Raw genomic sequence first — 55,727 nt, forward strand, 5'->3', positions numbered from 1 at the left:
CGCAGGTGGAGCAATACGTGACCAGCGGTCCTTCTCGGCCCATCATGGCACCGAGACAAGGCGTCCACCTGCCTGGGCAGTCCTGTTGCAGCAGGGCTGCCCGTCTCCCTTGCCTGCACCCGGGGACCCTGCCGCGATCTTCATGCCGCGCCAGTTTTCGTCCGACCCCGATTCTCACACCGCCAGGGTGGTAAACCCGCGCTTCCTCGCGCTCCCCGCGATCGGGATCCCGCGCATTCTGAGGATCGTTTCCAGGCAGGCCATGGGGGACGCGCTCACCGCAGCCACGCCGGTGGCCGTGCCTCGCTGGCAGCGGCGCAAGCGCGCCGCCCAGGCCCTTGAGGCTGCCCACACCGAGCGCGTGGAGTACCGAGGCCTGGACACGCGCGGGCGCCTCGTCCGCCGCGTTACCGAGCGCGTGGTGGTGCCTGAGGATCAGGGGCCCCTGGCCCAGGCCGTGGAGGTTTCCGAGCACCTCGCCGCCCAGGGCACCGCGCTCGAGGCCCTGCTTGCCACCGAGGAGCAGCAGGGGGCAATGCGCGCCCTGGCGGCACTCCCTGTGCGCGAGCGCGTGGCGGTGGCCGGGCCTCTCGGGCTGCTGCGCGAGGGCGTGCTGGGGGACAGGCTCCTCGCCCAGCACCTGCGCTGCTCCGCGGCGGAGGTGCTGCAACTGCGCGAGCGCGGGCTACAGCGCCTTCGCAGGGCACTGGGGGGCGAGTGCCCCTCATAACCACAGCGCGTGGGAGCCCCTGCGCGGCCTGTGGCGGCACCATTCGCCGGGGCGAGCAGGCCTGGTACACCTCCGAGGGTGGCGTGCGCCACCCCGAGGCCGCCTGCCGCGAGGCCCGAGCCGCTCGCCACCGCACCAACCGTCGAGCTGGCACGTGCGCCTGCGGCACTCATGTGCCAGCCGGCGCCGGACACCTGCTGCACCGGGGGAGCACCACGGGCACCAGGTGGGAGGTGCGCTGCATGGGGTGCGTCCCGTGAGCGGCCCTGCTTCACCACAGCCGACTTGCCCCGCCAAGCGGCGCGGGCACCGTCGATCTGCTCCTCGTTTCCCTTCCGAGGTCCCCTCCCACCGGCGCCCCGCTCTGGGCCGCATGGAGTTGTCCCATGAGGTTGCTGGCCCTGCTCTCCGCGGTGCTTCTCTCCTGCGGCTGCGAATCCTCCAAGCCTTCCACTCGTCCGGACTCCGGCACCCAACCACCCGTCCTCGTGGATGGCGGCGCCGCCGAGTCCATCACCTGCACGGCTGACAGCTCGTCGTACCGCCTTACCCATGCGGCGCACTTCTTCCTTGATGGCAGCGCCTCCACCACCTGCACTGTCGAACTTGGCCCCACCGTCCACAGCGGCTCTGCCTCCTACGCATGGGCGCGGACCGGGCAGCCCGGGGCGGTGTGCGAGGTTGCGGTAGAGGGCGGGTACTGGCGCTTCAGCGTGGCGCAGGACCACTCGGTGAGCATTGCCAGCTTCACCCCCGAGAAGGGCGCGCCGCGCCTCCCCGAGGCCCTGCTTGCCTGCACCCTGGCGGATCAGTCCACGAAGTAGCGCATGCCGTCGAGGCTGAAGCTGTCCCCGGCGGCAATGCTACTCACCGTCACGGTGCCCGTGGTGTTGAACTGCACGCGTACCAGCGCGCCGCCAGACGTCACGGCGGAGAACACCCGGGCATCATCGGCGGGCCGTGCCCCCGAGCTGCCTGGCAGGGTGAAGATGTTCGCCCCGGCCGCCGGCGCTGGCGTGGAGGCCACCGCCGCGCCCTTCCACACCACCTCGCCCAAGTCGCTCACCTGGAAGCGAACAGCCCCATACACCGCCAGGTTCGCGTCCGCCCACCCGTTCTGGTAGCTCACGTACTGCGTGCCGCCCCGTGCCACGCCCCGCAGCGCATCGACACTGTCTACGGTGAGGGTGCCAGCGTAGGGCGGGGTGGTGGCGGTGCTGGTGTGCCCCACGCTGATTTCGGCAAAGCGCGCCCCGGCCGGAATCACCACCCTTTGGGCGGCCCTCGTCCATGTGTTGGCCGCGCTGGCGACGAGCTGCACGCTGGCCGCACTGATCGCGTTGAGGCTCGCATCCAAATAGGTGAAGGCCAGCACACCGGCAACGGCACCGGCGGCGATGCTCTGCTTGTAGAAGCAGCTGAACACCCATGCCTCTCCCTCGCGCACGGTGAAGGCCTGCGCAGTAAGAAAGGCGGTGATGGAGGCTGAGGGGAAGAACAGGGCCGCCTTCCCCGAGAGCACATCCGTGGTGAGCTGCGCGTGAGTGCCCCAGGCCGCTCCGCTGCTGAGCCTCCACGCATCCGGCGGCGCGGCGGTGTCGCTCTGGCTCTCGAAGTCCCCGTTGAGAGGCAGCGCGCCCCAGGTAATGCGTGGCTGGAGCGCTCGGGGCTCCACGTACCGCGCCGTGAGTGTCACCTCGGAGCTTGGCAGCCCGCGGTTTCCCTTCGCATCCCTCGCCACCACCTTCGCGTAGTACGTAGTGCCGGGGCTCAAGTCCGTCACCACCACCTCGGTGAGCGCACCCACCACGCGGCGCGTGCTGTCGCTCGGGGTGAAGCCGCTGGAGGTGCTCACGTGCAGCTCGTAGGCGGCGGCCTTGGGGCCGGTGGTGGGCGGGCTGAAGCTGAGCCGGAAGCCGCCCGCGGTGGTGGCCGAGGAGAGGCCCGTGGGCGCGCTGGGCCCGGTGAAGGGCGAGGAGGGGGCGGTGGCGGGCCGCTGCTCCATGGCGAGCCACCGGCGCACGGAGGTGCTCGGCTTGCCCAGCAGCGTCAGCTTCGTGCTGGCCCCGCCCGCGTTGAAGGTGTGGGTGAGGGCGCGCACGGCCGCCGTCTGCGTGCTGGTGAAGTGGTACCCGTTGCCCTCCACGGCCACCAGGTCCCCCAGCTCCAGATCCGGGTGGAAGTCCACCTCCAGCTCGAGCCCCAGGGGAGTGTCCTTCAAATCCGCCTTCGCGGCATTGGCGAAGGTGGTGGCCTCGCTCGAGGTGTTGAGGTTGCTCGTGGCCGCCTCCGCCATGCGCATGAAGCGCCGGCCCACCGCTGCTATGGAGGTGGCATCCTCCACCAACACCGTCTTCCGCTTGGGGTTGCCCGCCACGTCCAGGTCCGCCGTGTCCGAGAACACCACCTCAATCGCGTTGCGCACGTCCTCGAGGCTCGTGCGCACCTGGCCCAACGCCTGGTACTCGTCCGCGGTGAATGTCCACACCGGCGCCGTGGCTGCCCTGTCCGGGCTCCAGAAGGTGAGCTGGAAGGCGCTGGTGCTGCTGTTCCACTTCCAGCGCACCTCCCAGCCGAGCTGCTGGGCCAGGGCGGAGAGCGCATCCATGAGGCTCTCGCCCTTCTGGATGAACTTGCCCAGGATCCACCCCGGGCTCACAGGCGTGTGAAGAATGGGGTGCGTGGCCGTGGCGAACCACCGCATGCCCCCGTCGTCCACCGAGGGGGAGCCTGCCAGTGTCGTCGGCCAAGAGGGTTCGGTGCTGCCGCTGCTTGCCGTGCTGCCGGAGAGCGCGTCTCCGAGGTACACGAGCCCCGTGCTCTGGCCGCCGTTCGGGCACACCGTGTCGCCATCATGGTAGGTGTGGTTCGGCAGCCAGCGCGCAACGCCAGGGGCATTGAGGGAAGGGTTGTCGAGGAGGATCGCACCCATCACGTACTCAGCGGGCGTGCCCGTGGCCGAGCCGTACTGCCGCTCCGTCTCGATGTAGCAATCCTGGAGCAGCCCTCCGCCGTAGTCGCGCCCCTCGAAGGTGAGGCCTTCCCCGCCCACGTCCACCGAATCAATCCGCCCCCGGAAGCTCTCCAGCCAGTCTCCCTCCTCGGGCTGCATGCCTAGCGGGCGCACCGCGGTTTCCACCACGAAGGTGCGCCCCTCGGCGAGCAGCGGCGCGTAGGCGCCGGACACGAGGTTGAGGGGGCTGCTGGCCACCAGGGGCGCCAGGGAGAAGCCGTTCACCTCGCGAGCGCAGCGCACCGTCGCCGTGGCCACGGGGGCCTCCACGCTTTCGCTCACCTCCACCTCCTGGAGGAAGTCGAGCGCCGGAGGCCCGAGGGCTGAGAGGTTCACCCACTGGGCGCCGTTCCACACGCGCACCCGGGCGGAAGAGGCGTGGCCTGGCTGGGCTGCGAGCGCGGCGGACTGCTGGGCGGTGAGGGCTCTCATGCCCCATGAGAAGGGGCGCTCAGCTCTCCTGGAGGGTGAAGTCCAGCACCTCCCCGAGGCCGAACGTGCCGCCACTCCAGAGCGGCACCCGTTTCGCCGCGCCAACCTGCCCGAGCACCTGTGCCGGGCCCCGTGGGAAGGCCGTGCCGGAGGCCGTCACGTAGGGCAGCGGCGCCCACGCGTGGGCCACCCGCCAGTTGTAGAGCGGCAGAATCCAGGCGTCCGGCACTGCGTAGGGCAGCGCCACCAGGTCATCAATCGCGTAGCCTGCTCCAGCAACCACCAGGCGCCCGCTTCCATCCACGGTGATGAGCCCTGCTGGATCGCTGGTTACGTTGTAGAAACCATCGAGCCACACCGCATCCACCACCCCCGCGCGTCGGCGTATGAGAATGTTCGTGTAGTCCCCGGTGTCGCCAAGCCAGTACATGATGGTGGAGTCGGCGCCGAGGCCGAGCTCCCACACGGTTGGCGTGCTGTCCTCAAAGAAGGCGCCCGACCCATGTACCCCCTCAGCATCAGACACGGAGCCACGCGAGGTGGGCAGCAGCCCTCGGGAGCTGAGCAGCAGCGTGCTCTCTGCGCCGCTGGCATCGTCGAAGCTCCAGGAGTGGCCCTCTCCCTCCACCAGAGCGCGGAGCAGCTCGGCGGAGGCTACAGAGAGTCCGGCAACGTCTCCCACGAAGTGGTGGTCCCGCTTCGTCGCCCGCACGGAGCTGCGCGGCTGTCCGGAGAAGCCGCGCGCCACGCTGCCCAGGCGCACTGGCTCCCAGTCCGCCGCGGACACGTCCAACTCCACCCCCTGCACATAGAGCACGCCGGCCACGGGCTACGCTCCCTCGGGCACGGCCCAGCGGCCTGCTCGCCCGCGTGAGCCCGTCAGCTTGTAGGCCACCTTGTCCACCAGCCTCTCGTACTGGGCCATGCTCTCGGCCGGGTTGGTGGTGTTGATGGTGGTGGTGAGGTGGAGCGTGGGCGCCGCCGCAGCGGCATAGGCGCCCGCGATGTTGCCGTAGTACCCGCCATTGCCCGCGATCCGCGGGCCTCCCGGCATGGGCGTGAAGCTGCTGCCTGGCACATATGGCGCTGCCGGTGGCTGCGTCGCAACGGGCACGGACACCCCACCGCTTCCCGTGAAGCCCGTCTGCGCGTCCTGGGCCTGAAACCGGCGCAGCGCCGTCTTGAAGGCGTTGGGCACGTTGGAGAGCTCCTCGTTGGCCCTGGCCAGCGCCTCGCGGTTGCGGACCGACTCCGCCGTCTGCGCGGCGGCGGCCTGAGCCTGATCCCACGTGAGGCCCGAGAGGCTCTGGAGCGCCGCCGTCATCCCATCCGTGGAGATGATGGCGCTATTCAACCCATCCGCCCATCCGCTCAGGAACCCCAACGGCTTCTTGCCGAGAATGGAGAGGTTGCCGATGGTGCGCAGCACGCTCTGAATGGCGCCCACCACCCCGTTCCACACCCCGGCCACCGCCTTCACCACGGTGAGGATGACGCGGGACACCAGCTTCAGAACGTCGAACAGGGCGTGCATGACGGGCCCGGCGAAAAGCTGCAGCGGGTTGATGATGAGCGTCATCACCGAGACGACCAGGGCGAGCACTGGGGCCAGGGCCTGGAACAGCTCACCCAGCACCACCAGCGGCGGCACCAGCGGCTGAATCATGGCGGAGATCGCCGAGAAGGCCGGCGCGAGCGCATCCAGCCCCGCCTTCACCAGCATGGACACCGCGCCGAGGAGAGGGATGAAGGGCTCGGCCAGCTTGCCCACGGTGTCCGCCACCATGCCTACGATCCCGTTGAGCACCTCTACGAGGTGCTGGAACTGGGTGCTCTGCATGAGCAGGTCCCCCACCACCGTGACGATGGCGGCCGCGGGGCCACCCTCAGCCGCCGCCTTGAGCCCATCCTGGATGAGGCTGCCGGCCTGCCCGAGGGAGCCGAGCAGCTTGTCGGTGAAGTCCCGCACGGCATTGGGGATGGCGCTGCGGGCCTTGTCCACCGCAACGTTCACATCCTGCGCGAGCGAATCATAGAGCCCGGCAAGAATGGTGGAGATCCGCTTGTCGCCAGCGGCGCGCTCCTCGTTTGCGGCGTCTGTCCTTGCCGCTCCGGGGACAGCGGCGAGCGGCTCGGCAAGCACCTGGCGTAGGGCCGCGCGCAGATCATCCGCCATCACCGCGCGTTGCCCACCATGCGCCATGCCGAACGCCTGTGCCTCGCGCTCCTTGGCGATGACGTCCTTGATCCTCGCTGTGTTGAGTTCCTCGCCGACTGTGAAGTCCACCTTCACCTTTACGTGGACGGTCTCGCCGCCCACCATGTCCGAGAGCTTCCCCTTCACCTGCTCCCAGGCACCTTTCGCCGCATCCCAGACGTCCCCGGCCAGCATCTTCGTGCCGTCGACTGCGTACTTCACGCTCTTGGAGATGCCCTGCCCAAGCCCCTTGGCGTAGGCCACGCCCATGTCGAGTGCGGCATTCACCGTGGCGCGAGAGGCGTACTTGTCCACCGCCGTCAGCGCCTCCTCCACCTTCTCCAGCATGGGCGCGGTGTTGATCCCCACCATGGAGAACAGGCCCGAGAGACTCTTCGCCTGCTCGCGCACCCACTGGAGCAGCGCCTTCTTGATGGCCTCGAACACGGCCCACAGGCCATCCCCGAACTCCCCCGCGAGTTGGAGCGCGCCCTTGAACATTTCGGACACCCCATCCACGAACGAGCTGCCCGCAGACACAACGCCCGCCGCCAACTCCTGGGTCGCCTTCACCACCACGCCCCAGGCCGCCAGCACGCTGGTACGAATGTGGCCGGCGTTGGTCTCCCACGCCTTGTAGAGAGCCCCCAGGGCCAGCACCACAGCCCCGGCCACCGCGATCCAGGGCAGGGCCGCCATCGCCACTGCACCCAGTGACGCCAGAAGTCCGGCGCTCGCCACCGTGGCAGCGGCCTCAGCGGCGGCTACAGCGCCGGCGCCCAGGCTCACTGACGAGAGGGCGCCTACCACCGCTGAGCCAGCACTCACCAGCATCCCGAGGACGGCGCTCAGCCCCGATACCAGCCCCGCAAGCCTCCCTACCACCGTGGCCACGAGGCCCACTACCGCCGCCACCTCGAGCGCCGTGGCCGCCGCTCGTTTATGTCCGGCCGACATGTGCTCGAAGACGTAGGTGACTTTGGCCACCACGCGCTGGAGCGCATCCAGCACCGGCAGCAGCATCCGGGCCACGTCTCCGGAGAGCCGTGCGAAGGTGGCCGAGAGCTTGTCCACATGCGCGCCCACCGCCTGGTTGCTCTTGGCGGCGGCGTACACCACACCGGCCATGCCCACGGCAATGGCTCTGCCAATCGCGCCGATGGGCTCGGCGGCGGCCTTCACCCGAGCGGCGGTCTTCTCCACCGTCTTCAGCACATCGGCCATCTGCTTCGTGAAGTCGCCGATAGCTGCGCTCACCGCCACGTATACGCTGCCGGCCTTGAGGGCTCCGCTCATGACTTCTTCTCCCTGGGCGCTGCGTGGAACACCGTGCGCCTGTGCACCACCGCGCCCGGCCCGGGTGCCTCACTCGGTGGGTTGGCTGTCTGCTTCGTCTGCTCGGCTTCCAGCTCGCAGTAGGCAGCCACCAGCGCAATCTCCTCCATGGGCCAGCGCGCCACGTGCGCGGGGCGCTTCCCCATGCGAATGGCGACGCCCACCGTCAACATCAGGAGGGCGTCGCCCCTCAGTTTCCCTTGGCCGCCTCCACCGCCGACTTCACCCCGAGGGCGGCGGCACAGGCCTCCGTGGCCTCGGTGAACCACGGCGCCTCGGAGAGCTCCTCGGGGGTGAAGAGCGCCGCCTTCTCGCCAGGCAGGAAGAGCATGGGCGCGAACATCCGCGCCGCCACCTCGAGTCCGGCCTCCTGCGTGGTCGGTTCTCCCTTCGCATCCACGAGCCCATCCTGGCGACACTGATCCAGGATGCGCTTGGTCGCCTTGGGCGGTGGACGCCGAATGAGGAGCGTGACTCCTCCGTCCTCACCCTCCACCTGCAGCTCGCCCATCTTCTTCCACTGCGCCTTCAGCAGGGACTGCTTCACGGCCTCGCGGTTCTCGCTCACGGGTTCCTCGGGTGCACGTTGGGGTAAGTGGCTCAGGTGCCCAGGACGATGGTGGGGGCGCCGTTCACCTTGAAGCTCGCGGTGCCGCTCACGTAGTTGCCCGCCTCGTAGGTGGTGGGCACGCTCTCGAACACCACCTCGTAGCGCCGGCTCTTCTCCTCACCGGAGGCCGCGGCCGCGTTGGTGATGATGGTGATGAACGCGGTGCCGCCCGCCGCGATCAGGGTCTGCGTGCTGGAGCCAAGCACCACCTTGAAATCGAGCGAGCCAGAGCCGCTGCGCCAGGTGGAGCCCACCTGCGTGTAGCCGGCGCTGTTGAGGTTCTTCCGCTCCTGGACATCGGCGGCCTCGGTGATGTCGACCTTGCTCGTCTCCTCCAACTGGTTGGAGGAGCTGAGGGTGGTGGCGCTGGCGGCGGTGATGTGGATTGGAACCAGATGGGCAATGACGGGGGCAGTCATGAGAGGCCTCGTGCAGTAGGTTGGCTACGTCGCAGGGAAGAAGCGGCGGAGAGCTTGGGCGAGCGTGGCCGCCACGGCCTTGCGTGCCCGGCCCTTGGCGCCCTTGAAGGCCGCTCGCATCCACCGGGGCCGCGGGTGCACCGTCTCCTCGCCCCAGTGGAAGCCCTCATGAATGGCGCCAGCTGCTGGGTGGCTGTACCCCGCCAGGAAGGTGGTCGAGAGCACCTCCATGTTGTAGAGGGGGCCCGCGAGGAACGCGGTGCTCGAGAGAGGTGGCTCGCCGTTGCCCGCGAGGTTGGGGCCTTGCGGCACCATGAAGGCCGCGAAGTCCAGCGTGCGGCGCGCCTCATCCCGGCACGGCATGTCCAGCGCCTGGAGCACCTTCTGTGACTGCGAGAGGAGGCGCCTCAGGTCGCGCAGGTCCACCTTCACGTCAACTCTGCCAGTGCCCATGCCACGCAGAAGGGGCGGCTCAGGTGTCTGGCGTCACCCCGCCGGCCGCCGCCGTAGCCCGGTACTCCATACGCACCGTGAAGCTGAACTGGTGGCGCCCTGAGGGGTCTGGCCCCAGGTAACTGGGTCCGCTGCCCGAGGGCACCACGCGCACGTAGCCCTCCACCGCCGGGTACCAACACGCCGCCCAGGCAGCCTGCGCCAGTGCCTGCGCGGCGGCGAAGGCGTGGCGCTCCCCGCGCACGCGCACCGTCACTTCCGGGGAGAGGCTCGTGCGGCCAGCGCCACCCAGGCGTGGCTCCGCATCCTCGGCCGCGCCGAAGTCCACCACGCTCACCAGCGCCTCGGGCCCACCGGCAGGTAGCGGCGCGGAGTAAAGGGTGGGCGGCGAGCTGCTCGTGCTGCCCACGCCAGCGGACTCAAGGGCCGCCAGGAGGTCTGCCGCTGCGTCTCTCAAGGCCATTGGCCGCTCTCCATCACAGTACCAACAGCACTTGCCGACGAATCTCGTCGTCGCCGGCCTGGTTCGGGTGCAGGTGGTCTCCCCAGTCCCATATGGGGTTCAGCGCGGCCGGGTCCTCTGGATCTGCCAGTGAGGTGTTCAGGTCCACAAAGCGCGCGGAGGGGTGCGCCAGCGCGTAGGAGCGGACGCATGCGTTGGTCGCGTCTAGCCTGCCTTGGAGCTCTGGCCCGTAGCCACCCGAGTTTCTCCGCGGTGGCACGGTCAGCACCACCAGTTCCTGGTGCGCCGCCAGCACTCCATCCGCGATGGCGGTGAGGTTCGCGCAGGTGATGGCTGGATCCACTCCGGCCGAGGCATCGTTCGTGCCGCCCAGCAACGTCACCACGGTGCAATCCTCACCGCTTACCTGGTTCAGGTAGCGCCCGAGCATGCCAGTGGTGGTGTCCCCGTTCTGGCCGGCGTTGACCCACTCATAGTGCGTGGCTGTGGTGAGTTGCTCAGGCCACGGAGAGTCCACCTGTGCGTGGCCGTACGTGAGGCTGTCCCCGAGGGCGCAGCCCTTCCGGAGATCTCGTCCGGCCGCCACCTTCCCGGGCGTTCTCCCTGGATAGGTGAGCATGGCCTGCGCGAACGCGGCGGAGGCGAACAGCAGCGAAACAAGCAGCACTCGTTGCATGTGGCGCTCAGTTCGTCGGGCAGGAGGTCGTGGTGCCCAAGGATCCGCCCACGTGCTCCCAGGCATAGGTCCCGCTGCTGCTGTCGTAGGCGCAGTAGCACACGCGCGAAGGGCCAGAGGCTGGCTGCACCACGAGTGTGGCGGCGCTGTCCGATCCACCTGGGCCGCACGTGGGTACGGACGTTACCGTGGGCAGTGTCACCCCGTAGTTGCTCACGAGGCGAACGAAAGAGCCGGGGGCTGAAATCTGCGCTGTGACGAGCGCATTTACGGCCACGTTCTCAGGGAGGATCGCCGCAGAGCCGTCCGAGTACACGGAGGTGGCGCAGCTCGGGTCAAAGCAGACCTTCGAGCCCAGCACGCTGGGCTTCACGCAGGCGTTGCCGGAGGTGGCCGTGCATGTGAGGCTCTTGAGGCGCACATCCTGGCCAAGCAGTGCGGCCAGCACATTCACAGCCCCTCCCGAGGCGATGGCCTGGGCATAGGCACGCGGGGAGTTGATGGTGGTGACGAGCAGCAGTGCGCCGAGCGCGCCGCAGAGCGTGGCCTTCATGTGGTTCCTCACAGCGTGCTGTCTCCATCAATGCGAACGGTGACGGTGGTGCCGCCCGACACCGTGAGCGAGTCCGCCGCGAAGAGCACTCGGCGGCCTTGTAGGTACCCCGTCCGCAGGTCCGGGAAGGCCTGGCAGCGGACTCCACTCGCCGTCACGCTCAGGTCCAGGTCCGGGTTGCGCATCCAAGACGCCGCATCCGGGTGGTACACCCAGGCGCGGAGGAGGCCGGCCCCGGAGAGCGTCTGCGCGCTGGCGGCGCACACGCTGACGAAGAAGCCTCGAACAGCGTACCCCGCAGTGTCCGTGAGACTCATTCCCTCGTTACTCGAGGTGGGTGCTGCGCGCGTGAGGGACTGCGTCTCGTAGAGGTAGCGCGGGGGAGTGGCGAGCGCTGCGCTCGCCACGAACAGCAATATGGCTGCTGGGTATCTCAGGACGGCCTCCTGGTGGTGTCCGTTGTGAGAAGCGGCGGCTCACAGGTGCACCTCGTAGTGATCGACCACAGCCGAGAGAAGAGTGGTGCGGGTGTGCACGGCCAGCGGCTTATGGCTGCCCGAGGTGTCATCAGCCTCAACGGGCACCTCCTCGCCTGGGAGCCACACCAGATCCCTTTCGGTCACCAGCGCCTCGGTGAAGAGCACGGCCTCTTCCACCACCTGGTTGCCGGTGGCGTCTCGTATAAGCCTGCGCGAGGGCTGCACTCGGCAGAATGCCGCCACAGCGATCCCCCACGTCTCAATGCCCCGCGCGTCCACGGACACGAAGGGCCGGTAGTGAAAGGTGGAGCGGAAGGTGGAGCGCCAGAGCGAGGGCATGGGCTACCTCCTCGGCTTGCGGTACGGGGCCGCCAGGGCCTGGGCGAGGGCGGGCAGCGCCGCTTGCAACTGGACCGTGTCCCATGTCATCGAGGCGTCCCCTGTGGACATGCCCGTCACCCGCCCGTCCTTTCCCATGCCCGCGCGCCAGGCCGTCACCACCTCGAGCGCCGCCTGCTCGAGCTCCGGAGGCATGTCGCTGGTGGAGTACGTGCCCAGCGCTACCTGCCCCGGCGTCACCCATCCCGCGGTGAAGGTGACGATGATTTCCCCCGTGTCGTAGGGCCGGTACGGCGTGGAGGAGATGCCACTCGTCCACTCCCCAGTGAATGGCCAGCAGTGCGTGCCTCGCGCCACGATGCGGCCTTTGCGTGCCCCGTCCCTGCCGTCCAGCGCGTAGGCGCTCGCCTCCACCATGCGCCCGCCAATGACGATGGAGCTGAGGCTCTGAATGGCGCCTGACTGAAGCCATAGGTACCGCCCGCCCTGGCCCACCACTGTCTCCTCTGCGCCCCCCCGCCGCTCCAGAGGGTAGCCCACGTACTGCGCGAGCGCGGAGCTCGCCGCGGTAATGAGGCCCGGCAGCGAGGCATCCGAGCTGGTCAGGCTCAGTCGCGCGGCTGCGGTAGCGACGGTCGTCATGTCCAACGCGGTGGGCATGGTGGGCTCCAATGACAGGGCCGGGGGCAGCCAGTGAGGCCACCTCCCGGCCTGGAGTGATGGTGTTGCTCAGGGTTAGACGGGGAGGCGCTCGAAGCCGCCAAGCGTCACCTGCGCGGCGCACAGCGCCTTGGGGGACGTCCCGCCGGTGAGCGCCACCACGGCCTTCACCCGGCCGTAGTAGTAGCCGGAGGCGAGCCCCATCAGGTTGATATCCACCTCGCCGCCCTTCTCGTCCGCCGTGAGGGTGACGGTGCTGCTGGCGACGTCCACAGGCGTGGTGAAGGCGGAGTCCGCCGACACCTGGAAGGAGTAGGCCACGCTGTAGCTGTCTGGCGCGCCGGTGGCCGTGCCGGTGAGGCCGGTGAGGACGCAACTCTTGGCGCCGTCGATGGAGAAGGCATCGCCGTAGAAGGTCCCTGCTGCCTTGGCCTCAGGAGTGAAGCCCTGGGTGGCCGAACTGGCGCCCACCGTCTTGAGGTAGGCGCCGACATTGGAGAGTGAGGGATGCATGGAGAGGACTCCTGGACTGCGAGGGAAGAGCCCAGGAGTGCACTCCCGGGCAGGGAACACCGGCAGCGCGCCAGGGCGCCGCAGGCTCAGGTGTAGGTCACCTCGCCGATGATGGCGACGGCCTTCGTGTGGCGCAGCTTGATGTCCACGTTCGTGATGCCGCGGATCAGCACGTTGTCCTTGGAGAACTCCTGGCTCGAGTCCATGTCCACCATGATGCCGCCCATCATCCCCAGGTACACCTGCGCCCAGAGGCCGAAGAAGATCGGATCCTTCGAGATGGTGTCCGCGCCACTGATCGAGTCGGTGACGAAGTAGGGGTAGCCGTTGAGCGTGCCCTGGTCGAGCTGCTGTCGGAACACCCACCCGGCCGTGTCGCGCAGGGACTTGAGCGCCATCAGCGTCTTGGAGGTGAAGATCCAGCCGGGGCGATTGCCCTGGAAGGGGATCTTCGACTCCCGCACCAGGCGCTCGGCCTTGTCCAGGTCCGCGATGACAGAGGTGAGGTTCGCCTGCTTGAAGGCCGCCGTCTGCGCGTTCTTGTAGCCGGCGGCCACCTGCTTGAGCACTCCGGTCGGATTGGCGCCAGTCCCATCGCCCACGAGGCCCTGCTTGTCAGCCTCGGCGCCCACCGCGCCCATCATGTCGCCCGTGAGGATCTCCGAACCGTTCCAGCTCGGATCTCGCATCATGTCGCCGGTGGCGCGCACGACTCCCATCAGCTTCTTGGGATCGAGGATGACGGAGCCCGTGTCAGGGGTCGGGATCGTCGGCTCGGTGCCGGGGAGGACGAACTGCGCGACCGCCGCGCTGTTGAGCTGGCCGATGTTGAACTTCCCGCTCACGTCCTGCGTCCGGACGCCGGCCGCCATCAGCACGGTGACGTCCCGGAGGACTTCGATGATCTCCTCGGAGAAATACTCGGGGATGAGGCTTCCACCCTGCGAGAAGACGGTGGGCGTGAAGACGGACTTGGCCATCTCCTGCCAGCTCTTCAGCGCCACCTCGTGCGCCTTCTTCAGGCCTGGGAGCGCCGCGCTCCCGGCCTGGTGCTTCTCGAGGATGGCGCTCTTGATGCCCAGGCCGAAGGCCCGCGCGAATGCCTTCTTGCGGTCCTCGGGCGTGATGGACTTGGAGGCGACGAACGACGGCGGGGCCGTGGGGACCTGGGGACGAGCGGCGAGCTCTTCCCCCACGCGCTTGGCGACCCAGGCATTGAGTTCCTTCACCTGCTCGGGAGTGAAGCCCTTGATGTTCATGGTGGTGCTGTTCCTTGAAGGGGGTACGGGAGGGAGAAGGGGCGGAGGCTGCCTACTTCCGGCCCTGGAGGACCGCGGTGAAGCTCTTCGCGGCGAGTTCCGCCTCGGAGGGAGGAGGTGGAGCGGGAGGCGCCGGCTCCTCCATCTCGGTCGTCTCCTCGTCGGTGAGGGCCTGGAGCGCGGCCACGATGGGAGCGAGCTTCTCATCCAGCAGCGCACTGACGGCATCCAGGTCCGCCTGCTCGAGCGCCTTGGATGGCGGAGGAGGCGGAGGGGTGGTGTCCTCGGGAGCGGGGGTAGGGGGCGTGTTGTTCTTCAAGCGGAGAGACTCCTGGTTGGCGGGGACGTTGGTGATGCTGACTTCCACGACTCGGACGGCCGTGTAGTCCAGGCCGCCCTCGGCGTTCGGCTCATAGCCGTCGATGACGAACTTGAAGGAGCAGCTCTTGAGGGTGCCCGCTGTGACCTTCGCTGCCACCTCTTTCGAGAGGTCGCCGATCAAGTCGAAGCTCGGCTCCATGAGCCACTCCTCGCCATCGCGGTAGACGCGCGCAGTGCCGATGGCAGGCTGACAGTCGTCGTGGTTCCAGAGCAGGACGTTGTTGGCGTTGTACTCCTCGACGGAGATTGAGGCTGGGCGGACGCGGTCCCTGTGCCTATCGAGCACGCCGTTGCTCAGGCGGAACACCGGTGGTCCGGAGGTGTCGCCGGCCGCCTTCTCTCGGAGGAAGCCAAGGGCCTTGACGGTGGTGACAGGTGCGGTGGGCATACGCATGGAAGAAGCGGCGGCGCACTACTCGGCTGCGGGGCCTCGCGGGGGCGGCGCGTTCTGGGGCTCGGAAACGGGCTGCCACGTCACCGGAACTGCGCCAGGGAGCGGTTTGAACACCTGCCCCTCGAACTGTGCGAGGGCCGGCAGGCCGCCAAGCTCCCGGGCCTCGTTCACCAGCACCCCTTCGTTGTAGGCGGAGGTCATCGCCTTGTGCTTGCGCTCCCAGCTCTGAGGCCGCGGATCGTCGTACTCGAGGATCGCGTCTTCATCCACGAGCGGCACGAGGTGGTGCTGGAGCTCTGCGCGGAGGAACTCCAGCCGCGGCACGACGCAGTACTCGGCCAGGGTGTACTTGGCCTCTTCGGACGTGGAGCGGTTCGAGGATGTGAGGTCGCCCATCAACTCCGGGCTCACGTTGTAGATCTGCCGGCAGAACTCGCGCAGGCTCTGATCCACCTCGACCATCTGGAGAGCCCGCAGGTCGATCTGGAGCTGCGCCATGCTCACGCCGTGAGGTACGAAGAACACGCGCCCGGCCTGCTCAGGCTTGCCGAAGCTCTCCTCGTAGCGTTTCTGCAGGTCCTCGACGGCCTCCTCTGCATCCTGACCCGCTACACCCTCAACACCGACCGTGGCCACTGGCGCACCCGAGCGCTCGAAGCTCGCCTTGATGGCCTTCTGGATGGCCTCGGAGCTATCCAGCTCATCCCCGGCCGCTCGCCCACGGCCCACCCCGCGCCCCTCGGGATTCTCCGGATCGAGGTGACGGAGCCACACAATGTCGGAGGCCGGCACCTGACCGCTGAAGAGGTTGTAGCTAACGGAGTAGTAGGGCTGGCCCTCAAGCGGCGTCGTCATCACCGCCTGAGGTGGGAGGACCTGGAAGCCGTTGACCCGGCCCGTCACGTCACGCGAGAGCCAGAGGAAGCTCTCGCCGGCGAGATCGAGGTGAATACAGAGGAGCTTGCGGTAGGCCCGGCCGCTGAACTTCGGGTGCGGGGCCTCCAGGATGCGCGCGACCTCATGGCCCCGGACTTCGACAAACCCGCCCTCCTGCACGGCAGACTTGAGGAGCTTGGCGCGCTCCTCGAAGGCTGCGGACTTGAGCGCCATCGCCAGCGCTCGGCCCTCGGTGCCCCGGTCTACGGGCTTGTAGACGTGCCAGCGCGGCGTGGCCACCGCGTCCGCCACCGTGGACACCACCGCCTGGAGGTACGCATGCTCTCTGAAGGCGGCAAGCACCTGGCGCTCGCCGCGGCGGGGTCCGAAGCTCGTGAGAGGAATCGCGGTGATGAGCGGGCGGCCCGCGCTACGGAGGCCGAGTGTTCGGAGGATGCGTGTCGCCAGCGATGCCATGCCCCGGAAAAGGGGCGGCTACTCGTCCTCATCCTGCTCTTCGACGGACTCCCCCTCGCCCTTGCTGCCCACCCCCCGCATGGCGCGCTTCGGGCACACGTACAGGAATATCGGCCATGCGAAGGCATCCGCCCTATCGTCTCTGCCGTGGCCACCCTCCTGGCCGGTGAAGGCGGCGAGTTGCTTCTCCAACTCGTGATGACGGCCAACCATGTGCACCTGGCCGGACTCACACAGGATGCTCACCGGCGATGCGCGGTCGGCCTTGGACTGCATGGCGCGCGTGCCCTTTACGCGAACCTTGGCGTCCTGAGCGCGCAGCACCGTTTTAACCATGCTCCCGGCGGTGTTCGTCTCCGCGTGCACCCAGCACTTTCGAGGTGGCGCTTCCTTCTGCCATTCCTTCCAGGCGTCGACGGCCTTCTTCGCCCAGGCGCTGGCCTCCGGGGCCTGGAGTGACAAGTCCGCCAGCACGTAGGTGTGGCAGAAGAAGTCCTCTTCCCAGCGGAACCCCAGGACTACGATGCCGTGCAGATCCGCGCCCTTCTTCTCCCCCGTGGCCGGGTCCACGCTCACGACGATGAAGTCAAACCGCGTGGTGATCTTCTGCCCGCGCAACCGGAGCGGAGCCCAGTCACCGTACTTCTCGGGACGCGGCGGCATCCTCGCGAAGCTCTTGATGCGCGTCCGGTCCCAGTTGACGCGTCGGTAGAGGTTGGCGTCGAGTGCGAAGAAGAGCTCGCCGCCGTACTCGCGCCGCCCCTCGGTGGTGTGGAGCCCGGCAAGCGCCTGGCGCAGGTACTGCGGCTCCAGGTTGCTCGCGTTGTCCAAGGTGGTGGAGCGAGCAAGCACCAGGCCGTGCCTGTCCTTGAGGATCTCCCTGAAGAGCTGGGTCGGAGCCGGGGTGGTGGTGATGCAGAGCCGTGCCGGCAGGCCGAGCTTGCGCATCCGCGGTGTCTCGATGCGCAGCACGCGCCGGCACTCCTTGTAGACCTCGAGCGGGTTCTTCTCCCACGCTACGATTTCGTCCGCCCAGCCGTAGGAGCAATTCTTGGAGCGGAACCCTGCGGCCTTATCGGCCGAGACGCAGAACCCTACCGCGCCATTGGGCCAGTGGAGCTCCTTCTTCGACACCTTGAACTCTGGATAGAACCAGGGAGGACTGAGGGAGAGGATGCCTGAGTCACCCTCGAGCATCGCCTGTCTGATCGTGGTCCACGTCGGGCCGGTTATCAGGATGCGCGCGTTGGGATCCTGCCGGGCCTCCTCGATGACTCCAACGCTGCCCGCGTATGTCTTACCCGCCCCGCGGCCTCCCAGAAGGAACCACGTCCGCCAGAAGGGGAAGAGCGCCTCACCGCCGGCAGCAATCAGCGCGGATGGGTTCTGCTGCGCTGGCCGCAGGTGGTAGCGCGGCTCGTACCGCCAGGTCAGCACCTCAGCCGGCGTCAACGACAGGCGCTTGATGAGGCCCGCCGTGTCTCCCCATTGTTCCTGCGCCCGTAGCGCCACCCGGTCGCTCAGGCTGTAGCGCCCGTGAGTGTCGCGGTGGATGATCGACAGGCCCTTGAGGAGATCCTCCTCGCCCACTCCAGCAGGCAGCGCCGCGGCGGCCATCACCCCTCCTCCGCCGCAGGAGGGGATGCCGGCTCATTCGCCTCAGGAGTGGCGACTGCTGCCTCGGCGAGGATCTTCTCCACGCGAACCTGGGTCGCGAGGAAGTGGGCCATCTTCTCCTCAAGCGCGGTGGCGGCCTCGGCAGGCGACTGGAGCTCGAAGGCCGGGCCGAGGCCCTGCCCCTGGCCGCTGGGCCCCTCCTTCGGGACGCGGAAAGTGGATCCCATCACCGAGAGCTTCCACGTCACCCACCGCGGGTTGGTGTGACGGTCGAGGACCGTGCGATCCCCGAGCTTGAGCATGAAGCTGGCGTGGTGCGCCCAGGCTTCCTGGCACGCCGACAGGAGCCGGGTGTAGATGCTCCGTTTCCTGGCCTTCACCTGCTGCTCTCCCCGCGCGAGCCAGGCCGAGAGAGCGTCCTCGGTGCAACCAGCGCGGGCCGCCGCGACGCGGAGGAACCCCGTCTCGGCCAGCGCCCGGGCGATGACCGCAATCATCTCCTCCTTCAACGTGGTGGCCGGACCGCGAGAGCCCTTCCACTCCCAGCCCTCCAGCGGGTTGGGAATCTCGGGCGCACCGGCCTCGTCCTCGGCCCCCTCGGGATCGAGCAGCTTCTTGGGCATCCCGCGGGGCCGAGCCATGTAGGACAGAAGTGGCGGGCACACGAAGCGCCCTGGCTGCCCCACAGAGCCACGGAACGGCACGCCCCGCTCGAGCCTGCGCCCCGGCCTCCGTGCGCCAGAAGCCCGGGGTAGCCACCCAGGCCCCAAAATTTCTGGGGGTCGTCCGACAGTTGCGAGCTGGGGTGCCTGGGGTAAGCGAGAGCGCGCGATTGGACGCGGCCAAGCAATCCAATTCTCAGCCCGCTGCCCGGTTTTTGAGGGTGGGGGTGTGCCCTCTCCCACCCCACCTCCCCTCTGCGCTTGCCCTGGGTGCCGCCGCTTCTCCTCGGCATGTCCTCTCCCGCCTCCTCGCCCAACTCCTCCCCGTGGATGGCTCCTCCCTTCCTGCTCACCGCTGTGCTGGTGTTGGTGAGCTCTGGCTCCCTGTGGGGCGTGAGCACGGCTCGCCAGGATGCGGCCGACCAATCCCGCATGGAGGAGCGCGCGCAGATGCAGTCCACAGCCGCCCAGCTCGCCGCGCTCCAGGTCCGCCTCGCCACCGTTGAGACCGATGCGGCTGGCACGCGGCGCCTCATTGACACCGAACTGGCTGGCCTCCGTCGCGAGATGGAGCGGATTGCCAAGGCGGTAGAGCGGATGAGCGACGCCCAGCCCATGCGCACCACTCGTCGCGGCGACTAGCCCTCACCCCCGCGGCCTCGTGCCGCACCACCCCGGAGCCACAATGCCCCGTGCTGTCCGTCGTCCCTCGCGCTGTTCTCTGCTGGTGCTGCTCCCGCTACTCACCCTCGGCCTGCCTGGCTGTGCGCTGTTTCATGCGCAGCCTTCCGCGCCGCTGCCGGCCGTATCGCCTTGCGAGGCGTGGAAGGCTGCCGCGCTCGCCTGGCAGATGGTGAACCTCACGGTGGAGCGGCAGATCGAGGTGAGCCAGGCGCAGGCCTGTACGCTGCCTCCGGCCCTGCCTCCTGCGGCCACCCCGTAACCCACGCTTGCTCGTGCACTCGGCCCCGCCCTCCGCTGCTCTGGGGCGGGGCCTTCTTCTGTCCTCAGTCATGGCCCCATGACCCGAAGCATGCCGGGCCTGGGTGGTCTGGACACTCCCGCGCCCCACCGCAGAAGCACGGCACGACATACGCTCTGGAGCAGCACGCATTCGGCGGTACCGCCATCTTCGGCGCCTCGGCTGGCAGGCCCACCTTCGCATGCCGCAGGTACTCCAACCGTGCTTCCCTCCGCCGCTGCTCCTCGCTCTGCCTGTTCTGGCTCATGACTCTCAAGAAGAGGAGGCTCATCCCGAGAAGAGGTCCGGCTGCACCTCCTCGAGCGCAATGGCCTGTGCCCTGTTGGCGAGTTGCCCGAGCAACTCCAGTTGGCGCGGATCCATGGCCACCCCGAGCTTCGTTTGCTTCTCCAGCTTCCTGCGCCCCTCGCGCAGCAGCCGTGCGACGAGCCTGTACGTGCCCTGCTCTACTGGGGTGAGCTTCATCCCGCGTCCTCCTGGTCTCGGTACTGCCTGGGCGTGAGTGGGCGCTCCGGCGCCCTCCCTCTCTTCCGCAGTCGCCTGCGCCATGCCTCTATGGCCTTCACGCTCAGCCCCCACCGCTCAGCGAGCAGCGAGGCTTTCATCCGCCACACCTGCTCGAGGAAGCGCGCTGGCACCTCCCTCCGCTTGAAGCGCCAGGCCGTCATGCCGCGACCCTCGTGTGCTTGTCGCCTCGCAGGTTGGCTCGCACAACCGCCTCCGCAGCCTCGGGGCACACGCTGTTTCCGATGAGCCGCACCTGCGCAGCCTTCGATGTGGCGGCGCTCATGTCGTAGTTGCTGGCGAACCTTCCGAACTGGGCGCGCAGCAGCTCGTGGGGCTCCAGCATGCGCATGCCGATATCGACGATCTGGTAATCCACCCCGTGCACGGCGACGAGGCCCACCCGGTGCTTGGCGGTGATTGTCCGCATGGGTTCGTTGACACCGGCCCACTGTCCGCCGCTGCCGTAGTACTGCATGAGGAAGGCGTGGACTGCGGCGATGTGGTTCCCTGAGGCCTTCACTGTCGGCATGGGCTCATCCAGGGCTGCTCCGTGACATTCGCCGTTCAGCTTCACCAGCGTAGCCGCCGAGAGGGCGTGGTGGTCCGTGGCCGTGATGGTGTCCATTGGGCTCGCCAGCGAGGCGCCCGGCGTCATGTGCCCGCCGTAGTGCTTTGAGAGAAACGCAGCAACCAGCGCATGCCCTCGCCGCTGAGCGGTCACCGTCGAGAGCGGGTCCTGGGCTGGCTCTGCCCTGTCCGTGCGCCCCCCGTGGTTCACCTTGAGGATGTGCGGCACCACCAGCGATCGGTCATTCTTCGCGGTGATTGTTCCCACCGGCGCACTCAGCGGCGTGGGCGGCGTCTGCCCAGCACGCCCGCCGCAGCCGATGATGAACGGCTCTGGGTTCTCCAACACGAAACGGCGGATGCCTTGGGCGATGCGCCAGAGCGTCTTCTCCGCGAGCGGCTTCTTGCGCTCGAAGATGCTGGGGCATGGCAGATCCCAGTCGATGCACTCCGCCGTTCGGAGAGGCAACTTCCCCGGCCCGTGCGTGGGCTCTGGCCAGCGGATGGGCTCCCCATCGCACCGCCCCACGAGGAATAGCCTCTTGCGGCGCGTACGTGCTCCGTAGTGAGAGGCATCCAGCACTCGATACTCAACCTGGTACCCGAGGAACTCCAGCCGGGCGCGCCACTGAGCAAACGTCTCTCCCATGCGCGCTTTGTCCGGCTGGCCATCTGGCCCCAACGGGCCCCACGTGCGGAACTCGGCGACGTTCTCCAGGAAGATGCAGCGAGGCCGCACGGCCTGCGCCCACTCCACCACCACCCATGCGAGGCTGCGGATGTTCTTCTCCCGCGGCGTGCCGCCCTTGGCGATGCTGAAGTGCGTGCAGTCCGGCGAGGCCCAGAGCACATCGACCGGCCGGCCGCCCGTGGCCTCCTGCGGCCGCACCTCCCAGATATCGGCCGTGAGGTGGCGCGTGCTCGGGTGGTTCTCCGCATGGACGGCGAGCGCGGTTGGGTTGTGGTTGATGGCAATGTCTACAGGCCGCCCGAGCGCGGCCTCAATGCCCGTACTGGCTCCGCCCCCCCCCGCGAACAGATCGACGACGAGCCCCTTCCGGTTGCGTGCGTGCATCGTCATGACCTGCCCGCCTTCCTCTTGCCCTGCTTGTTCTCGGCAATGGCCAGACGCTGGGCTAGCTCGGGGTGCTCGGCGAGGCTGGCCTGCCTAAGCTCCACCTCCACCCGAGGCTCGCCATCTCCCACCACCTTGACGATCTCCCACTCGGCAATCTGCCTGTCGTCGCCGATGACGCGCGCCTTCACCAGCGCATCCTCGAGCAGCTTCAGCCGGTTGCCCCCGTCGCTCGCGATGGTCGCCACGTGCACCTTGAGGCGCATGGCGAGCGGGCCCCTGCGCAGTTCCGTGGGCCGGCGTACCGTCAACAACAGGAGGTGCGCCTTGCTCGCCCACCGCCGTGCCTCCGCCGTGTGGGCCAGCCGGAGAGCACCTCCTGGAAGACGCACCGGTTGCAGGGACTCGTTGACGCTTGGGGGAATGGGCAGGACTGCGCGGAACACCACGCTCATGTGTCACTCCTTGCGGAGATAGGTAGGGAAGGAAGGAGCGGCCCCGCGCTCACTGCGGGCAGCCGCTTCAGGAACTCTCTGGCAATGAAGAGCAGCGCCACACACTGTTCGCGGGTGAGGCTCTCTGGGCTCTCCCACGGCAGGCCCGCGTTGCGCCGTGCGGCATGGAGTGCCTCCCGCAACTGCACTCCCTCGGCGCTCTGCGCTCCCTGGCTCTCGGCTACGGCCACGAACTGCTCGGCGGGCACCTCGAACCGGACGTCGTCCAACGCCCTGTCCACCTCGACCCAGGCCCGCTCGGTGAGCCTTAGGTAGTGGAAGGCGGTGCTCAGCGAGGGATGGCCGTGCGCTACGCCCTCCATGGCCTGCCCCAGCGCTCGCAGCACTTCCCAGCGGAGGCCGGCTTGCTGGGGCGGTGTCATCGCCTGCCTCCGACTTCCAGCGGCGCCACCGCTTCGTCACCCCACACCAGCCAGCCCGGCCGCGGCGGCGGCCCACGGTGGAACATGGAGAGGTACGGGCCATGACTGCGCGCCTCTACCAGCGCATAACTCCGCGCTGGCTTCTCCGAGTGCTCGCCGCGCTCCACCGTGTGCAGCCAGTGGGTGCCCTCGCTGCGCGAGGCAGTTAGCACCTGTGGCGCGCGACCCTGGCCTCGCACGCCGAAGAGGACGTGCTCTGTCTGCCCGCGGAAGTACTGCCCCAGGCCGGCGTGCTTCTTGGTCCACGTGAGCACCGTCACCGGCCGGAAGCCCAGCGCGCGCATGAGCTCGTGCCCGTCGCCCTCCGCGAGGATGGTGTTTGTCACCCAGAGGTACAGGTGGGCATCGTCGTGTGGCCGCCACATGCCGGAGCGCCGCACCACCTCGCGCACCTCAGGCGTGGAGAGCAGCGGGTAGTGCCCCTGTGCGCCCCTGCCGCCTCCGCCTGCCTCCTGTGCCCACGGTGGATCCACCACGCACGCGCACCACAGCGGAGCGTGCTCCGGGAAGAGAGAGGCGTTCATGCCGCCCCCTCGCCCTTGCGCTGATCGCTCATGGCCGCACCTCACACACGTGCTCAGGCTCGCCCGGCCCGGTGTAGAACCCCTGCCAGCAGCGGCTGCACCACTGGGGCTCCAGGCCACAGCGGTGCCGCAGGTGGCCAGGCTTGGAGCAGTGGTGGCGGCCGCAGGCGTCGCAGCGGACGAGCTGGGCTCCACAGAGGCACCAGCGAGCGCCGCGCACCTGCGCACGGACCTCACTCGCATCCTCTGGCGCTTTCACACGCACCACGCCCTTCATGGCCGAGCTTGGGCCTGCGCCTTCCAGCACTTGGCGGCGCACCTCGGCGAACGCCTCTGCAGGCAGATGCCACAGCCCCTGAGCGCCCTTGCACGGTACCGGCCTCACCAGCTGCACCACGCCCTCGAGGTGCCAGTGCCACTGCCCCGCCACAGCCCAGCGCGAAGCGCTGTCCCGGGAGGCGCCCGCGAGCATGGCCACGGCCACCACCGCGCCGCGAGGGCAGGCGTGGCGGCCTGGAACCTTCAGGCCGAACTCCTGCCGAATGCCCTCGGCGCTCTGCTGGTCGTAAACGAGGCCCGCGTGTATGGCCAGCGGCTGGCCCACCCGCGCCTGGTACGGCGCCCACACACGGTTCTCCACGTCCTTGCCCAGCTCGGCAACCGCGGTAGCCCACGGCTGCTGCAGGGTGAGTGCGTGGAGGGCCGTGGCGGAGCGCAGAAGCTCGGCCACGGAGGGGCTCACGGCGTGCCCTCCCATTCTTCCGCCGCCTCACCCCGTCCCTGCGCGTGCTGGTGGACTGCCAGCGCGAGCATGCGGAGGAAGAGCCCCCGCCACTGGATGATTGTCGCGAGGCGGATCCATGCCTCCCCATCCAGGCGCTCAAGGAGCTCGGCCTGCGCTTCGAGCTCCGCGCCCAGCTCGCGCGCACGGTGCTCGGCTGCCTCTGCGCGGGCCTCCTGCGCATCTGCCTTCTGGAAGGCGCCGTCTCGCTCCCGCTCGGCCTCGGCGCCGCCGCGGCGTGCCTCGGACAAGTCCAGCGTGAGCCCCTCCACCTCCTCGCGCAGCCGCCCGCACTCGCGCCGCACCTCTTCCAGTTCGCGCGCCAGGCCGGTGACCTTGCCGATGATGTGGCCGCACTCACCCGGCGACGCATCACTGCCCAGCACGTAGTTACAGAGGTCCGCCACGTCCACCGTGGGCGCCGAGCCCGTCCCGGAGAGCCCTCGCTCCGCCCCGGTACTACTGGGGCTGCGCTCGGGGACGCCGCTGCTCGTCCCCCCCCACACGACGCCCGCGGCCCTCTCCTTGAACTCCCGACGCCATCCCTCTGACGTCTTCTCCCACGGCTGGCGCGAGTACTCCGCCCACAGCGCCCTCGCCACCCTCTCAATCAGCCCCGGGAGACCTCCCTTGCCCCCTGCGCTCTCTTCTCCTGGCCCTGCGGAGCCCCCTCGTGAGGCCCCCTGAAAGGTGTTGTCTCCCATTGAGGTCTCGATGGACCGCACCTTGGCCATGAACCACCGCAAGCGCCTGAGACAGTTGCAGTAGCCAGCGCCGCAGTTGAGCTGAAGAGGCCGCGTGGAGCCGGTCCTGCTCATACAAGGAAACACCGTCGATCCATTGCATGACGAGGAACGGGTGGTGAGTGGCAGCCGGAGAGAGCCACGAGCCCTGGTCCAGCAGACGAGGGATGCTGGGATGGTGACAGCGCGAGAGCAGCTCTGCCTCGCGTGCGAAGCGGGGGTCCGCGGGACGCACCGCCAACTTGAGAGCCACCGGAGAGGCGTACGGGTCGCGAGCGGGAACGGCCCGGTAGACGGCACCAAAGACCCCGCATCCGGTCCAGGCCTCTACGCGCCAGCCACCGATCACGGTGTCGAGGGGGAGCAAGACAGGGTGAAAGGGGGCAAGAAGGGCCGGGCGATCCATGGAGTGCCTGGGAAAGGAGAGAAGACCGATGCAGTCTGTGCGGCCCAACCTACCTCACGCGTAGGAAACGCAGGAGGAGGAAGCGGTCGATGTATGGGCCGCCGGTGGATTCCATCCCATCCACCTGAGAGCCCTCCCCTCCCTGCACGCTCCACGGGCAGGAGGACGGCTCGAAGCCGCGCTCGCCCTGGAGACCTACCTTCCTGGGAACGTCACCCCACCAGGAGCGAGTCATGGACCACATGCCCTATGAAGACACAGGGATGAGCGCCAGCCCGGAGCCCGAGCCGAAGCGCGAAGCGCCCGTCGAGGATCCAGGCCGCACTCCGCAATCCGCCGAAGGCCCCGAGAAGGAAGAGCGGAAGGTGCCCGCGGGGGAGCCCGGCAAGACGCCCGGCTCGGCTGAGGGAGAGGACCCCGACGAGTTCCCGAACGCGCCTCGGTACTGAAACCCGCCCACCGCACGCCGCAGCGGGTACAGTGCGCCCCTCCTATGGCCCGCAAGCCCCCTCCCCGTCGGCCCTCGGCCTCCCAAGACAAGTCCCCGAGCCGGAGCCGCTGGGAGGGCAAGGCGAAGCCTGACTGGCTGTCCCGAGCGCTCGCCCGCGCCGGTGTGTTCCCGCTCCCCGAGGCCGAGGAGGCCATCCGCGCCGGACGCGTCACCGTCAACGGGCGCGTGGTGAGCCAGCCGCTCGCGCCGGTGCCCGAGGGCGCCGTGCTCCGGGTGAACGGAGCCGAGATCCCGCGCGAGGTGGAGACTCGGGTGCTGGCCTTCCACAAGCCCGCGGATCTGCTCACCTCCACCGTGAGCCAGCACCGCACGGGCACTGTCTACGAGGTGCTGCTGCCCCAGCTGCCCGATGAGCTCTCTCGCTACACCTGGCACGCCATCGGCAGGCTGGACCGCGGCACCACGGGGCTGCTGCTGTTCACCAATGACGAGAAGCTCGTGGCCCACGCCACCTCGCCGGAGACGCACCTGCCCAAGCGCTACGTGGCCACGGTGCAGGGCACGGCGGACGAGGAGAAAATCGAGCCCCTGCGCCGAGGCGTCATGTTGGAGGACGGCCCAACGCGGCCCGCCAAGGTGAAGCTCCGGGACGAGCACACCGTGGAAGTCGTTGTCACCGAGGGCCGCCACCACCAGGTGAAGCGCATGCTCGGCGCCGTGGGGCTGCCCGTGCAGGCCCTGCACCGTGAGGCCGTGGGCGGCGTGGAGCTGGACGTGTCCGAGGGCACCTTCCGCCTGCTTACCCCCGAGGAGATCTCCCAGGGCCTGGGCTACAGCGGCCGGAGTTGAACTCCTCGCTTGCAAGCTCCTTCAAACCCCGGCGCCACTCGCGTACGTTCCGCCTGCACAGCGCAGGGGAGCTCCGCGAATGGCTGACTTCGATCTGGTGGTGATTGGCTCCGGCCCCGCGGGCGAGCAGGGCGCCGTGCAGGCCGCGCGCCTGGGCAAGCGTGTGGCGCTGGTGGAGCGAGCGTCCGTGCTCGGTGGCACCGCCGCCAACACCGGCACCCTGCCCTCCAAGACGCTGCGCGAGACGGCGCTCTACCTCTCCGGCTACCGCGCCCGCGGCCTGTACGGCGTGGAGTCCACCCTGCGCCACCAGGCCACGGTGTCCGACTTCCTCTACCGCGAGCGCCGGGTGAAGGAGACCGAGCGCCAGCGCATTGGCACCAACCTCCAGTTCAACAACGTGCAGATGATCCACGGCCTGGGCTCGCTGGCCGACGCGCACACCGTCCTGGTCCGCCGCGAGGGCCAGCCCGAGCGCCGGCTCACCACGGACTACGTGCTCATCGCCACGGGCTCCTCGCCCTACCGGCCGCCGCTCTACCCCTTCGATCATCCCCGCGTGCATGACTCGGATGAGCTCCTCGATCTGCCCGCGCTGCCCAAGGCCATGGTCGTGGTGGGCGGCGGCGTCGTCGGCTGCGAGTACGCCTGCATGTTCGCCGCGCTGGGCACCTCGGTGACGCTGGTGGACATGAAGAAGGAGGTGCTGCCCTTCCTCGACGACGAGTTCTCCGAGCTGCTGCGCCAGCGCATGGAGGCGCTCGGCGTGCGGATGCGCTTCGGCTTCACCGTGGAGTCCGTCCAGGCGCCGGACAACCCCACCGAGCCCATCCGGCTCACGCTCTCCGGCAACGAGGTGCTGGAGGTGGATCAGGTGCTGGTGGCCTCGGGCCGCTCGGCCAACACCTCGGGGCTGGGGCTGGAGACCGTCGGCGTCAAGCTGGGCCCGCGCGGCCACGTGGAGGTGGATGCCTCGTACCAGACGGCCGTGCCCCACATCTACGCGGTGGGGGATGTGATTGGCTTCCCGGCGCTGGCGTCCACCTCCATGGAGCAGGCGCGCCTGGCGGTGCTGCACGCCTTCGGGCATCCGTTCAAGCCCGCGCCGGTGCTGCCCTACGGCATCTACACCATCCCCGAGGTCTCCATGGCCGGCGAGACCGAGGAGGCCTTGCGCTCCAAGAACGTCCCCTACGTCGCGGGCCGCGCCGCCTTCGTCACCAACCCGCGCGGGCAGATCATCGGAGAGATGCACGGGATGCTGAAGCTGCTCTTCCACCGCGAGAGCCTGAAGCTGCTGGGCGTGCACGTGCTGGGCGAGCAGGCCGCGGAGCTGGTGCACGTGGGCCTCACGGCGCTGGTGGCCGGAGCCGGCGCGCAGCTCTTCGTGGAGACGTGCTTCAACTACCCGACGCTCTCCGAGGCCTACAAGACGGCCACCTACGACGCGCTCCAGCAGCTCCAGGCCGGGGCGAAGTAGGCGGCGCCCCGCTCAGCGCGAGCCCTTGAGGCTGCCCACGGTGAGCCCCGCCATCGTGGGCGCCACGCGGTTGATGCCATCCCCGGAGGAGCGCGCCAGGGTCTGGGCCGGAGGAGCCAGGCGGCTCGCCGGAGCGGCCCTGCTGCCTCCGGCGCCTCTCAGCAGCTCCCGCACGCGCTCCCAGCGGACCTTCTCGTCGGCGATGATGCGAGAGAGCTCGTCGCGTGCGGCCGCATCCTCCAGCCCGGCCGCCGCCGCCGCCACCTTGTCGAGGAACGGCATCAGGTAGCCAAAGTCCCTGTCGAATGCGTCGGGGTTCGCCACGTGTACCTCCGCCGAGAGCCGGAGCGCCACCCTACCCCATCTCCCCCCAGGCGGGAGAGGATCCGCCCTCCCGAGTGTCCAGTCGTTCTCCGTCACACCCAGCCCATCCGGGACTCCTCTCAGGAGACCCCTGGGGCGCGCCCGCGGGGAGGGCGGACGAGTTCATGCCACGGCGCGCGCATCCTCACCCAGAAGCCCGCCAGAGCCTGCCATGCACGGAGAACCCACCCCGCGAAATGAGCTCGAGTCCTTGGGCACGAGTGAGCAGGACTTCGATGACTCGCTGCTCCAGGCCGTCGCCGATCCTCCCTCGCCGCTGAGGCTGCCCGAGCCAGGCACACGGCTGGGCGGCCCGGGGGGAGACCGCTTCGAGATCCTCGAGAAGCTGGGCGGCGGCGCCATGGGCTGCGTCTTCCGAGCATGGGACGAAGCGCTGCAGCGCACCGTGGCCCTCAAGTTCCTCCTGCCCCGAGGCCGGCTGCCCGGGAAGCTGATGAGCTCGCTGCTCCGCCAGGAGGCACGGGCCGTGGCGCAGCTCGATCACGAGCACATCGTCCGCATCTTCGATGTCGCAGAGTGGGACAGCCCACCCTGGGAGCCACGCGTCCCGTTCCTGGTGATGGAGTACCTGGAGGGCGAGACCCTGGCCTCGCTGCTGCGGCGCGGGCGGCTGGACGTGCGCCGGGCGCTGGAGCTTTTGGAGGGCATCACCGCGGGGCTGGCCCATGCCCACGCTCGGCACGTCATCCACCGAGATCTCAAACCGCGCAACATCTTCCTCACCCGCGAGGGCCGGGCGAAGCTGCTGGACTTCGGGCTGGCGCACTTCAGCACGGCCACCGGCTCGGGCGTGCCCCCACTGCCCACGGCGGGCACGCCCTCGTACATGGCTCCGGAGCAGTGGCAGGGAGCCCCGCAGGATGCGCGGACGGATGTCTGGGCCGTGGGCGTGCTGCTGCGCGAGATGCTCACGGGAGAGCCCCTCTACCAGGCGGACTCGGCGGAGGAGTTCCGCGAGAAGGTGATGGCCCCAGAGCCCGTGCCCTGGGTGCTCGAGCGCCTCCCGAATCTGCCCGAGGGCGTGGAGGTGCTGCTGACCAAGGCGCTGGCCAAGGCCCCCGAGGCGCGCTTCCCCACGGCCGTGGAGTTCCACCAGCGGGTGTCTCAGCTCCTGGAGCAGCTGGGGCCGGAGCCCTCGAAGCCCACCTCCGCGCCTCAACGCCGGCCGCTCACCCTGGTCGCCTGTCAGCTCGGAGGATGGGATGGCGCCTCGGAGGAGCTCGATGCGGAGGACGCTGGAGAGCTCCAGGCGGCCTTCCATCAGCTCTTCTCCCAGGCCATCGCCTCGCACGGAGGATCCGTCGCCTCCTGCCTGGGCAATCAGGGGCTCGCGTGCTTCGGCTACCCACGGGCCCACGAGGACGACTCGGAGCAGGCGGTGCACACCGGACTGCGCCTCGCCGAGACCTTGCCCGAGGCCCTCCAGCAAGCCCTGCCCCACCTTCCCCGCTCGCGGCTCTCGGTGAGGGTGGGTGTCCACACGGGCTCGGTGGTGGTGGACCGGAGGTTCTCGGACTCGAACCCCGGCGGAGTGTGGGCCATCCAGGGCGAGGCTCCCTCGGTGGCCACAGGGCTCGCCCGGCTGGCGAAGCCTGGCGCGGTGCTCCTCAGCGGCACCACGTGGACGCTGGTGCGCGGCTCCTTCAAGGCCCAGGAGCTGGGCTCACGCGCCTTGGAGGGAGTGGCGAGCGGGCCTCGCGTGGAGGTCCATCGCGTGCTGCACCCTCGACGGGTTCCCCTGCGGTTCGCCCGGGTGCTGTATGCCGGTGGGCTCACGCCGCTGGTGGGGCGCGAGCAGGAGCTGCGAACCCTCACCCAGCACTGGGAGCAGGCCGCGCGAGGACAGGGCTCCTGCGTGCTGCTCGTCGGCGAGGCCGGCCTGGGCAAGTCCCGCCTCATCCAGGAGCTAAGCGGGCGGATCTCGACGGAGACGGCGGTGCTGGCCCGGAGCCAGTGCTGGCCCCAGCTCCGCAACAGCGCCTTCCACCCGCTCATCGAGCTGATGCGCTCCCTGCTCCGCCTCGGCCCGGAGGCCTCCGAGGCCACGCTGCGTGAGCGCCTGAACGCGCTCGGCCTGGAGCCGGAGCATGCGAGACAGCTCGCGATGCTGATCTCCCCCTCCGCCCCGGGCAATCTGCTGCTCCCACGCCTGGAGCCCGCGCAGCAGCAGGCCTGGCGGGAGCAGCTCTGCGTGGCGCTGCTGGCACTCGCGCGGAAGGCCTCTGGCGAGCGTCCGCTCCTCGTCATCCTGGAGGATGTGCACTGGGCCGATCCCTCCACGGTGGCGCTGCTCGGGCTGCTGCTCCAGCGGCTCGAGGGGAAGCGGTTGCTCCTCGTGCTGAGCGCCCGCCCCGACTTCCAGCCGCCCTGGCCGCAGCGGACCGCCCTGCACCGGCTGGTGCTCGAACGCCTGCCGGCCGATCTGACCGCCACGCTGGTGAAGCAAGTCGCCCATGGACAGCCACTGTCCGATGAGGCCCTCGCGGATCTGGTGAAGAGAACGGACGGAGTGCCCCTCTTCGTGGAGGAGATGGCGCGAATGGTGCTCGCGCGCTCCTCCGGCTCCAGCCCGGCGCAGGAGCGTCCCTCCATCCCCATCACCCTGCACGAGCTGCTGCTGGCGCGGCTGGATACGCTGCCCGTCCGGCAACGCACGCTGGCGCAGCGCTGCGCCGTGGTGGGGCGAGACTTCAGCGCCGCCCTGCTCGCCTATCTCTGGACGCAGGAGGACGGCGCGCTGGAGCCGGAGCTGGCGGGGCTGCTCGAGTCCGGAATGCTCCAGCCACTGGGGGGAGCCACCGCGCCCGGCTACCAGTTCCGGCACGTGCTCTTCCAGGAGGCCGCCTACCTCTCGCTCACGCGGAGCCTGCGGCGGCAGCACCACGCGCGCATCGCCCAGGTGCTGACGGAGCACTTCCCCGAGATGGCCGAGGAGCGGCCGGAGGTGCTCGCCCACCATTACACCCAGGCGGGGGCCCCCGGGCCCGCCGTGCGCTGGTGGATTCGAGCCGGAGAGCTGGCCGAGAAGCGCTCGGCGGACGCGGAGGCGGTGGGCCACTTCTCCCAGGCGCTGAAGCTGCTGCGCGAGCTGCCGGAGGAGGCGGGACGCAACCGGCAGGAGCTGTTGATCCAGCTCATGATGGGGCTCTCGCTGATGCGGACCCAGGGCTTCCGCTCCCCCGAGGTCGAGCGGGCCTACGCACGCGCCGCGGACCTGCTGCTGCTCACCGGCCTGGAGGGAACCTTCCGGCTGGGGCTGCTCACCTGGGGGATCTCCTCCTACTACTTCGGGCGAACCGACTTCGAGCCGCTGCAGCGGCTGGCCGAGGCCATCATCTCCCAGGGCCGGCGCACGAAGGATGCCGCGCTCCTCGTGGAGGGACACCGGATGCTGGCGCCCTCGCTGCTCATGCGTGGGAAGCTGGCCGCCGCCGCGGAGCAGATCGAGCGGGCGGTGGCGCGCGCGCGCTTCAGCCCCGAGCAGCGCCCGTCCCTGCTCCTGGAGTACGGGGTGGATCCCACGGTGGGCTCCCTGGTCATCGCCTCGGGCATCCACGCGCTCCTGGGCCGGCCCACCGAGGCCCGGTGGGAGGCCCGGCGAGCCTTGCACCTGGCGCGGCAGCTCGGCGATCCCCGGACACGCGCCTTCGCGCACACCTATACAGCCCTGAGCTGCCTGAACCTGAGAGAGCCTGCCTGCGCCCTGGAGCGGGCGGACGAGGGCATCTCCCTCTGCCGCGAACACCACTTGGACTCCTGGCTGCTGGTGGCCCTGTTCACCCGAGGCTGGGCGCTCATGGAGCAGGGGCGGGGCGATGAAGGCTACGGCCTGGCGCAACACGTCATCGAGCTCTGGAAGCGCGCGGGCTGGTGGACCCACCTGGCCGCGGCCCTCCTCTACGTCGCCGAGTTCCACCTTCGCCGGGGAAGGACCGAGGAAGGATTGCAGGCCGTGCGCGAGGCTGGGCAATGGGCGCGGAAGACAGGCGTGCGCCTGGAGGACGCGGAGCTGGCGCGCGTCCATGGGGAGCTGCTGCGCCAGCTCGGCGAGGAGGACGAGGCCCGGCGTTACCTCGTGCGAGCGCTCGTCATCGCCCGGCGCCAGCACCACCGGCTCGCGGAGCTTCGCGCGGCGACCCGCCTGGCCCGACAGCTCCGGGACCAAGGCCAGCAGGAGCGAGCAGAGCGCTTGCTGACGCGGTACTGCGGCCGGTTCGGCGCGCGCCTGGAGCTGCCGGATCTCCAGGTGGCGCAAGCGCTGCGGACCGAGCTCCGCCTCGCCCCTGAGCCTGCCCTCAAGGTGATTTGACCCTCCTGCGCTCGCTCGGAGAGCCAGCGTCCCTCCGAGCCCGGCATCCTCTTCACTCCGTTCCCATCCTCCATCGAGGCAGCCAGCCCCCTGTCCTGGCGCCGCGAACCCGACGGAACGAGGAGCCCATGGCCGGAGACAGCAAGAAGGTCGTCGTGATCGGAGCCCTGGCGAACGGTGCCATCGCCTTCTGCAAGCTCCTGGTCGGCGTGCTGGCGCACAGCTCATCGCTCATCGCCGAGGGGCTGCACTCGGTGGTCGACACGGGCAACAGCCTGCTCCTGAGGCTCGGGCAGAAGCGCGGCGAGCTGCCGCCGGATGAGCAGCACCCCTTCGGGCACGGCAAGGAGCTCTTCTTCTGGACCACCACCGTGTCCTTCGCGATGTTCGCCGTCAGCGGCTGCGCGGCGATCGTCGAGGGCATCGTGCACCTCGTCCACCCGGGGGAGCTCGAGGACCCGAAGTGGACCTATATCGTCATCTCCGTGGCCATGGTGCTGGCCGGCTACTCGTTCGTCGTCGCCCTGAAGGAGTTCCGCAAGGACCATAAAAAGGGCGAGGGCTTCTGGAAGTCCTTCGAGCGCGCCCGGGATCCCTCCAAGTTCATGGTCGTCATGGAGGACGGCGCGGAGATGGTGGGCCTGGTGATCGCCGGAGCCGCCGTCTGCCTCTCGCACCTGCTGAAGCTGCCCCAGCTGGACGCGGTGGGCTCCATCCTCATCGGCTGTCTGCTCTGCACCATGGCGCTGCTGGTGGGCAACGAGAACCGCAAGCTGCTGGTGGGCGAGGCGGCCGAACCGGAGCTGATCCAGCACGTCACCCAGCTGACCGAGCGCCACCCCGAGGTGGAGCGCGTCTGGGAGGCGCGCACCATGCACATGGGCCCCAAGACGGTGCTCATCGCCATGGGCGTGGAGTTCCGCCCGGACCTGAAGGCCGAGGAGATCGCCCACGCCGTGGCTCGCCTCCAGGACGAGGTGAAGCAGGAGCACCCGGAGGTGGCCCACCTCTACCTGGAGCTCCGGGATGGGGCGCATGACGACAAGGCCCCCGTGGAGGAAGGAGGGCGGCCGCTCGGCTCGCACCAAGGGAACTCGCGCGACCAGCCCGTGGGGCAGCCCTGAGGCCCTCGGCTCAGCCGTGGTACACGCGCGAGGCGACGATCTGGCCGCCCTTCACCTCCAGCACCTCGGCCACCGGCAGGGGCGGCTCGTTGGGCGCGTGGCGCACGTACTCCATGAAGACGCGCTCCCCGTCCGCCGTCAGCGCCGTCTCCTCGTAGCGCAGGCCGGGCAGCCGGGCGATCGCCTCCCTCCACCACTTCTCCAGCGCCCGCTTGCCCACCAGCTTGCCGCCCGTCTCCGGGTGCAGCACCCGGATCTTCGGCGAGGTGTGCGTGCAGTCCTCGGCATAGAGCGCCACCAGGGCGTCCACGTCATGGGCGTTGAAAGCGTGCAGCCAGGCTCGGGCCAGAGAGAAGTTTTCGTTCGCGCCCATGGTTGAAGTCCTCGGAAAATGCACGGCGGGGCCCCTTTTCTGCAGCCGCCTGGCTTCCCCTATATAAAGGTATCGGCCCAATCAGTAGGCGGGGGTGGGAGCACGTAAGTTCCCATCAGCAATGCGGATTTGGCTGGAAAGTTCAACCTGTGGGAAGTAGAGGCCCCGCCTGCCCTGTTCCCCCAGGCGTTTTTCAAGAGAAGAAGGACCGGATCGTGGCCTCCAACGTACCCATCGAAAAGATTCGCAACATCGGCATCTCCGCCCACATCGACTCGGGCAAGACGACTCTCTCCGAGCGCATCCTCTATTACACGGGCCGCATCCACGAGATCCACGAGGTCCGTGGCAAGGACGGCGTCGGCGCGAAGATGGACTCGATGGATCTCGAGCGCGAGAAGGGCATTACCATCCAGTCCGCCGCCACCTACGCCATGTGGGGCGACTACAACATCAACCTGATCGACACCCCGGGACACGTGGACTTCACCATCGAGGTGGAGCGCGCGCTGCGCGTGCTCGATGGCGCCATCCTGGTGCTCTGCTCGGTGTCCGGCGTTCAGTCCCAGTCCATCACCGTGGACCGGCAGATGAAGCGCTACAAGGTTCCGCGCATCGCGTTCGTCAACAAGATGGACCGCGCCGGCGCCAACTATGACCGCGTGGCCGCCCAGCTGAAGGAGAAGCTCCACCACCACCCGGTGAAGCTCCAGTTCCCCATCGGCGCCGAGGACCGCTTCCAGGGCCTGATCGATCTGCTCAGCATGAAGGCGTACTACTTCGATGGTGAGAACGGTGAGATCATCCGCGAGGAGGCCATCCCCGCGGACATGCTCGCGGAGGCCAAGACGCGCCGCCAGGAGATGATCGAGGGCGTGGCCGAGGTGGATGACCAGCTCGGCGAGCTGTTCCTCTCGGACTCGGCCATCACCGAGGAGCAGATCCGCGCCGCCGTCCGCCGGGCGACCATCGCCCTGAAGATGACGCCGGTCATGTGCGGCTCGGCCTACAAGAACAAGGGCGTGCAGCTGCTGCTGAACGGGGTGACCAGCTACCTTCCCAACCCGAAGGAAGCCACGAACATCGCCCTGGACCAGAAGAACAACGAGGCCCAGGTCATCCTCGAGTCCGACCCGGCCAAGCCCTTCGTCGGCCTTGCGTTCAAGCTGGAGGACGGCCGCTACGGCCAGCTCACCTACATGCGCGTCTACCAGGGGCGCGTGACCAAGGGTGACTTCATCATCAACCAGTCGAACCAGAAGAAGGTCAAGGTTCCTCGTATCGTGCGCATGCACTCCAACGAGATGAACGACATCACCGAGGGACAGGCCGGTGACATCATCGCCCTGTTCGGCGTGGAGTGCGCCTCCGGCGACACGTTCACCGACGGCGGCGTGCAGTACACGATGACGTCCATGCACGTGCCGGACGCGGTGATCTCCCTCGCCGTGTCTCCCAAGGAGCGCACCAGCACGGCCAACTTCTCCAAGGCCCTCAACCGGTTCACCAAGGAGGATCCCACCTTCCGCGTGCACCGCGACGAGGAGAGCGCCCAGACGATCATCAGCGGCATGGGCGAGCTGCACCTGGAGATCTACATCGAGCGCATGCGGCGCGAGTACAACTGCGAAGTCATCGCCGGCAAGCCGCAGGTGGCCTACCGCGAGACGATCAGCCAGAAGGGCGAGTTCGCCTACACGCACAAGAAGCAGACCGGTGGCTCCGGCCAGTTCGCGCGCGTGTGCGGCTACCTCGAGCCCCTGCCGGCTGACGCCGTGCAGCAGTACGAGTTCGTGGATGACATCGTCGGCGGCTCCATCCCCCGCGAGTTCATCCCCGCGTGCGACAAGGGCTTCCAGGAGGCCATCAAGAAGGGCAACCTGATTGGCTTCCCCGTGGTGGGCGTGCGCGTGGTCATCAACGACGGCGCGTTCCACGCGGTGGACTCGAGCGAAATGGCGTTCAAGACCGCGGCCATCATGGGCTTCCGTGAGGGCTACGCCGCGGCCAAGCCGATCATCCTCGAGCCGGTGATGAAGGTGGAAGTGCAGGCCCCGGAGGACTTCCAGGGCTCGGTGGTGGGTCAGCTCAACCAGCGCCGTGGCACCATCCTCAGCACCGAGAACCGCGAGGGCTACCTGGTGGCCGTGGCCGAGGTGCCGCTGAACACCATGTTCGGCTACTCCACGGACCTGCGCTCGGCCACTCAGGGCAAGGGTGAGTTCACCATGGAGTTCGCGAAGTACTCGCCCGTGCCGAAGAACGAGGCCGAGGCGCTGATGGCGGCCTACCGCGAGAAGCTGGCCGCCGAGCAGGCCGCGCGCAAGTAGTCCGCGGGCCTTACGCATCATCCAAGCAGTCGCGGGAGGGCGCCTCGCGGGTGGAGGCGCCCTCTCCGTTTTTCCGGCTCCGCCTGTGCGGGTGCCTGCCACCCGCGACAGGAAAACATGACGTTCGAAGATCTGAAGTTGTCCGAGCCGTTGCTGCGCGCGGTGAAGGAAGAGGGCTACACCACCCCCACCCCCATCCAGCTGCAGGCCATTCCGCCCGCGCTCGAGGGCCGGGACGTGCTGGGGTGCGCGCAGACGGGCACGGGCAAGACGGCGGCGTTCGCGCTGCCCATCCTCCAGCGGCTCTCCACCAGCCGCTCCCCCGCGCAGGGCCGCCCCATCCGCGCGCTCATCCTCACCCCCACCCGCGAGCTGGCCAGCCAGATCGCCGAGAGCTTCCAGGCCTACGGCCGCCACACCAAGCTGTCGTGGGCGGTGATCTTCGGGGGCGTGGGGCAGAACGCGCAGGAGCAGGCGCTGCGCCGCGGCGTGGACGTGCTGGTGGCGACGCCCGGGCGCTTGTTGGATCTGATGAGCCAGGGGCTCGTCTCGTACAAGGCGCTCGAGGTGTTCGTGCTGGACGAGGCGGACCGCATGCTGGACATGGGCTTCATCCATGACGTGAAGCGCGTCATCGCCCAGCTGCCCCAGAAGCGGCAGACGCTGTTCTTCTCCGCGACGATGCCGCCGGAGATCCAGGCGCTCTCCAAGAGCCTGCTGAAGGATCCGGCTCGCGTCGAGGTGGTGCCGCAGTCCACCACGGCCGAGAAGGTGGATCAGCGGCTGTACTTCGTGGAGCGGGAGCAGAAGCGGCACCTGCTGGTGCACCTGCTGGGCGACACGGCCATCCGCCGGGCGCTGGTGTTCACGCGCACCAAGCACGGCGCCAACCGGGTGACGAAGCAGCTCATGGCGGCGCGCATCACCGCCGAGGCCATCCACGGCAACAAGAGCCAGAACGCCCGCGAGCGGGCGCTGGACTCCTTCAAGGATGGGAGCTGCCGGGTGCTCGTGGCGACGGACATCGCCGCCCGCGGCATCGACATCGAGGGCATCACCCACGTCATCAACTTCGATCTGCCCAACATCCCCGAGTCCTACGTGCACCGCATCGGCCGCACGGGGCGCGCGGGCGCGGCGGGCACCGCCCTGTCCTTCTGCGACGGCGAGGAGCGGGCGTACCTGAAGGACATCGAGCGCACCATCCGGCGCCACGTGCCGGTGGTGGCGGATCATCCGTTCCGCTCCGGCTCCTCGGTACCGTCGCCCACGGCGCTCGGCGAGGAGCAGGCCCGGCCAGCGCAGGAGGGCCAGCGCTCCCACGGTGGCCAGCGGCGCCAGGGCGGACAGCGGCACGCGGGTGGCGGACAGCGGCACGGCGAGTCGCGCGGTAACGGCGCCCAGGCCGAGGGTCCTCGTGGGGAGGGGCAGCGGCGGCGGCGGGGCCACGGCCGCGCAGGTGGCCAGGGCGGAGGGGCTCGGCAGTCGCAGGGGCAGCACCGGGGCTCCGAGGGACGGGGCTCCTCGGGTGCGGCTCCGGCGCCGGCTTCGGCGTCTTCCCGGCCGCCCGCGCCTCCTGTGCGCACCGCCCCGAAGTGGCTCTGAGGTAAAGAGGGGCCCGTGACCCTGCTCCGCGCCGCCAACGTCCAGCTCGCCTTCGGGAGCCGTACCGTCTTCGAGGGGCTCACCCTCACCATCGAAGAGGGCGAGCGCGTGGGCCTGGTCGGCGTGAACGGCTCGGGCAAGTCCTCGCTGATGAAGATCCTGGCGGGGGTGTCTCGGGCGGACGCGGGAGAGCTGCAGCTGCGCCGCGGCGCCCGCGTCACCTACCTGCCGCAGGAGCCCGAGTTCCCCGAGGGCGCCACGGTGGCCTCGGAGCTGTCCGTCTCGCAGGGGCCGTTGAAGGAGGCGCTCGCGGCGCACTCGGAGCTGAGCCGCAAGCTGGAGGCCACTCCCGCCGAGGCGCACGAGAAGCTCCTGGAGCAGCTCTCCGCGCTGTCGGACCGCATTGAGCAGCTCGGCGGCTGGGACACGGAGCACCACGCCAAGATCCTGTTGGATCGGCTGGGCGTGAAGGACTGGGACCTGCCGGTGGCGCAGCTGTCCGGCGGCCTGCGCAAGCGCGTGGCGATCGCCCGGGCGCTGCTGACGCGTCCGGAGCTGCTGCTGCTGGACGAGCCCACCAACCACCTGGACGCGGACACGGTGGACTGGCTCGAGGAGGAGCTGGACAAGCTCCCTGGCGCGCTGCTGCTGGTGACGCACGATCGCTACTTCCTGGACGGGCTGGTGGATCGGATGGTGGAGATCCAGCCTGGCGGAGGCGCCGTCTCGTACCCTGGCAACTATGAGGCGTACGTGGAGCAGAAGCTGGTGGCGCAGGAGAACGCGGCCCTGGCCCAGCACAAGCGCGAGCGGTGGATCACCCAGGAAGTGGCGTGGCTGCGGCGAGGCCCCGAGGCGCGGCGCACCAAGAGCAAGGCGCGCATCGATCGGGCTCGGAAGCTGATGGCGGAGCGAGGCTTCGAGCGGCCCAAGGTGGCGGCGCTGCAGGTGCTGGCGGCTCCACGGCTGGGGCACACCGTCATCGAGGCGGAGGGCATCCAGAAGTCCTTTGGAGAGCGGCGGGTGCTGAAGGGCGTGGACTTCCGGCTCCAGCGCGGCGAGCGCGTGGGGCTGGTGGGCCCCAACGGCGTGGGCAAGACGACGTTCCTGCGCGTGCTGCTGGGCGAGGTGCCACCGGACGGGGGCAAGCTCGTCATCGGCAAGAACACGAAGGTGGCGTACTACGATCAGACCCGGGCCTCGCTGGATCCGGAGCAGACGGTGTACGAGGCCGCCTCGCACGGCGAGGACTGGGTGGAGCTGGGCGACAAGAAGATCGCCCTGCGCGACTACCTGGAAGATCTGCTGTTCCCGGTGCCCATGCAGCGCCAGAAGGTGGCGGCGCTGTCCGGAGGCGAGCGCAACCGGCTGCTCTTGGCGCGGCTCTTCCTGGAAGGCTCCAACGTGCTGGTGCTGGACGAGCCCACGAACGATCTGGACATCGTCACGCTGAACATCCTGGAGGGGCTGCTGCTGAGCTTCACCGGGAGCGTGCTGCTGGTGACGCACGATCGGTACTTCCTGGACAAGGTGGCCACGTCCATCCTGGCCTTCGAGGGGGAAGGCCGCGTGGTCCGGTACGAGGGCAACTACGCCATGTACCGGCGCCTCAAGGATCAGGCGGAGGCGGCCCAGGCCGCGAGCACCGCCGCGCCCGCGCCGAAGAAGGAGTCCCCTGCCCCGCCCCCGGCCGAGGCCCCCAGGTCTGCGCGCAAGCCCGGGAAGCTCTCGTACAAGGACCAGCGCGAGCTGGAGGGGATGGAGGCGGCGATCGAGGCGGCCGAGACGCGCAAGGCGGAGCTGGAGGCGAAGCTGGCCGACCCGTCCGTCTACAGCAGTGCGTCCAAGGTGCCGGAGCTCCAGCGCGAGTTGGAGGCGGCCTCCAACGAGGTGGACCGCCTGTACGCGCGCTGGCAGGAGCTGCAGAACCTCGTCAGCGGCGCCTGACACTTCTGTAATCTGCGCGCGTGACAACGCCGGATGGAAGTTCCCTCGACGCGCCAGAAGCCACAGTGATCGAGCCCCAAGGGCTGCGTTCCCTGGCGTTCCCATTCTGGGTCTGGCTCATCTCCCGTGGGGTGCTGTTCTTCGCGGCCTGGGTGGGGTTGTACTCGGATCGCCGGATGGTCGTGCCGGCGTCGATGAGCACGTACTACCAGGCGGTGCCGACCTTCGAGGCCTTCTGCCGCTGGGACTGCGGCTACTACATCTTCATCGCTCGGGATGGGTACACCCGGCTGATGGAGACGAACTTCTTCCCGCTGCTGCCGCTGCTCACCCGAGCCCTCTGGTTCATCACTCGGATTCCCTTTCAGTGGGGCCTGCTCATCATCTGCAACGCCGCAACCCTGGGCGCCTTGGTCGTCATGTTCCGCATGTTCCGGCGGCTGGTGGATGAAGCGACCGCGCGCTGGGGCGTGCTCCTGTTCGCCGCCTACCCCTTCGCCTTCTTCTACGCCTCCGGGTTCACCGAACCGTTGATGGTGCTGTTCTCCGCGCTGGCGCTGGAGCTGGCGCTGCGAGGCCAGCACTTCCGGGCGGGGGCCGCGCTGGGCATCGGCTCGCTCTCGCGCCACGTGGCGCTGCTGGCGGGCCTGGGGCTGCTCATCGCCCAGGTGCAGCAGCGGCCTCACCCCCGCCGCTTCTTCAAGAGCCCGGCCTGGTTGGCGCTGTTCGTGCCTTGGCTGGGGCTGCTCGGCTACTGCATCTACCTGAAGCTGGCGTTTGGCGACTACCTGGCGTTCTACGCGGCGCGGGATGTCTGGGGGCCCATGTCCTACTGGAGCCTCGCCGACTTCTGGCGGATGTCCCCCGCCGAGCAGGCGGGCCTGATGCCTGCCGCCATGTCCATTCCCTTCGCGGCGCTGGTGCTCATCGGAGTGCTGATCACCGTGCGCCACAGACCCTCGTGGGCGCTAGCCTCGTACGGACTGCTGCTCTGTGCCGTCTTCTCGGCCATCGGGTTCGTGGCGATTGGCCGCTACTCCTCGTCCTGCTGGCCGGGCTTTCTGGGCTGGGGCATGGTGGCGGCACGGCGGCCGATGCTGGGCATGGCGCTGCTGAGCATGTTCACGATGTTCCAGGGGATCTTCTTCTACATGCACATGCACCAGCTGCATGTGCTCTGACCCCCGAGCCCACCCAACGCTCGCCGGATGACGGGGCGCATCCTCGGCTGGGATCCGCCGCACATCTTCGAGCACCTCAGCCCTGGTCATCCGGGCAGCGCCCACAGTCCTTCTCACAGCTGTTGGAGCGGGCCCCCCGGCCGCACGACTCGGTGAACTGGCAGATGCCATCACCGCACGAGTAGATGGTCTCCTTGGAGACCCGAGTCGTGATGGGCTTGTAGGTGACACCGTTCCACGTGCAGTCCCCGTAGAACTCCTCGCCGTGGACCCGGTCGCAGAGCTTGTCGCACCTGCCCGCGTACGTGAGGGGCGCGCAGTCGTTGCGCTGCGACGGATCCACACTCGAGAGTTCGCACGCGCGCGGAGAGCTCTCGTTATCGCGCAAGCGGGGGCTGTCCGCGCCAAAGAAGACTCCCTCTCCATTGAAGAGGTTGCCGAAGAAGCAGGCCTCCTTGCGCGAGTACCGGTGGAGCTCCTGGTCCGAGAAGGGAATGAGCTGTCCGGTGGCGCCCTGGCCAAGCACGGAGATGACGACGGACACGCCGAACTTGTTGACGTGAGCCGCCAGACACGCCGAGACGATCTGCTGCTCCGCGAGCGTCGCGGGCTGCCCGCTGGCCCAGTCCGGAGCCAGCCCCAGCTCGCCCGTCCAGCTGTAGGTGATCTGCGTCTGCGGGTCCGTGTACGTGCGGACCACGCCCGCGGGGACGGCACAGCGAACGAGGTACCGCATCACCTTCTCACTCTGGTCCGGATCCTGTGAGAACCACGCGGCGAAGCCGTTGGCCGACAGCCCGTTGGCCGACAGCCCGTTGTAGGACAAGCCATTGTAGGACAAGCCATTGGCCGACAAGCCATTGTAGGAAAGGCCATTGAGCGTCAGGCCATTCGGCGAGTCGAGCTCCTGGTGCTGGCTGGCGAGGGATGAAAGCCCGGCCTCAGGAGCCACCGGGCCGCAGGCCACGACCGTGGCCAGCAGCGACAAGGAGAGCGCCGCCACGAGGCATGACGGGACTCGGATCCACTCGCGACGGCAGAAGCCTTCCTCACAGCACATGGACTGCGTCATGGCGCCCCCCGGGGCAAGAAGTTGGCTGCAGAGAGAGAGTGCCGCCAGTCTGGCAATCCATGAAACTCGCCGCGGAGCGATTCGCCGTCCGCGATAGCTCGTGAACGGAAGGCTCGTGCAGTGGCGAACGTTGACCGTGAGACTGTTCGCTGCCCGCCTTCCGGCTCGTACGGAAGGGAGGGGCTCGTCCATCCTCGAGCTGCCGCTCGGCGCCCGCCAGCCTCGTTGAAGCGCGCCCCGCGCCCCCGGAGCTACTCGGAGCGCAGCGTCACCATCGGATCCACCCGCGAGGCCCGAAACGCCGGCAGCCATGTGGACACCAGCGTCACCGCGACCAGCGCCGCCGGGGCCGAGACGAACACCCACGGATCCCACGCGCTCACGGAGTACAGCTCGTGCTCCAGCAGGGGCGTGAGCTTGAAGGCCGCCGCCACGCCCAGCGCCACCCCCACCAGCACCGCGGACAGTCCCCGGCGCAGCACCAGCCACACCACCGCGCTCCGCGGCGCTCCCAGCGCCAGGCGCACGCCCATCTCCCGAGCCCGCTGGTTCACCCGATAGGACAGCACGCCGTAGAGGCCCACCGCGGCCAGCGCCAGCGCCAGCAGCGCCATCAGCCCCAGCAGCAGCGTGTTGAAGCGCTGCGGCCCCACCGAGCGGGAGATGACCTGCTCCATGCTCGTGACGTCCGTCACCGGCTGCGTCGGATCCACCGCCCAGATCTCCCGCCGCAACGTCTCCGCGAGCGCCTGACGGTCTCCCGAGGCCCGCACCAGGAGGCTCTGAGGCAGCATGCTCGCGAACCGCTCCAGGAGCGGCGCGGGCATCTGTCCCAGGGGGATGTAGACCACGGGCTGCGGCTCCTCTCCCAGCGCCAGCTCGCGGACATCGCTCACCACGCCGATGATCTCCCGCGGCTCCGGATCGACGATCTGCGGGATCGAACTCCCCAGTGTGATGTGCTGCCCGAGCGGCTCCCCGTCTGGCCAGAAGCGGCGCGCCGCGGCCTCGTTGATGACCGCCACGGGTGCGCTCGCGCTGCGATCGAGATCGTCCAACAGCCGTCCACGGACCCGCTCGATCTTCAACGCGTCGAAGTAGCCGTGAGTCACTGGCCGGTAGTGCGCCCGGGCCATCTTCCCGGGGGCACCCTCCCCCTCACGGCGGCCCTGGATGATGAAGTCCAGCCGCAGCCCGGACTCCAGCGGGAGTGTCAGCGCGAAGCCCGCCGCCTGGATGGAGGGCTGTCCCTTCAGCCGCTCCGTGACCCGGTGGGCAAAGGACTCGAGGGCCTCGGGCGTGCCGTAGCGGGACTCGGGCAGGGACAGCTTCGCCGTCCACACCTCCCGCGAGTCAAAGCCTGGGGCGATGCTCCTCAGCAGGACGAAGCTCTTCGCCAGCAGCGAGGCCCCGATGAGCAGGATGACGGCGAGCGTCACCTGCCCCACCACCAGCACCCACTGGGTGCGCCCCCGAGGAGGACTGGAGGTGGCTGACAAGGCGCTCACCCGGAGCGAGCCGCCCGGACTCATCCGGGAGGCCTGCCACGCTGGGAGCAGCCCGAACAGAAGCCCCGCCAGCACGGAGATGCCCAGGGTGAAGGCGATCACCCGGCCCCCCATGGCGGCCTCCTCCGGCGCCAGCAGCCCCTCGGGAGCCAGCGCCAGCATCGAGGGCAGGAACCAGGTGGCCAGCAGCAACCCCACCGCCCCGCCCGAGACGGACAAGAGGACGCTCTCGGTGAGGAACTGGCGGAAGATCCGAGCCGCGTTCGCCCCCAGGGCGATGCGCACGGACAGCTCCCGTTCCCGGCCCATCCCCCGGGCGAGCTGGAGACTGGCCAGGTTGACGCACGCGACCAGCAGCACCAGCCCCACCGCGCCCAGCAGCACCAGCAGCGGTGTCCGCACCTGGTGGACCTTCACGGACTGGAGATCGCCGGCATCCAACCAATCCCCGGGGCGCACCGCGCCGGGGCGGCTCGCACCGAGTTGCTCGCCCTGTGCCTTCACCTGGGCAGCGGCCTGCTCCGGCCTGGACTCAGGCTTCAGCCGCCCCACCACCATGAGGTAGTGCGTGTCCTCCGTGCTCGCCGGATCGAGCCGGAGCGGGAGCCACACCTGCGCGGAGCGCGGGTACGCGAAGCCGGGTGGCGCCACGCCGATGATGGTGAAGTCCTCACCGTCCAGGTTGAGGGTGCCCCCGATGGCGTCCGGGCGGCCCCCGAGCCGGCGCTGCCACAGCTCATGCGCCACCACCACCACGCGCGGCCCGCCCTCGGCGTCGTCCCCGGCCCGGAAGCCGCGGCCGAGCACGGGCGAGACGCCGAGCACCTCGAAGAAAGACGGGGTGACTCGCGCTCCCCGGATGCGCTGGGGAGGAATCTCCCCGCTCAGGTTGAAGCCGCTGTCGATCACCGGCCACGCCGCCAGACGCGAGAACGGCTGCTCCTGGCGGAGCAGGAACGCGTACTGCGGAACGGAGAGCGGGGCATCGTCCCGCCCGGGATCGTGGCGCACCACCTGGAAGAGGCGATCCGGCTCCAGGAAGGGCAGCGGGCGCAGCAACACTCCGTTCACCACGCTGAAGATGGCCGTGTTCGCCCCGATGGCCAGCGCCAGCGAGAGGACGGCCACCGCGGTAAAGCCAGGGCTCTTGCGAAGAAGGCGCGCGGCGAATCGAAGGTCGTCGCGCAGCTCGACCATGCCTCCCTTTCCAGTGAGCCGTCCCGCAAACATCCAGTGAGACCATCTCACGGCCGGGGCCCGAACGCACCCGGCCGGAAGGTCAAACTGGGAGTGGAGCGCCGCCGTGACGGATCAGTCGTACCGGAGCGCCACCATGGGGTCCACGCGCGAGGCCCTGCGCGCTGGCAGCCACGTGGACACCAGGGCCACGCCCACCAGCACCACCGGCGCCGCGATGAACGCCACCGGATCCAGCGCGCTCACGTAGACCAGCAGGTGCTCGAGCAGCCGCGTGAGCCCGAAGGCCCCGGCCAGCCCCAGCGCCACGCCCACGCCCACGGTGGACAGCCCCTGCCTCAGCACGAGCCGCACCACCTCGCCCCGAGTCGCCCCCAGCGCCAGGCGCACCCCGAGCTCCCGCGTGCGCTGGTTCACCAGGTACGACAGCACGCCGTAGATGCCCACCGCGGCCAGCACCAGCGCCAGCGCCGCCATCAGCCCCAGCAGCAGCGTGTTGAAGCGCTGCGAGCCCATGGAGCGCGTGACGATGGACGCCATGGGGACGATGTTCGTCACCGGCTGCAACGAGTCCACCGCCCAGATCTCCCGCTGCACGGCGGCCGCCAGTGGCGCGGTGTCCCCGGGCGCGCGCACCAGCAGGTTCTGGGGCAGCAGGCGCACCATCATCGCCGAGAACCCCTCGGGCATCTGCCCGGGCGGCAGGTAGGTGATGGCGGGGGCCTCCTCGTGCAGGCCCACCTCGTGCACGTCCCGCACCACGCCGATGATCTCCCGAGGCTGCTTGTCCGCGATCTGCGGCACCGCGAAACCGATGGTGATGCGCTGCCCGATCGGATCCTGTCCCGGCCAGTACTTGCGGGCCGTGGCCTCGTTGATGAGCACCACGGGCGCGCTCCCGCGCCGATCCGTGTCGTTCAGCAGCCGCCCGCGCACCAGCTCGATCTTCAGCGCCCGGAAGTAGCCGGGAGTCACGGGGCGGTAGTAGGCACTGCCCACGCCCTCCTCGCTGTCAGGGCCTCGGTAGCGGCCCTCGATGGAGAACTGCATGTCGGCGCCCAGCTCGAAGGGGAGCGTGCCCGCGTAGCCCGCCGCCTGGACTCCCGGCACGGTCTGCACCCGCTCCAGCACGCGCTGGAGGAAGGACTCCAGCGCCTCCGGGCTGCCGTAGCGCCCCTCGGGCAGCGAGAGCTTCATCGTCAGCACCTGCTCCGCGTCAATGCCGGGGGCCGTGCCCTGCAGGGCCGCGAAGCTCTTCACCAGCAGCGACGCGCCGACGAGGAGGATGACGGCGAGCGCCACCTCGCTCACCACCAGCAGCTTGCGCGTGCGGTTGCCGCCGGGACCGGACGTGGCCCGCGACGCGCTCACCTTCAGCGAGCCCTGCAGGTTCGGCCGCGAGGCCTGCAGCGCGGGCAGCAGGCCGAAGAGCAGGCCCGTGAGCATGGACACTCCCAGCGTGAAGGCCAGCACCGCCCCGTCGATGCCCACCCCCTCCGGCAGCGGCAGCCCCTCGGGCGCCAGCGCGAGCAGCGCCGGGATGGACCAGATCGCCAGCAGCAGTCCCAGCACTCCTCCGGCGGTGGACAGCAGGACGCTCTCGGTGAGCAGCTGGCGCATGATGCGCTGGGGGCTGGCGCCCAGGGCGGTGCGCACGGCCAGCTCCCGCTCCCGGTTGGCGGCCCGCGCGAGCTGGAGGTTGGCCAGGTTCACGCAGGCGATGAGGAGCACCAGCACGACCGCGCCCAGCAGCACCAGCAGCGCCGGCTTCACGTCGCGAGCCTTCATGGTCTGCAACGGCGACGCATCCAGCTTGCGCTCCGCGGCCAGCGCTCCAGCCCGGCTCGCGCGGAGCTGCTCACTCTGGACAGCCAGCATCGCGCTCACCTGCTCCGGCTGCACGCCCGGCTTCAGCCGGCCCAGCACCGCGAGGTAGTGCCCATCCTCGGTGCTCGCGGTGTTCACCTGCAGCGGCGTCCAGAGCTGCGCGGAGTCCGGGAAGCCGAAGCCGGCGGGCGCGACGCCGACGATGGTGAATGTCTCACCGTTGAGGGTGACGGAGCGGCCGACGATGTCCGGGCTGCCTCCGAAGCGGTGCTGCCACAGGCCGTGCCCGATCACCGCCACGTGGGCCCCGCCAACCACATCCTCCTCCGCCAGGAACCCTCGGCCGAGCGACGGCCGGACCCCGACGACGTCGAAGAAAGACCGCGTCACCCGCGCGCCCATGATGCGCTCGGGCACTCCGTCCCCCGTCAGGTTGAACCCGCTGTTCATCACCGGGTACGCCGTCACCCCGGAGAAGGGCTGGGCCTGACCCGTCAGGAAGACGTACTGAGGTTCGGAGAGCGACTCGGCGATCCCCTCCGCCGAGCGGCGAAACACCTGGAGGAGCCGCTCGGACTCCGGGAAGGGCAGCGGGCGCAGCAGCACCCCGTTCACCACGCTGAAGATGGCCGTGTTCGCGCCGATGGCCAGCGCCAGCGTGAGGATGGCCACCACGGTGAAGCCTGGGTTCTTGCGGAGGATTCGAGCGGCGAAACGGATGTCTTCCAGCAGTGCGGCCATGAGCTCCCCTGTCCGGTAAGCATCCCTACGGCCATGTCGGAAAGCAATTGCAGCCCCCGGGGTGAGGGGCGGAGGGCTGCCTGGCGGCTGGGGGAAGCCTGCGGCGGCGCCGAGCGTTGCAAGGCATCCCCTTCACAGGCTCGGGTCTGTGCTAGGTAGGCCGCCCCTCACTCCTTCGAACATCTCATGATCCGGCTCGACAACATCGGCAAGCAGCACGGCCAGCAAATCCTCTTCGTGGAAGCCTCCGCCCAGCTCAACCGGGGCGAGAAGATTGGCCTGGTTGGCCCCAACGGCGCGGGGAAGACCACCCTCTTCCGCATGATCATGCAGCGAGAGCTGCCCGACGAAGGCCAGGTCTCCGTCGACCGGGGCGTCACCATCGGCTACTTCGACCAGGACGTGGGCGAGATGTCCGGCATGAGCGCCGTGGCCGCGACGATGGACGGCGCCGGCCCGGTGTCCGAGGTGGCCGCCGAGCTCAAGCAGCTGGAGGCCGCCATGGCCGACCCCGAGCGCCTGGACGAGATGGACAAGCTCATCGAGCGCTTCGGCGTGGTGCAGGGCCGCTACGAGGAGCTGGGCGGCTACGCGCTGGAGGGCCGGGCGCGGGAGATCCTCGCGGGCCTGGGCTTCGGCCAGGAGATGATGGACGGGGACGTGGGCGCGCTGAGCGGCGGGTGGAAGATGCGCGTGGCGCTGGCTCGCATCCTGCTGATGCGCCCGGACGCGATGCTCCTGGACGAGCCCAGCAACCACTTGGATCTCGAGTCGCTCATCTGGCTGGAGAACTTCCTCAAGGGCTACGAGGGCGCCCTGCTGATGACCAGCCACGATCGCGAGTTCATGAACCGCATCGTCACGAAGATCATCGAGATCGACGGCGGCTCGCTGACGACGTACTCGGGCAACTACGACTTCTACGAGAAGCAGCGCGCCCAGAACGAGCGCCAGCAGCAGGCGCAGTTCGAGCGCCAGCAGGCCATGCTCGCCAAGGAGCTGAAGTTCATCGAGCGCTTCAAGGCCCGGGCCTCGCACGCGGCCCAGGTGCAGAGCCGGGTGAAGAAGCTGGAGAAGATCGAAAAGGTGGAGCCGCCCAAGCGCCGCCAGACGCTGCTGTTCGAGTTCCAGCCCCCGCCGCGCTCGGGCGACGACGTGGCCAAGCTGGAGAGCGTGGTGAAGGGCTACGGCAAGCGCCGCATCTACGACGGGCTGGACTTCCTGGTGCGCCGCGGCGAGCGCTGGTGTGTCATGGGCGTCAACGGCGCGGGCAAGTCCACGCTGCTCAAGCTCGTGTCCGGCGAGTCCCAACCGGATGACGGGGCGGTGACGGTGGGCTCCAGCGTGAAGATGGGCTACTTCGCCCAGCACGCCATGGAGGTGCTCAAGCCGGAGCTGACGGTGTTCGAGTCCCTCATCGAGCGCTTCCCGCGCGCCTCACAGGGCTCGCTCCGGGCGCTGGCCGGGTGCTTCGGCTTCTCGGGGGACGAGGTGGAGAAGAAGTGCCGGGTGCTCTCCGGCGGCGAGAAGGCGCGGCTGGTGCTGGCGCAGATGCTCTACGATCCGCCCAACTTCCTGGTGCTGGACGAGCCCACCAACCACCTGGACATGGCCACCAAGCAGATGCTGATCACGGCGCTGGCCAACTACGAGGGCACCATGCTCTTCGTCAGCCACGACCGGCACTTCCTGGCGGCCCTCTCCAACCGGGTGCTGGAGCTGACGCCCGAGGGCATCCACCAGTACGGCGGCGGCTACACCGAGTACGTGGCGCGCACGGGCCACGAGGCCCCCGGCCTGCGCAACTGAGACCAGGTGTCTCGGCGGATTTTTCTGCATCATCTTTCCCCTCACGGGCTCCTTCCATGGTGTACCAAGGAGCCCTCTGGCCTTACCGTGAGGACCTACCGAAAGATGAGCACGATGTCCCGCCACCTGCCCCTCTCTCTCCTCGCCCTGTCGCTGCTGGCCACCTCGGCTCTCGCCCAATCGCGGCTGCCCGCCTTCGAGCTGCAGCGGCTCCAGTTCGATCCGGGCGCCCTGGGCTCACTCGTGGTCGGCACGGGCCGCACGCTCGATCAGGGCGTGCTGCGGACCTCGATCCAGTTCCAGTACGAGCAGCAGCCGCTCGCCTTCGATGACCGCTGGGATCCCCAGACGGCCCAGGCACTGGTGGAGGGCAAGTTCACCGCCCACCTCACCGCGGCCTACGGCGCGCTGTCCTGGCTGCAGGTGGGTGCGCAGCTGCCCTTCATCCTGGGCCAGTCCGGCACGCGCCGGATGGACATGCTGCCGCCCACCAGCGGCGGGCTGGACATGCCCTGGGTGGGGGCTCGGGCGGGCCTGTTGAGCATGAAGAACGGGATGCCGGTGAACCTCTCGCTGGACATGACGGCCGGACTGCCCGTGGGCACCGCCGAGGCCCTCGCCAAGGAGGACCTGAACCTCTTTCCCCGGCTCCAGGTGGGCACCCGGACGGAGTGGTTCCAGGTGGGCGCCGAGGCAGGCTACTTACTGCGCAAGAAGCTGGACCTCAGCTCCTTCACCGGCCGGCCCCAGGACGTGGTCGGCAACGAGCTGCGGCTGGCGGCCACGGTGACGGGGGTGGGCGGCAAGAAGACGCGCGGCGAGCTGAGCGTGCTCGTGGGCCTGCCGCAGCAGGGCGGACGGACGAGCGTCGAAGCGCTGCTGGCCATCCGCCGTCACGCCAAGCCCTGGCTGGATCTCTGGGTGCTGGGCGGGCCGGGAATCGGCACCGCCATGGACACACCGGCCTTCCGCGTCATCGCCGGCGCCTCCATCTCCTCCGCCAAGATCGACTGAGCGTCAGTTCACGCTCCAGCACGCGGCGATCTCCGCGCACGCCACCTGCAAGTTGCCCAGCCGGCGCTGCTGGGCCTTGGGCGCCACGTACACCTTGCCCGCGAACACGTCGAACACCCGCACCAGCCGGTGATCCACCGGCCCCTTCTGCAGCAGGTGCTGCTCCGCGTACATGTGCAGCACCGTGGCGATGTACTGCCCGGACTGCTCGTTGAGCGGCGTGTGCTTGGAGAAGTACAGCTTCAGCAGGCCCGAGTGCATCTGCCCATGCCGATCCACGCTGCGCAGAATGAGCTCCGGCCGCACGTTGATGGTGACGCCGGCCAGCTCCATGGGCGGCAGCTCCGCGCCCGCGGGGCTCGCCACCGCGTTCGTCAGCGCCAGCTCGTTGGACGACTGGAGGAATGCCTGGAGCGCCTCGGCGCACAGCGCCAGCCGGTGCGCGTCGAAGTCCGACTCGGGCGTGGCGTTGAGCATCCGGCGCTGGTGGTAGCGCAGGATCACCTCGTCCCGGCCGCCGCAGAGGAACTCGGCGATGGCCTGCGCGGCCTCGGGGTAGCGCAGGTACTGAGGATCCACCGGGTTCTTCTGCGCGTGGATGATGCGCTTGCGCAGCGCGGGCGTCGCGGTGAGGTACTGGCCCAGCTTGTTGACCGAGACGCTCGGATTCTCACGGATGTCAGCCATGGTCGACCCTTCCTTGCCGTTGCGGGAATGAAGAGAGACTACCGAGCGGGTCTGACATTTCCGGGAGCGCCGCGGCCCTCAGCCAACCGGGGCCGAGAGCCCCTCCACGAGCAGCATCTGCGTGTGCGCGCAGGACTGGCGCAGCGCCTTGGCCTCCGCGTACTCGGGAGAGCTCCACCACGCCCGCGCCCGCTCGGCCGTGGGGAACTCCAGGACCACGAACCGGGGCGGTTTCCACGAACCCTCGAGCACCTCGGTGGCGCCCCCTCGCACCAGATAGCGGCCCCCGTAGGCCGCGATCGCCGGCGGCGCGAGCTTCTTGTATCGCTCGTAGGTCTGCGCATCGTGCACTTCCACTTCGACCACCACGTAGGCGGGCATGGCTTCCTCTCGTCAGGACGGGGCTCGGCTCCGAGCCCACGGCTGAACCAGCCTACATTGGTTCACATCGAAAAAAGCACGGTGCTGTCCTACCCGCCGCATCGTGAACGGCCCGCAGCGCCTACAGTGGGCCGTGGAGGAGACACGCTCGTGAGATACCCGCCCCGGCTGGGACACCTCGCCACCCGCCCCGTGGTGGTGAATCGGCTCGTGCCCACCTATGCGAAGGCCCACAACATCGACGAAGAGGAGGCCTCGCAACGCCTGAGCCGCGCCCTGGCCGGCCAGCTCTGGGAGGACCTGCTGGCCGCCACCTGGGAGGCGATGAAGGGCCGCGTGAAGCGGCTGGATGAGGAGCGCCTGCTGGAGAAGGTCTTCAACACGCTCGAGGATCGGCCCCTGCGCTACGGCCGAGCGGTGGAGACCAACCCCGCCTGGAGCGCCTTCATGATGATGTTGGACCTGGAGATCGGCACGGCCGGAGAGGCCGCCCGGCGTGTCATGGAGTCCGAGCAGGGCCGGAAGATGATCGCCGCCGGGCTGGCCGAGGCAGGGATGTTCCTCGCCACCGAGCTGACCAAGGGCAAGTAGCCCCCCGAAAGTGGCATTTTCGGGCCCCCCAGCCTGTTCGTTAGATTCCATGCCGCCGAGCCCCAGGAGCAACCGGGCAGGCTCCTCGAGAGACTCGCACGTGCTCATCCGGTACTCCGACTGGAAGCGACCCACCGACGACGCCTATGCGTTCCAGCTCCGCGCGGTGGCGGGCTCGGCCCAGGCGGAGCGGTTCGTTCCCAGCATCCCCGGCACCGGCACCCAGAGCGACATCCGGGAGGTGGCTCGGCAGGTACTCGAGGACGGCGAGGCCGAGCGCTTCGAGCGGCAGGTCCATCGCTGGTCCGGCCCCGAGGACGTCGTCGGCCAGGCCGGCGAGAAGCCCTACGCGGGGCAACAGCACACCTTCGAGGAGCGCGCCTGGAGCGACACGCTCACGATGAAGGAGCTCGACGCGGCGCTGCGAGGCATCGTCCTGGTGCTGCGCGACGGCTCGGGCCTCACCGACTACGTCCTGCGCGACCACCACATGCTCGATGTGGCGCTCTACCACTACTGGACGACGGGCGAGCTGCCCCGCGCCCTCTTCCATGCGGACCGGCACTCGGACTGGTGCAAGGACAGCTACCTGGAGGCTCGCCGGCCTCAGCAGGCCGCCACCTGGTGGAAGCTCCTCGAGGGCCTCAAGCGCCCAGGTGACGCGGCCTGCGTGCTCCGAGAGCAGGACGTCTTCTTCACCACCGGCGCGGCCCAGCGCTCCACGCGCATGAGCGGACGGGACGTGGGAGTGTCCGTGCTCGTGCCCGGCTTCCTGGATCCCGGCCAGCTCCACTGGCGACAGGTCCTCGAGCAGCCCGGCGCCACCGAAGCGGACTGGGTCTCACTGGATCTGGACTTCTTCCAGCCCTCGTCCCAGCTCCGCGTCAGCCACGGACTGCTGAGGGACTCGCGCTTCCACGGGCTCGTGGGAGGGGCCAAGGTCCGCGTCTTCGTGCTCTCGCCTCAATTCACCAATGGAGGAGATCGGATCGATCCCTGGGAGATCCAGGGAAACATGCATTCCACGCTTCGACTGCTCAACCTGCTCCGCCGCCTGCCCAAAAGGGCAAAGCTGCGGAGCTGAGCCCGGGGCGGTCTCGGCTCGTTTCACTTGAGACATTCCGCCTACGCGAAATACTTGAGCCGCGCTTCACCTTTGCCCGCAACACGATAAGAATCCGACCATCGGTGCAGTGTGGTCATGTGGCCACGGAAGGTGCACGGGCCTTGCACCGACAGATGGCCTACCCTGCCAGTCCCTCTCTATGCCTCAGGACAAAGCCAACAGCCCTGAGCAGCAGTCTCCGGAGCCCCCTGAGCGGCCGGAGCCGACCTCGCCCGTGGGGAGCCCCGAGCCCCACCCGCCGGGTGAGCTGTCCCCCACCAACCTGCGTCCGGATCCGAAGGGCGGACAGAAGTGGTGGGCGCCTCCGGAGACTTCGCCCGAGGCCCTGGTCGCCGCCGCGGCCGCCGCCAAGGCCGCCGCGCCCGCCGAGCTCAAGGATCCGCTGATCGGCATGGTGGTGGGCAGCTTCCGCCTGGTGCGCAAGCTCGGCGGTGGCGGCATGGGCACCGTCTACCTGGGCGAGCACACCCTCATTGGCAGCAAGGTCGCCGTGAAGTTCCTTCACGAGCACTTCGCCTCCAACGAGGCCCTGGTCCAGCGCTTCCTGGCCGAAGCCCGCTCCGTCAACCTGATCGGCCACGAGAACATCATCAACATCTTCGACATGAACGTGCTGCCCCCGCGGCGGCACTACCTGGTCATGGAGTACCTGGAGGGCAGCCCGCTGTCCGCCATGACCGGGAGCCCGCAGCAGCCCTCGGTGATCGTGCCGATCCTCACCCAGGTGTGTGACGCGCTGCAGGCCGCTCACATCAACGGCGTGGTCCACCGGGACTTGAAGCCGGAGAACATCTTCCTGGTGCGGCACGACCGCACCCCCCACTTCGTCAAGGTGCTGGACTTCGGTATCGCCAAGCTGCTCGACGGGCACGCGCCGGGGCAGACCTCGCTGGGCACCATCATCGGCACTCCCGAGTACATGGCTCCCGAGCAGTGGGCCGGCAAGGGCGTGGATGGGCGGACGGACCTGTACGCGCTGGGGATCATCGCCTACGAGCTGCTCACCGGCCGCACCCCCTTCGGCAAGGGCGGGCTGGGGAGCCTGCTCCACGCCCACCTGCAGGAGATGCCGGCGGCACCCCACGAGGTCAACCGCCTGGTGCCGATTGGCCTGTCCGAGCTCGTCATGCGCGCCATGGCGAAGCGCCCGGATGATCGCTTCCGAAGCGCGGCCGAGATGCGCTCGGCGCTGGAGCACGCGCTCACGGATATCTCCACGCTGGCGACTCCGGCCCTCACCGCGCCGCCTCCGCCCGCCAGCGCCCCGCCTCCCTCGCTGCCCGCGGACACGGCGATGGCCATGCCAGCCACCGCGCCCGCTCCGGCCCGCCGCGCTCCGTCTCCTCCGCCCGTCGAGGTGGCCGCTCGGGTGGTGCTCGCGCCGGGCACGGAGCCGGTCCGCCTGAGCTGCACCGACCTGAGCCGCGCGGGCGCCTTCCTGTGCACCGAGGGGCTCATGCCCCCGCTGCGCTCGCGCGTGTCGCTCACCCTGGAGCTGCCCGGCAGGCCCCTGCCCTGCATGGGCGAGGCCGTCCGCCACGTCACTCCCGCCCAGGCCGCCTCGTGGGGAATGCGCGCGGGCTTCGCCATCCAGTTCGTCAACCTCTCCAATGAAGCGCGCGACGCCCTGGCCCGGCTGGCGCAGGGACAGCACGCGGCTCCCACGCCGCCCAAGGTGGCCGTGGACGATCCGCAGGCGGAGGCCCTGCTGGCCATGCTGCTGCAGCGCATGCACAGCGATCCGTACGTGCTGCTGTCGCTGGCGCAGGACGCCACCTTCGATGATGTGCGGCAGCATGCCCGCGCCGCGATGACGGCCCTGGACAACATCGCCTCCCGGCCGCTGTCGGCCCGGCAGTCCAGGGATCTGGCCGAGATGCGCTCACGCGTGGAGAAGGCCGCGGATCTGCTCGGCCACCCGCGCCAGCGCATCGAGCACGACGCCTGGCGAGCCAACTACTCGGGCGTGGCGCGCTGCATCTCCAGCGGGCTGACGGCCACCGAGCTCGAAGCCCTGCGCGCTCGCTTCCTGCAGGCCCACCCGGGCGCGGAGGCCCGCGAGCGGATCCACTCCACCACCGCGGCGGCCTGGGAGACGCAGAGCCGGATCGATCTGGCGCTGGCGGAGTACGAGAAGGCGCTGACGGCCGATCCGCTCAACCTGTCGCTTCAGCAGCGTTACTGGAGTCTCAAGCAGCGCGGCGCGAAACCTCCACCGTCACCGGACAACAGCACCAAGGGCCAGGACGTGCCAGGGCTGCGACGCCGTCCCGGCCGCTCGTAGCGCACACGGGCACCGTTCTCGGGTGCACGCTGGAATGCCCCCCAGGGTTCTGTCTGGGGCGGGCCATTGCTACCTGGACGAGGACACTGCCTCGCTTCACCTGGCCCCCCCTGGAGAATCCATTCCATGCGCGACTTCGCGGCGCTGTCCACGCTTCCACGCACACACCTTCCGCCCCGGGTCCCCGGGCTTCCCCTGGTGGGGAGCCTCCCTCGCCTGCTGAGCCAGCGATTCCGGTTCCTGGAGGCGGCCCGGCGCCAGCACGGAGAGATCTTCCGGCTGGGCTTGGGGCTGAACGAGGCCATCGCCCTGTGCCACCCACGGCATGCCCAGCACGTGCTGGTGGACCACGGGGCCAACTACACCAAGGGCGGCCCTTTCTGGGACTCGGTCCGGA

At 69.1% G+C, this 55,727-nt stretch carries 53 protein-coding genes (1 of these 53 running past the window's edge); 19 read left to right on the forward strand and 34 right to left on the reverse strand.

The genetic code is table 11. The features are described from left to right. Positions 1-262 precede the first annotated feature (262 nt). Entirely contained in the window at positions 263-730 is a 468-nt protein-coding gene (locus tag ACJ8AT_RS06125; protein ID WP_407736667.1) for a hypothetical protein, read from the forward strand. Positions 731-1,116: 386 nt separating this feature from the next. Further along, positions 1,117-1,554: a hypothetical protein gene (locus ACJ8AT_RS06130; protein WP_407736668.1), complete on the forward strand. Its 438-nt coding sequence runs from the start codon at positions 1,117-1,119 to the stop codon at positions 1,552-1,554. Here the strand turns inward: ACJ8AT_RS06130 and ACJ8AT_RS06135 are convergent. The 19 genes from ACJ8AT_RS06135 to ACJ8AT_RS06225 all read right to left on the reverse strand — a co-directional run bounded on the left by ACJ8AT_RS06135 (position 1,539) and on the right by ACJ8AT_RS06225 (position 18,517). Then, on the reverse strand, positions 1,539-4,175 hold the full coding sequence (locus tag ACJ8AT_RS06135; protein ID WP_407736669.1) for a fibronectin type III domain-containing protein: 2,637 nt from the start codon (positions 4,173-4,175) through the stop codon (positions 1,539-1,541). The genes ACJ8AT_RS06130 and ACJ8AT_RS06135 overlap by 16 nt on opposite strands. A 19-nt stretch (positions 4,176-4,194) precedes the next feature. After that, complete coding sequence (locus ACJ8AT_RS06140; RefSeq protein WP_407736670.1) at positions 4,195-5,001, reverse strand: hypothetical protein; 807 nt, start codon at positions 4,999-5,001, stop codon at positions 4,195-4,197. A gap of 3 nt (positions 5,002-5,004) precedes the next feature. After that, positions 5,005-7,668 (reverse strand): hypothetical protein, encoded by a 2,664-nt coding sequence (locus ACJ8AT_RS06145; protein ID WP_407736671.1) that lies wholly within the window; start codon positions 7,666-7,668, stop codon positions 5,005-5,007. Then, positions 7,665-7,880 carry a hypothetical protein gene (locus tag ACJ8AT_RS06150; protein WP_407736672.1) on the reverse strand — a complete coding sequence of 72 codons (216 nt, stop codon included), beginning with the start codon at positions 7,878-7,880 and terminating at the stop codon, positions 7,665-7,667. Before ACJ8AT_RS06150 ends, ACJ8AT_RS06145 begins: the two co-directional genes overlap by 4 nt. A 17-nt stretch (positions 7,881-7,897) precedes the next feature. Then, positions 7,898-8,275 carry a hypothetical protein gene (locus tag ACJ8AT_RS06155; protein ID WP_407736673.1) on the reverse strand — a complete coding sequence of 126 codons (378 nt, stop codon included), beginning with the start codon at positions 8,273-8,275 and terminating at the stop codon, positions 7,898-7,900. 32 nt (positions 8,276-8,307) lie between these two features. After that, complete coding sequence (locus ACJ8AT_RS06160; RefSeq protein ID WP_407736674.1) at positions 8,308-8,736, reverse strand: hypothetical protein; 429 nt, start codon at positions 8,734-8,736, stop codon at positions 8,308-8,310. A 24-nt stretch (positions 8,737-8,760) separates the two neighbouring features. Further along, the gene (locus ACJ8AT_RS06165) at positions 8,761-9,189 is read right to left on the reverse strand and encodes a hypothetical protein (RefSeq protein WP_407736675.1); all 429 of its coding nucleotides are present in this window, start codon (positions 9,187-9,189) and stop codon (positions 8,761-8,763) included. 19 nt (positions 9,190-9,208) lie between these two features. Next, entirely contained in the window at positions 9,209-9,652 is a 444-nt protein-coding gene (locus tag ACJ8AT_RS06170; RefSeq protein WP_407736676.1) for a hypothetical protein, read from the reverse strand. A 13-nt stretch (positions 9,653-9,665) separates the two neighbouring features. Then, a complete protein-coding gene (locus ACJ8AT_RS06175) occupies positions 9,666-10,328 on the reverse strand; it encodes an SGNH/GDSL hydrolase family protein (RefSeq protein WP_407736677.1) in 663 nt (220 codons plus the stop codon). Between the two features lie 7 nt (positions 10,329-10,335). After that, positions 10,336-10,881, reverse strand: coding sequence for a hypothetical protein (locus ACJ8AT_RS06180; RefSeq protein ID WP_407736678.1), 546 nt, complete (start codon positions 10,879-10,881; stop codon positions 10,336-10,338). An 8-nt stretch (positions 10,882-10,889) separates the two neighbouring features. Then, on the reverse strand, positions 10,890-11,198 hold the full coding sequence (locus tag ACJ8AT_RS06185) for a hypothetical protein (protein WP_407736679.1): 309 nt from the start codon (positions 11,196-11,198) through the stop codon (positions 10,890-10,892). Between the two features lie 159 nt (positions 11,199-11,357). Next, complete coding sequence (locus ACJ8AT_RS06190; protein WP_407736680.1) at positions 11,358-11,699, reverse strand: hypothetical protein; 342 nt, start codon at positions 11,697-11,699, stop codon at positions 11,358-11,360. A gap of 3 nt (positions 11,700-11,702) precedes the next feature. Continuing rightward, on the reverse strand, positions 11,703-12,359 hold the full coding sequence (locus ACJ8AT_RS06195; protein WP_407736681.1) for a hypothetical protein: 657 nt from the start codon (positions 12,357-12,359) through the stop codon (positions 11,703-11,705). A 75-nt stretch (positions 12,360-12,434) separates the two neighbouring features. Next, positions 12,435-12,872 (reverse strand): hypothetical protein, encoded by a 438-nt coding sequence (locus ACJ8AT_RS06200; protein WP_407736682.1) that lies wholly within the window; start codon positions 12,870-12,872, stop codon positions 12,435-12,437. Between the two features lie 86 nt (positions 12,873-12,958). Further along, entirely contained in the window at positions 12,959-14,131 is a 1,173-nt protein-coding gene (locus ACJ8AT_RS06205) for a phage major capsid protein (protein WP_407736683.1), read from the reverse strand. 52 nt (positions 14,132-14,183) lie between these two features. Further along, positions 14,184-14,900, reverse strand: coding sequence for an HK97 family phage prohead protease (locus tag ACJ8AT_RS06210; RefSeq protein ID WP_407736684.1), 717 nt, complete (start codon positions 14,898-14,900; stop codon positions 14,184-14,186). A gap of 24 nt (positions 14,901-14,924) precedes the next feature. Further along, positions 14,925-16,145 carry a phage portal protein gene (locus ACJ8AT_RS06215; protein ID WP_407736685.1) on the reverse strand — a complete coding sequence of 407 codons (1,221 nt, stop codon included), beginning with the start codon at positions 16,143-16,145 and terminating at the stop codon, positions 14,925-14,927. A 132-nt stretch (positions 16,146-16,277) separates the two neighbouring features. After that, positions 16,278-17,876 carry a terminase large subunit domain-containing protein gene (locus ACJ8AT_RS06220; protein WP_407736686.1) on the reverse strand — a complete coding sequence of 533 codons (1,599 nt, stop codon included), beginning with the start codon at positions 17,874-17,876 and terminating at the stop codon, positions 16,278-16,280. After that, entirely contained in the window at positions 17,876-18,517 is a 642-nt protein-coding gene (locus ACJ8AT_RS06225) for a hypothetical protein (protein WP_407736687.1), read from the reverse strand. The genes ACJ8AT_RS06220 and ACJ8AT_RS06225 overlap by 1 nt, the downstream gene beginning before the upstream one ends. A 351-nt stretch (positions 18,518-18,868) precedes the next feature. Between ACJ8AT_RS06225 and ACJ8AT_RS06230 the strand changes: the two genes are divergently transcribed. Beyond that, entirely contained in the window at positions 18,869-19,180 is a 312-nt protein-coding gene (locus ACJ8AT_RS06230; RefSeq protein ID WP_407736688.1) for a hypothetical protein, read from the forward strand. A 43-nt stretch (positions 19,181-19,223) separates the two neighbouring features. Then, positions 19,224-19,481, forward strand: coding sequence for a hypothetical protein (locus ACJ8AT_RS06235; protein WP_407736689.1), 258 nt, complete (start codon positions 19,224-19,226; stop codon positions 19,479-19,481). Between the two features lie 306 nt (positions 19,482-19,787). Here the strand turns inward: ACJ8AT_RS06235 and ACJ8AT_RS06240 are convergent, their stop codons facing one another. The 8 genes from ACJ8AT_RS06240 to ACJ8AT_RS06275 form a co-directional block, all read right to left on the reverse strand. Beyond that, complete coding sequence (locus ACJ8AT_RS06240) at positions 19,788-19,985, reverse strand: hypothetical protein (protein ID WP_407736690.1); 198 nt, start codon at positions 19,983-19,985, stop codon at positions 19,788-19,790. Between the two features lie 199 nt (positions 19,986-20,184). Then, complete coding sequence (locus ACJ8AT_RS06245; RefSeq protein WP_407736691.1) at positions 20,185-21,675, reverse strand: DNA cytosine methyltransferase; 1,491 nt, start codon at positions 21,673-21,675, stop codon at positions 20,185-20,187. Next, a complete protein-coding gene (locus tag ACJ8AT_RS06250; protein WP_407736692.1) occupies positions 21,672-22,124 on the reverse strand; it encodes a RusA family crossover junction endodeoxyribonuclease in 453 nt (150 codons plus the stop codon). The genes ACJ8AT_RS06245 and ACJ8AT_RS06250 overlap by 4 nt, the downstream gene beginning before the upstream one ends. Further along, complete coding sequence (locus ACJ8AT_RS06255; RefSeq protein WP_407736693.1) at positions 22,121-22,546, reverse strand: hypothetical protein; 426 nt, start codon at positions 22,544-22,546, stop codon at positions 22,121-22,123. The genes ACJ8AT_RS06250 and ACJ8AT_RS06255 overlap by 4 nt, the downstream gene beginning before the upstream one ends. Next, a complete protein-coding gene (locus ACJ8AT_RS06260) occupies positions 22,543-23,130 on the reverse strand; it encodes an MT-A70 family methyltransferase (RefSeq protein ID WP_407736694.1) in 588 nt (195 codons plus the stop codon). The genes ACJ8AT_RS06255 and ACJ8AT_RS06260 overlap by 4 nt, the downstream gene beginning before the upstream one ends. Positions 23,131-23,158: 28 nt before the next feature. Further along, positions 23,159-23,872, reverse strand: coding sequence for a hypothetical protein (locus tag ACJ8AT_RS06265; RefSeq protein ID WP_407736695.1), 714 nt, complete (start codon positions 23,870-23,872; stop codon positions 23,159-23,161). Then, complete coding sequence (locus ACJ8AT_RS06270) at positions 23,869-24,417, reverse strand: hypothetical protein (protein ID WP_407736696.1); 549 nt, start codon at positions 24,415-24,417, stop codon at positions 23,869-23,871. The genes ACJ8AT_RS06265 and ACJ8AT_RS06270 overlap by 4 nt, the downstream gene beginning before the upstream one ends. A gap of 100 nt (positions 24,418-24,517) precedes the next feature. Then, entirely contained in the window at positions 24,518-25,060 is a 543-nt protein-coding gene (locus ACJ8AT_RS06275; RefSeq protein WP_407736697.1) for a protein kinase domain-containing protein, read from the reverse strand. A 233-nt stretch (positions 25,061-25,293) separates the two neighbouring features. Between ACJ8AT_RS06275 and ACJ8AT_RS06280 the strand changes: the two genes are divergently transcribed. The 3 genes from ACJ8AT_RS06280 to sthA all read left to right on the forward strand — a co-directional run bounded on the left by ACJ8AT_RS06280 (position 25,294) and on the right by sthA (position 27,840). Further along, positions 25,294-25,509, forward strand: a complete 216-nt coding sequence (locus ACJ8AT_RS06280) for a hypothetical protein (protein WP_407736698.1) — start codon at positions 25,294-25,296, stop codon at positions 25,507-25,509. A 44-nt stretch (positions 25,510-25,553) separates the two neighbouring features. Continuing rightward, positions 25,554-26,360: a pseudouridine synthase gene (locus ACJ8AT_RS06285; RefSeq protein ID WP_407736699.1), complete on the forward strand. Its 807-nt coding sequence runs from the start codon at positions 25,554-25,556 to the stop codon at positions 26,358-26,360. A 79-nt stretch (positions 26,361-26,439) separates the two neighbouring features. After that, positions 26,440-27,840 (forward strand): Si-specific NAD(P)(+) transhydrogenase, encoded by a 1,401-nt coding sequence (sthA, locus tag ACJ8AT_RS06290; RefSeq protein WP_407736700.1) that lies wholly within the window; start codon positions 26,440-26,442, stop codon positions 27,838-27,840. Positions 27,841-27,852: 12 nt separating this feature from the next. Here sthA and ACJ8AT_RS06295 read toward each other — a convergent pair whose 3' ends face one another. Further along, positions 27,853-28,164 carry a hypothetical protein gene (locus ACJ8AT_RS06295; RefSeq protein ID WP_407736701.1) on the reverse strand — a complete coding sequence of 104 codons (312 nt, stop codon included), beginning with the start codon at positions 28,162-28,164 and terminating at the stop codon, positions 27,853-27,855. 250 nt (positions 28,165-28,414) lie between these two features. Between ACJ8AT_RS06295 and ACJ8AT_RS06300 the strand changes: the two genes are divergently transcribed. Then, the gene (locus ACJ8AT_RS06300; protein ID WP_407736702.1) at positions 28,415-32,533 is read left to right on the forward strand and encodes a protein kinase domain-containing protein; all 4,119 of its coding nucleotides are present in this window, start codon (positions 28,415-28,417) and stop codon (positions 32,531-32,533) included. A 128-nt stretch (positions 32,534-32,661) separates the two neighbouring features. Next, a complete protein-coding gene (locus ACJ8AT_RS06305) occupies positions 32,662-33,657 on the forward strand; it encodes a cation diffusion facilitator family transporter (protein WP_407736703.1) in 996 nt (331 codons plus the stop codon). 10 nt (positions 33,658-33,667) lie between these two features. On the opposite strand, the gene ACJ8AT_RS06310 is transcribed toward ACJ8AT_RS06305, so the two are convergent. Further along, complete coding sequence (locus ACJ8AT_RS06310; RefSeq protein ID WP_407736704.1) at positions 33,668-34,030, reverse strand: nuclear transport factor 2 family protein; 363 nt, start codon at positions 34,028-34,030, stop codon at positions 33,668-33,670. Between the two features lie 215 nt (positions 34,031-34,245). Here ACJ8AT_RS06310 and fusA point away from each other — a divergent pair, with 215 nt between their 5' ends. From fusA to ACJ8AT_RS06330, 4 genes are all read left to right on the forward strand, one after another. Then, on the forward strand, positions 34,246-36,360 hold the full coding sequence (fusA, locus tag ACJ8AT_RS06315) for an elongation factor G (RefSeq protein ID WP_407736705.1): 2,115 nt from the start codon (positions 34,246-34,248) through the stop codon (positions 36,358-36,360). Between the two features lie 117 nt (positions 36,361-36,477). After that, positions 36,478-37,965 carry a DEAD/DEAH box helicase gene (locus ACJ8AT_RS06320; protein WP_407736706.1) on the forward strand — a complete coding sequence of 496 codons (1,488 nt, stop codon included), beginning with the start codon at positions 36,478-36,480 and terminating at the stop codon, positions 37,963-37,965. A gap of 15 nt (positions 37,966-37,980) precedes the next feature. Beyond that, the gene (locus ACJ8AT_RS06325; protein WP_407736707.1) at positions 37,981-39,912 is read left to right on the forward strand and encodes an ABC-F family ATP-binding cassette domain-containing protein; all 1,932 of its coding nucleotides are present in this window, start codon (positions 37,981-37,983) and stop codon (positions 39,910-39,912) included. A 65-nt stretch (positions 39,913-39,977) separates the two neighbouring features. Next, on the forward strand, positions 39,978-41,093 hold the full coding sequence (locus ACJ8AT_RS06330; protein WP_407736708.1) for a glycosyltransferase family 39 protein: 1,116 nt from the start codon (positions 39,978-39,980) through the stop codon (positions 41,091-41,093). 76 nt (positions 41,094-41,169) lie between these two features. On the opposite strand, the gene ACJ8AT_RS06335 is transcribed toward ACJ8AT_RS06330, so the two are convergent. From ACJ8AT_RS06335 to ACJ8AT_RS06345, 3 genes are all read right to left on the reverse strand, one after another. Next, entirely contained in the window at positions 41,170-42,165 is a 996-nt protein-coding gene (locus ACJ8AT_RS06335; protein WP_407736709.1) for a hypothetical protein, read from the reverse strand. A gap of 251 nt (positions 42,166-42,416) precedes the next feature. Continuing rightward, positions 42,417-44,870, reverse strand: a complete 2,454-nt coding sequence (locus ACJ8AT_RS06340) for an ABC transporter permease (protein ID WP_407736710.1) — start codon at positions 44,868-44,870, stop codon at positions 42,417-42,419. A 114-nt stretch (positions 44,871-44,984) separates the two neighbouring features. After that, positions 44,985-47,438, reverse strand: coding sequence for an ABC transporter permease (locus ACJ8AT_RS06345; protein ID WP_407736711.1), 2,454 nt, complete (start codon positions 47,436-47,438; stop codon positions 44,985-44,987). A gap of 186 nt (positions 47,439-47,624) precedes the next feature. On the opposite strand from ACJ8AT_RS06345, the gene ACJ8AT_RS06350 reads away from it, so the two are divergent. After that, on the forward strand, positions 47,625-49,247 hold the full coding sequence (locus tag ACJ8AT_RS06350) for an ABC-F family ATP-binding cassette domain-containing protein (protein ID WP_407736712.1): 1,623 nt from the start codon (positions 47,625-47,627) through the stop codon (positions 49,245-49,247). Between the two features lie 87 nt (positions 49,248-49,334). Beyond that, positions 49,335-50,261 (forward strand): flagellar motor protein MotB, encoded by a 927-nt coding sequence (locus tag ACJ8AT_RS06355; protein ID WP_407736713.1) that lies wholly within the window; start codon positions 49,335-49,337, stop codon positions 50,259-50,261. A 3-nt stretch (positions 50,262-50,264) separates the two neighbouring features. Here the strand turns inward: ACJ8AT_RS06355 and ACJ8AT_RS06360 are convergent, their stop codons facing one another. Together ACJ8AT_RS06360 and ACJ8AT_RS06365 are read right to left on the reverse strand one after the other, a co-directional pair. Then, the gene (locus tag ACJ8AT_RS06360; protein WP_407736714.1) at positions 50,265-50,948 is read right to left on the reverse strand and encodes a hypothetical protein; all 684 of its coding nucleotides are present in this window, start codon (positions 50,946-50,948) and stop codon (positions 50,265-50,267) included. Positions 50,949-51,026: 78 nt separating this feature from the next. Continuing rightward, the gene (locus tag ACJ8AT_RS06365) at positions 51,027-51,329 is read right to left on the reverse strand and encodes a DUF1330 domain-containing protein (RefSeq protein ID WP_407736715.1); all 303 of its coding nucleotides are present in this window, start codon (positions 51,327-51,329) and stop codon (positions 51,027-51,029) included. A 150-nt stretch (positions 51,330-51,479) separates the two neighbouring features. On the opposite strand from ACJ8AT_RS06365, the gene ACJ8AT_RS06370 reads away from it, so the two are divergent. The 4 genes from ACJ8AT_RS06370 to ACJ8AT_RS06385 all read left to right on the forward strand — a co-directional run. After that, positions 51,480-51,920 (forward strand): hypothetical protein, encoded by a 441-nt coding sequence (locus ACJ8AT_RS06370; RefSeq protein WP_407736716.1) that lies wholly within the window; start codon positions 51,480-51,482, stop codon positions 51,918-51,920. A 100-nt stretch (positions 51,921-52,020) separates the two neighbouring features. Beyond that, positions 52,021-53,004 carry a hypothetical protein gene (locus ACJ8AT_RS06375; RefSeq protein ID WP_407736717.1) on the forward strand — a complete coding sequence of 328 codons (984 nt, stop codon included), beginning with the start codon at positions 52,021-52,023 and terminating at the stop codon, positions 53,002-53,004. Between the two features lie 181 nt (positions 53,005-53,185). Continuing rightward, positions 53,186-55,330: a protein kinase domain-containing protein gene (locus tag ACJ8AT_RS06380; RefSeq protein ID WP_407736718.1), complete on the forward strand. Its 2,145-nt coding sequence runs from the start codon at positions 53,186-53,188 to the stop codon at positions 55,328-55,330. Between the two features lie 126 nt (positions 55,331-55,456). Then, a protein-coding gene (locus tag ACJ8AT_RS06385; RefSeq protein ID WP_407736719.1) for a cytochrome P450 crosses the window boundary here: on the forward strand, positions 55,457-55,727 show its 5' end (the start). The gene runs 1,115 nt beyond the window's last position; only the first 271 of its 1,386 coding nucleotides appear in the window; it begins with the start codon at positions 55,457-55,459; its stop codon lies beyond the right edge, outside the window.

Origin of the sequence: Hyalangium sp., assembly GCF_045802625.1 — a bacterium.
Taxonomy (GTDB): domain Bacteria; phylum Myxococcota; class Myxococcia; order Myxococcales; family Myxococcaceae; genus Hyalangium.

Bases quoted from the DNA above. Each gene is read 5' to 3' on its own strand.
- sthA (WP_407736700.1), top strand. From the start codon at position 26,440: ATGGCTGACTTCGATCTGGTGGTGATTGGCTCCGGCCCCGCGGGCGAG.
- ACJ8AT_RS06350 (WP_407736712.1), top strand. From the start codon at position 47,625: ATGATCCGGCTCGACAACATCGGCAAGCAGCACGGCCAGCAAATCCTC.
- ACJ8AT_RS06235 (WP_407736689.1), top strand. From the start codon at position 19,224: ATGCCCCGTGCTGTCCGTCGTCCCTCGCGCTGTTCTCTGCTGGTGCTG.
- ACJ8AT_RS06190 (WP_407736680.1), bottom strand. From the start codon at position 11,699: ATGCCCTCGCTCTGGCGCTCCACCTTCCGCTCCACCTTTCACTACCGG.
- ACJ8AT_RS06320 (WP_407736706.1), top strand. From the start codon at position 36,478: ATGACGTTCGAAGATCTGAAGTTGTCCGAGCCGTTGCTGCGCGCGGTG.
- ACJ8AT_RS06380 (WP_407736718.1), top strand. From the start codon at position 53,186: ATGCCTCAGGACAAAGCCAACAGCCCTGAGCAGCAGTCTCCGGAGCCC.
- ACJ8AT_RS06240 (WP_407736690.1), bottom strand. From the start codon at position 19,985: ATGAAGCTCACCCCAGTAGAGCAGGGCACGTACAGGCTCGTCGCACGG.
- ACJ8AT_RS06260 (WP_407736694.1), bottom strand. From the start codon at position 23,130: ATGAACGCCTCTCTCTTCCCGGAGCACGCTCCGCTGTGGTGCGCGTGC.
- ACJ8AT_RS06150 (WP_407736672.1), bottom strand. From the start codon at position 7,880: ATGTTGACGGTGGGCGTCGCCATTCGCATGGGGAAGCGCCCCGCGCAC.
- ACJ8AT_RS06280 (WP_407736698.1), top strand. From the start codon at position 25,294: ATGGACCACATGCCCTATGAAGACACAGGGATGAGCGCCAGCCCGGAG.
- ACJ8AT_RS06175 (WP_407736677.1), bottom strand. From the start codon at position 10,328: ATGCAACGAGTGCTGCTTGTTTCGCTGCTGTTCGCCTCCGCCGCGTTC.
- ACJ8AT_RS06365 (WP_407736715.1), bottom strand. From the start codon at position 51,329: ATGCCCGCCTACGTGGTGGTCGAAGTGGAAGTGCACGATGCGCAGACC.
- ACJ8AT_RS06205 (WP_407736683.1), bottom strand. From the start codon at position 14,131: ATGAACATCAAGGGCTTCACTCCCGAGCAGGTGAAGGAACTCAATGCC.
- ACJ8AT_RS06340 (WP_407736710.1), bottom strand. From the start codon at position 44,870: ATGGTCGAGCTGCGCGACGACCTTCGATTCGCCGCGCGCCTTCTTCGC.
- ACJ8AT_RS06160 (WP_407736674.1), bottom strand. From the start codon at position 8,736: ATGACTGCCCCCGTCATTGCCCATCTGGTTCCAATCCACATCACCGCC.
- ACJ8AT_RS06125 (WP_407736667.1), top strand. From the start codon at position 263: ATGGGGGACGCGCTCACCGCAGCCACGCCGGTGGCCGTGCCTCGCTGG.
- ACJ8AT_RS06230 (WP_407736688.1), top strand. From the start codon at position 18,869: ATGGCTCCTCCCTTCCTGCTCACCGCTGTGCTGGTGTTGGTGAGCTCT.
- ACJ8AT_RS06135 (WP_407736669.1), bottom strand. From the start codon at position 4,175: ATGAGAGCCCTCACCGCCCAGCAGTCCGCCGCGCTCGCAGCCCAGCCA.
- ACJ8AT_RS06345 (WP_407736711.1), bottom strand. From the start codon at position 47,438: ATGGCCGCACTGCTGGAAGACATCCGTTTCGCCGCTCGAATCCTCCGC.
- ACJ8AT_RS06245 (WP_407736691.1), bottom strand. From the start codon at position 21,675: ATGACGATGCACGCACGCAACCGGAAGGGGCTCGTCGTCGATCTGTTC.
- ACJ8AT_RS06310 (WP_407736704.1), bottom strand. From the start codon at position 34,030: ATGGGCGCGAACGAAAACTTCTCTCTGGCCCGAGCCTGGCTGCACGCT.
- ACJ8AT_RS06200 (WP_407736682.1), bottom strand. From the start codon at position 12,872: ATGCATCCCTCACTCTCCAATGTCGGCGCCTACCTCAAGACGGTGGGC.
- ACJ8AT_RS06225 (WP_407736687.1), bottom strand. From the start codon at position 18,517: ATGGCTCGGCCCCGCGGGATGCCCAAGAAGCTGCTCGATCCCGAGGGG.
- ACJ8AT_RS06250 (WP_407736692.1), bottom strand. From the start codon at position 22,124: ATGAGCGTGGTGTTCCGCGCAGTCCTGCCCATTCCCCCAAGCGTCAAC.
- ACJ8AT_RS06275 (WP_407736697.1), bottom strand. From the start codon at position 25,060: ATGGATCGCCCGGCCCTTCTTGCCCCCTTTCACCCTGTCTTGCTCCCC.
- ACJ8AT_RS06335 (WP_407736709.1), bottom strand. From the start codon at position 42,165: ATGACGCAGTCCATGTGCTGTGAGGAAGGCTTCTGCCGTCGCGAGTGG.
- ACJ8AT_RS06255 (WP_407736693.1), bottom strand. From the start codon at position 22,546: ATGACACCGCCCCAGCAAGCCGGCCTCCGCTGGGAAGTGCTGCGAGCG.
- ACJ8AT_RS06305 (WP_407736703.1), top strand. From the start codon at position 32,662: ATGGCCGGAGACAGCAAGAAGGTCGTCGTGATCGGAGCCCTGGCGAAC.
- ACJ8AT_RS06195 (WP_407736681.1), bottom strand. From the start codon at position 12,359: ATGCCCACCGCGTTGGACATGACGACCGTCGCTACCGCAGCCGCGCGA.
- ACJ8AT_RS06165 (WP_407736675.1), bottom strand. From the start codon at position 9,189: ATGGGCACTGGCAGAGTTGACGTGAAGGTGGACCTGCGCGACCTGAGG.
- ACJ8AT_RS06130 (WP_407736668.1), top strand. From the start codon at position 1,117: ATGAGGTTGCTGGCCCTGCTCTCCGCGGTGCTTCTCTCCTGCGGCTGC.
- ACJ8AT_RS06210 (WP_407736684.1), bottom strand. From the start codon at position 14,900: ATGCCCACCGCACCTGTCACCACCGTCAAGGCCCTTGGCTTCCTCCGA.
- ACJ8AT_RS06285 (WP_407736699.1), top strand. From the start codon at position 25,554: ATGGCCCGCAAGCCCCCTCCCCGTCGGCCCTCGGCCTCCCAAGACAAG.
- ACJ8AT_RS06145 (WP_407736671.1), bottom strand. From the start codon at position 7,668: ATGAGCGGAGCCCTCAAGGCCGGCAGCGTATACGTGGCGGTGAGCGCA.
- ACJ8AT_RS06180 (WP_407736678.1), bottom strand. From the start codon at position 10,881: ATGAAGGCCACGCTCTGCGGCGCGCTCGGCGCACTGCTGCTCGTCACC.
- ACJ8AT_RS06220 (WP_407736686.1), bottom strand. From the start codon at position 17,876: ATGGCCGCCGCGGCGCTGCCTGCTGGAGTGGGCGAGGAGGATCTCCTC.
- ACJ8AT_RS06185 (WP_407736679.1), bottom strand. From the start codon at position 11,198: ATGAGTCTCACGGACACTGCGGGGTACGCTGTTCGAGGCTTCTTCGTC.
- ACJ8AT_RS06360 (WP_407736714.1), bottom strand. From the start codon at position 50,948: ATGGCTGACATCCGTGAGAATCCGAGCGTCTCGGTCAACAAGCTGGGC.
- ACJ8AT_RS06170 (WP_407736676.1), bottom strand. From the start codon at position 9,652: ATGGCCTTGAGAGACGCAGCGGCAGACCTCCTGGCGGCCCTTGAGTCC.